Source organism: Duganella hordei (assembly GCF_040369125.1).
In the GTDB taxonomy this organism is placed as follows: Bacteria; Pseudomonadota; Gammaproteobacteria; order Burkholderiales; family Burkholderiaceae_D; genus Rugamonas; species Rugamonas hordei.
This window is the reverse complement of record NZ_BPWI01000013.1, coordinates 115343-173013: the sequence shown is the minus strand read 5'-3', so window position 1 is coordinate 173013 and position 57671 is coordinate 115343. Positions and strand designations below refer to the sequence as shown.

The window sequence follows — 57671 nt, the reverse complement described above, 5'->3', positions numbered from 1 at the left end:
TTACCTGAAGGACAAGCTGAGCGGCGACGACCTGCTGCGCAACAGCGGCTTCATGCGCTACTGGTTCAGCGCCACCCTCAACGGCTTCGGCAGCTACATCAGCGCGCTGGCTCTACCGCTGTGCTCGGTTTTGCTGCTGCACGCCACGCCGGCGCAGATGGGCGTGCTCGGCGCGTGCCAGGCGATTCCGTTCGCGCTGCTGGCCTTGCCGGCCGGCGTCCTTCTCGACCGCAACCGCAAACTGCCGGTGCTGTTGGCCAGCAAGGCCGTCCTGGCTGTCACCTTGGCCAGCATACCGGCCGCCTGGTGGCTGGGCGTGCTGTCGATCCACTGGATGTATGCGGTGTCGTTCGTCATCGGCGCTTGTTCGGTGCTGGGCGGCGGCGCCGAACAGATCTTCCTGACCAACCTGATCGGGCGTGACCGCCTGACCGATGCCCAGTCCAAGTTCGCCGCCACCGATTCGGCCTCGCGCCTGCTGGCGCCTGGCGTCGCCGGCGTGCTGATCCAGTGGCTGACCGCGCCGTTCGCGGTGCTGCTGAACGCCTTCGGCTTCGTGATCTCCATCCTGTTGCTGCGCAATCTGAAGGCCAACGATCCGAAGCCGCCGCCGTCGAACAAGCATCCGCTGCGCGACATCCACGACGGCCTGCTGTTCATCTGGGGGCAGCCGCTGCTGCGCACGCTGGCCTGGGGCGCCGGCGTCTGGCACATGCTGTTCTACGGATTCACGGCGCTCAACGTGCTGTTCTGCACGCGCGAACTGGGCATGACGGCAGGCATGCTGGGCGCGGCGCAGATGGTGGGCGGTATAGGCGTGCTGCTGAGTTCCCTGATGCTGAAGCCATTGAATGCCCGCTTCGGTCCCGGCGTGACCATGCTGATCGGCATAGGCTTGACCGCGTTTGCGTTTGCCGCGATGCCGGTGGTGCCGGCAAATCTGTTCGGCAGTCCGAACGCCAGCGCGGTCGCCGCCGGCGGTTTGTCGCTGTTCATGGATTGCGGCGTGATGCTGTTCTTCATGCCCTACATGACACTGCGCCAGAAGGTCACGCCGGATGAGTATCTGGGCCGCATGGTGTCGACGATGCGCTTCCTGACGGTGGCGACGGCGCCGCTCGGCGCGCTGGCCGCCGGCTACATCGGCGAACATTTCAGCATCCGCACCGGCATGGCCTGCGTGGCGGCCGGCGGCATCCTGCTGACGATCAGCATGGCGATGTCGTCGTCCATGCGCGGCAGCCAGCCGGCGGTGGCGCCGGCAGCCACCTAACGTGCGCCGGGCATCCGCCTAAAACATTAGGCTGGTTGCCATATCCATTCTTGGGAGCGCGCCATGTTCAAGTCCATTTTGCTGCCGACGGACGGTTCGGACCTCTCGGACAAGGCCACCGCCACGGCGGTGCGGTTCGCCAGGCTCAATCAGGCGAAGATCGTCGCTATCACGGTGATACAGCCGTTGCCGTTTTCGTCCATGGGCGACAGCGGCGCGGTGATCGATTCCGGCCAGTTCGCCACCCAGATGCAGGACGCCGCGCGCCGGCATATCGAAAAGGTGGCCGCAGCCGCGCTGGCCGCCGATATTCCGTTCGAAGGAGTGATAACGATGTCGCCCAGCCCCTACGAGGAAATCGTCGAGGCGGCGAAGAAGCATGGCTGCGACATCATCATGATGGCGTCGCACGGACGCACGGGCCTGAACCGGCTGTTCCTGGGCAGCGAGACGCAGAAGGTACTCGCGCATACCACGCTGCCCGTGATGGTGCTTCGCTAGTTGACCTGCTTGGGCAGCAGCACCCAGACGCTGCCCCGCTGCTTCATGCGGCCGGCGTTTTCCGATGCTTCCGTGCCGAAGCCGAAGAAGTAATCGACCCGGATCGCGCCGCGGATCGCGCCGCCGGTATCCTGCGCCATGACCAGCCGCTGCAGCGGAATGTCGCTGTTCGGCATGGTGGTCGCCAGGAACACCGGGGCGCCCAGCGGCAACTGCGACGCATCGATGGCCACCGAGCGCGCAGGCGTCAGCGGCACGCCCAGCGAACCTTTCGGGCCGACCTTCGGATCCGGCAGGCGCTCTTCGCGGAAGAACACATAGCTCGGATTTGCATTGAACAGCTCCTGCATGCGCGTCGGGTGGCCGGCGATCCAGGCCTTGATGCCCTGCGCCGACGCCTGCTCCACGGTCAACTCGCCCTTCTCCACCAGGTACTTGCCGATTGATTTATACGGATGGCCGTTCTGGTCCGCGTACGCCACGCGCACTGTTTCCTGGGTATCGGTCAGCTGCACCCGTCCCGAGCCCTGCACCTGCAGGAAGAACGACTCGACCGGATCGTCGACCCACAGCAGCTCCTTGCCGGGGAAGTCGGCCTTCTCGATGTCGGCGCGGGTCGCATAAGGCACCACCTTCTTGCCCACCAGCTTGCCCCGCAGGCGCATGCCCTTCAGTTCCGGATACACGCTGGCCAGATCGATGGTGACCATATCGTCCGGCACCTTGAACAGCGGCGTCTGATACGGACCGCCCTTCTTGCGGGCGCCGCGCAGCAGCGGCTCGTAATAGCCGGTGATCAGGCCGTCGGTCGCGCCGTCCGGCGCCACCACCTGGTTGGGCACCATGAAGGCTTCGAAGAAGGTGCGGATCGCCTGCTCGTCGCCCGCGTTGACGGAGCGGGCGATGGTGCAGGGTTCCTTCCAGTTCGGCTGCTTGACCAGCACCGAGCACGAGGACATGAAGGCCGGCCATGCGGCGCGCACGTCATCCTTGTCCCAGCCGGGCAGCGCGGCGAAGGTGGTCGGCACCAGTTGCAGCGCGGTCGGCTTGGCCGGTTCGGGCGTCGGCTGGGCTGGCGGCGCGACGGGCGGCACCGGCACGGCTGGTCCAGCGGGCGGCACCGGCTTCTCCGGCGGCAGCGGAGTGGTGGTACAGGCGGCCAGCGAAAGCGCCACGACGGTCAGCGGAACGAGTAGACTACGGCGTGTTAATGACATAAGGATAGCTATGTGGGTATTAATGATAGAAGCATGCGTGGCGTTTTTCCTGCTGGTGTTTATCGTCTGGTGGACTATGTACCAGGGCAAGGGCAAGACTAAAAAGCTGCCCCCGCCGGAGAACGAACAGGAATAATCAGTGCAGCGTGCGCGGCAGCGACAGCACAAACTCCGGGATCTTGACTTCGAACTGATGGCCGTCCTCGGCCACGCAGAAGTATTCACCGACCATCGAGCCCTGCTGGGTTTGCAGCGCCGTGCCGCTGGTGTATTCGAAATGTTCGCCGGGTTGCAGCAGCGGCTGGTGGCCGACCACGCCCAGGCCGCGCACTTCTTCCACATGGTTGTTGGCGTCGGTGATGACCCAGTGGCGTGAGATCAGCTGTGCAGCCACCGTGCCGGTGTTCTTGATCGTGATCGAGTAGGTGAAAACGAAGTTGGTGCGCTCCGGGTCCGACTGATCTGGCAGGTACTGGGTTCTGACCGACACAGTAAATTCGTAAGTGGCCATCAAAATTCCTTAGTAAAATCGCAATCGCATCTTGCAAGCTTGGCGATTGTATATCGTCAGACGCTCATTGCACCGCAAATCCGCACTCTATGCAAGGACGGCGCGGCTGAAAACGGGGGTAAAACGGTCGCGGTCGCGCCGGGCAGCGTAAAATAGCGCATCTTTTTTATTGCAGTCCACCGCCATGACCACATTCCGCATCGCTCCCAGCATCCTGTCCGCCGATTTCGCCCGCCTGGGTGAAGAGGTCCGCAACGTCGTCGCCTCCGGCGCGGACATCATTCACTTTGACGTGATGGACAACCATTATGTTCCGAACCTAACCATCGGGCCGCTGGTCTGCGAAGCGATCCGCCCGCACGTGCAAGTGCCGATCGACGTCCACCTGATGGTCAAGCCGGTCGACCGCATCATTCCGGACTTCGCCAAGGCCGGCGCCAACATCATCACCTTCCACCCGGAAGCGTCGGACCATATCGACCGCTCGCTGCAGCTGATCCGCGACCACGGCTGCAAGGCCGGCCTGGTGTTCAATCCGGCCACGCCGCTGAGCTACCTGGAGCACGTGATGGACAAGATCGACATGATCCTGATCATGTCCGTCAACCCGGGCTTCGGCGGCCAGTCCTTCATTCCGCAGGCGCTGAAGAAAATCGCCGAGGCGCGCCGCCTGATCGACGAATCCGGCCGCGACATCCTGCTGGAAGTGGACGGCGGCATCAAGATCGACAACATCGCCGCCGCCGCGGCCGCGGGCGCGGACACCTTCGTGGCCGGCTCCGCCATCTTCGGCAAGCCGGACTACAAGGCTGTCATCGACGCCATGCGCGCCCAGCTGGCGACGGTAGCGTAATGAGCGTGCTGGCAGGCGTGCGCGCCGCAATCATCGACCTCGACGGCACCATGCTGGACACGATGCCCGACTTTTACGTCGCGATCAACGGCATGCTGGCGGAACTCGGCCTGAAGCCGGTCGCGCAAGAGCAGATCGCGCTGATGGTCGGCAAGGGCTCCGAAAACCTGATCCGCTCGGTGCTGGCGCTGGATCTGGACGGCGCCGGCGTCGCAGCCAGCTTCGAGGCGGCGATGGACGCCTACCAGCGCCACTACCTGAGCATCAACGGCAACCACAGCGCCCTGTATCCCGGCGTGATCGAAGGCCTGACCGCGATGAAGGCACAGGGCCTGCGCCTGGCCTGTGTAACCAACAAGCCGATATCCTTCACCACGCCGCTGCTCAAGCTGAAGGGGGTGGACGGCTTTTTCGAGGTGGTTTACGGTGGCGATTCGCTGCCGCGCAAGAAGCCCGATCCCCTGCCGCTGCAGACGGTGTGTGCCGATTTCGGCCTCAAGCCGGGGCAAGTGGTGGCCATCGGCGACTCTTCGAACGACGCGCAGGCCGCGCGGGCGGCGGGTTGCCCGGTGCTGACGGTGCCTTACGGTTACAATCACGGAGAGGCTATACACAAAACCGATTCCGATGGTATAGTAGCCACGCTGCTCGATGCCGCTATTTTGATCCGTTCACATAATTAACCGTTAGCTGAACTACTCTGACCGAAATGTCTTTCACCAAAAAACACAATGTCAACCAAACCGGCTCGATTGAGGCCTGGCTTTGGCGACGCTGGCAATCCTGGCAAAACTGAGCCGAACTGATTGCTGTCGTCCGTGCGCACGCACCCGACAGGTTTTTTGACAAACCACCGCCAAATCCACAACCACATCCCTGGCGGCATGGAGAGAAGACATGACCGAATTCGAATTCAAATCGTTGGCCAACGATGGCTACAACCGCATCCCACTGATCGCGGAAGCCTTTGCCGACCTCGAAACCCCGCTCACGCTGTACCTGAAACTGGCCCAGAGCCAGAACGCCGGCAAGAACACCTTCCTGCTTGAGTCGGTGGTCGGCGGCGAGCGTTTCGGCCGCTTCTCCTTCATCGGCCTACCGGCGACGACCGTGCTGCGCAACTTCGGCACGCGCACCGAGATCGTCAAGAACGGCGCCGTGATCGAGACGCACGAAGGCAATCCGCTGGAATTCATCGAGGCTTACCAGAAGCGCTTCAAGGTCGCGCTGCGTCCGGGCATGCCGCGCTTCTGCGGCGGCCTGGCCGGCTACTTCGGCTACGACTCGGTGCGCCACATCGAAAAAACGCTGGCCAACACCCAGCCCAAGGACGACCTGGGCCTGCCCGACATCCAGCTGATGGTGACCGAGGAACTGGCCGTCATCGACAACCTCTCCGGCAAGCTGTACCTGATCGTCTACGCCGACACCACGCAGCCGGAATCGTATTCCAAAGCGCGCCAGCGCCTGAAAGACCTGCGTGTGATGCTGCGCCGCGGCGTCGACGCGCCAGTGACGAGCAGCTCGGTGCGCACCGAAACCATCCGCGACTTCCCCAAGGACGAATACCTGAAGGCCGTCGCCAAGGCCCACGAATACGTGATGGCCGGCGACTTGATGCAGGTGCAGATCGGCCAGCGCATCCGCAAGCCGTACGTCGATTCGCCGCTGACCTTGTACCGCGCGCTGCGTTCGTTGAACCCGTCGCCATATATGTACTTCTACAATTTCGGCGACATGCAGATCGTCGGCGCGTCGCCGGAGATTTTGGTGCGCAACGAGACGCTGCCGGACGGCGAGAAGAAAGTCACGCTGCGCCCTATCGCCGGCACCCGTCCGCGCGGCGCCACGCCGGAACGCGACGCCGAACTGGCCAAGGAACTGCTGGCCGATCCGAAAGAGATCGCCGAACACGTGATGCTGATCGACCTGGCGCGCAATGACCTGGGCCGCATCTCCGAGATCGGCAGCGTCAGCGTCACCGACCGCCTGGTCATCGAAAAATACTCGCATGTGCAGCACATCGTCTCCAACGTCGAGGGCAAGCTGAAAGACGGCCTGTCCAACCTGGACGTGCTGCGCGCGACCTTCCCCGCCGGCACGCTGACCGGCGCGCCGAAAGTGCGGGCGATGGAAGTGATCGACGAACTGGAAATCAGCAAGCGCGGCATCTACGGCGGCGCCTGCGGCTACCTGTCCTTCGGCGGCGAAATGGACGTGGCGATCGCCATCCGCACCGGCGTCATCAAGGACGGCATGCTGTACGTGCAGGCCGCCGCCGGCATCGTCGCCGATTCGATACCGGAGATGGAATGGCAGGAAACTGAAAACAAGGCGCGCGCTGTGCTGCGCGCCGCCGAACAAGTGCAAGATGGCCTGGATGGGGAGTTCTGAGATGCTGCTGATGATCGACAATTACGACTCCTTCACCTACAACATCGTGCAGTACTTCGGCGAGCTGGGTGAGGATGTACGCGTGTACCGCAACGATGAAATCACGATTGCGGAAATCGAAGCGCTGAACCCGGACCACATCTGCATTTCGCCGGGTCCGAAAGATCCGTCGCAGGCGGGCATTTCCGTCGAGGTGCTCAAGCACTTCGCCGGCAAGAAGCCGATCCTGGGCGTGTGCCTCGGCCACCAGGCCATCGGCGAAGCGTTCGGCGGCAAAGTGATCCGCGCCAAGCAGGTCATGCACGGCAAAACTTCTTTAATCGCGCATACGGGCGTGGGCGTCTTCAAGGACCTGCCCTCCCCCTTCACGGTGATCCGTTATCACTCTCTGGCCATCGAGCGCAGCTCGCTGCCATCCTGCCTCGAAGTGACGGCATGGACCGACGACGGTGAAATCATGGGCGTGCGCCATAAGGATTACGACATCGAGGGCGTGCAGTTCCACCCCGAGTCCATCCTGTCGGAACACGGTCACGCACTGTTGAAGAACTTCCTGGTCCGCTAAAGACGCCGGCGTGCTTGCCGCGCGCCTCCTTTAGCCGCGATCCGCGTCCAAATTGAAGAAGGAATTGCCATGCCTATCACCCATCAAGAAGCACTGCTGCGCTGCATCGAGCACCGCGAGATTTTCCACGACGAGATGCTGCACCTGTTCCGCCAGATTATGTCCGGCGAAATGTCGCCGACCATGATCGCGGCCCTGACCATGGGCCTGCGCGTGAAAAAAGAAACCATCGGCGAGATCGCCGCCGCCGCGCAGGTGATGCGCGAGTTCTCCACCAAGGTGCCGATGGCCGACACCACCGGCCTGCTCGACATCGTCGGCACCGGCGGCGACGGCGCGCATACGTTCAACATCTCCACCGCGTCGATGTTTGTCGCCGCCGCCGCCGGCGCGCGCGTGGCCAAGCACGGCGGGCGCAGCGTGTCGTCCTCGTCCGGCTCGGCCGACGTGATCGAATCGCTGGGCGCCAACATCAACCTGAAACCCGAGCAGATCGCGCAATCGATCGCGCAGACCGGCATCGGCTTCATGTTCGCGCCCAACCACCACGCTGCGATGAAGCATGCGGCGCCGGTGCGCCGCGAACTGGGCGTGCGCACCATCTTCAACATCCTGGGACCGCTGACCAATCCGGCCGGCGCGCCGAATATCCTGATGGGCGTATTCCACGCCGACCTGGTGGGCATCCAGGTGCGCGTGCTGCAGCGCCTCGGCGCGCAGCATGCCATCGTGGTCTATGGCCGCGACAATATGGACGAAGTGTCGCTGGGCGCGGGCACCATGGTCGGCGAACTGATTAACGGTGAAATCCGCGAATACGAAATCCATCCGGAAGACTTCGGCCTGCAGATGATCGCCAGCCGCAACCTGAAGGTGGCCGATTCGACCGAATCGAAAGCCAAGATGATGGAAGCGCTGCGCGGCGAACCCGGCGCGGCTTTCGATATCGTCGCGCTCAACGCCGGCACCGCGCTGTATGCGGCAGGCGTGGCCAGTTCGATCGAGGACGGCCTGGCGCGTGCGCGCAAGGCCATCGCATCCGGCGACGCGCTGCGCAAGGTCGAGCAGTTCGTGCAGGTCACGCAAAGCCTCGGCGGGACTAACTAATCCACGTCATTCCCGCGAAGGCGGGAATCCATAGACCGCACGCTGTGTATGGATCCCCGCTTTCGCGAGGATGACGCCGCAAAGGAAACGACATGTTGGGTATCCACGACCTCTCACTATTCATTATCTCCGGGCTGCTGCTGAATATCATGCCGGGTCCGGATTCGCTGCTGATCATGACGCGCAGCGCCACGCAGGGCTGGCGCGCCGGCTCGGCGGCGGCGCTGGGCATAGGCGCCGGCACCATGATCCATATCTTCGCCGCGGCGCTGGGTTTGTCGGCGCTGCTGGCGACGTCGGCTGCCGCATTCACCGCCGTCAAATGGATAGGCGCGGCGTATATCGTGTACGTCGGCATCGGCATGCTGCGCGCCAGACTACGCAGCGATGCGGACGATATGGATGATGCGGCGGCTCAGGCCGTGGCGGCGCGCGCCGCGCAGCCGCTGGCGTATCGTAAAATCTTCTTCCAGGGCTTCCTCACCAACGTGCTGAACCCGAAAGTGGCTTTGTTCTTCCTGGCGTTCGTGCCGCAGTTTATTTCGGCTGAATCCACCAGCAAGCCGCTGGCGTTCATCGTCCTGGGCTGCATTTTCAATTTCAACGGTATGTTGTGGTGTAATGGCCTGGCCGTTTTCACCGCCTTTGCCAGCGCGCGCCTGAAGGTCAAACCGCTGGTGGCGCTATGGCTGAACCGCGTGACGGGCGGCCTGTTCCTGGCACTCGGCCTGCGTTTGGCGCTGGCGGAACAACATTAATCTTAGGTTTATCATGTCCGACATCCTGAACAAAATCCTCGCAGTCAAAGCCGACGAAGTCGCCGCCGCTAAAAAATACCGCAGCTTCGCCAGCCTGCGCGCCGACGTCGAAGGCAACGCCGAGCTGCGCGCCGGCCTGCGCGGCTTCGAAGCCAGCCTGCGGGCCAAGATCACCGCCGGCCATGCCGGCGTGATCACCGAAGTGAAAAAGGCCTCACCGTCGAAAGGCGTGCTGCGCGCCGACTTCCGCCCGGCCGACATAGCCGCCAGCTATCAGGCCAACGGCGCCGCGTGCCTGTCGGTGCTGACGGACGAGCAGTTCTTCCAAGGCTCGACCGCTTACCTGCAGCAGGCGCGCGCCGCCTGCGCGATTCCGGTGCTGCGCAAGGACTTCATGATCGACGTCTACCAGATCTACGAAGCCCGCGCCATGGGCGCGGACGCGATCCTGCTGATCGTCTCGGCGCTGGACCACGGATTGATGGCGGAAATGGAAGCCTGCGCCCACGAACTGGGCATGGGCGTGCTGGTGGAAACCCACGACGGCGACGAACTGACCGCCGCGCTGCGCCTGAAAACCGACTTGCTCGGCATCAATAACCGCAATTTGCGCACGTTCGAGGTGTCGCTGGAGAATACCCTGGGCCTGTTGGACCGGATTCCGGCCGGCAAACTGGTCATTACCGAGTCCGGCATCATGGTGCCGGAAGACGTCAAACGCATGCGCGAGGCAAATGTGCATGCCTTCCTGGTCGGCGAAGCGTTCATGCGGGCGCCGGATCCGGGCGCCGAGCTGGCTCGTTTGTTTAACTAGTGGACTGTAACGTTTAAATTGGGAGCGAAGGACGCGCAGGCGGCGTGCAGGGCAAGGCACAAAGCGCAGCGATAGCGAGCTATCGCGAGCATTTGCAACGCAGCCATGCGCGTTGCCTGCGCGGCAGGCGCTACCGATTTAAGCGTTACAGTCCACTAGGCCCTTACTGCCTGCTTGGGCGACGGGGCCTCGGCCGCGATCTCGATACGGTCGCGGCCCAACTCCTTGGCGCTATACAGCGCCTTGTCCGCCCGCATCAAAATCCCATCCAGGTTCTCGTCGGCACTTGCCTGGCAAGCAATACCTATGCTGACTGTGTAGGCAGGCAGCCCCTGCCCGTGCGGCTCGCGCAAGGCCGTCTGGATCCGTTCCGCGATATGGCGCGCCCGGTCCAAACCTGTATTCGGCAACAATACGATAAACTCTTCGCCGCCAAAACGGGCCACATGGTCCGACACGCGCAAGGCTTTGCCGATAACCTCGGCGACATCGATCAGTACGCGGTCGCCGGTCGCGTGGCCATAACGGTCGTTAATCTTCTTAAAATAATCCAGATCGATGCTCAGCATCGTCATCGCAGTGGATTCGCGCAGCATCAGCGCATGTTCCTTGGCGTAAATATCGGCGAAACCGCGACGATTTAATACCTGCGTCAATGGATCCAAAGTCGAGCGGCGTTCCAGGATGGTTTGCAAACGGCGGGTAGCGACCGCCATAAAGCCTACGGCCAGCAGCAATATCATGAAATGCGCGGTGGCGAGATAAATACTCTGGAATGGACCGACTGTCAGTAGAGTGGCATGCTCACTACCCATATAGAGCGCCAATATACCGCGCGTCAGCACGACCACCGATTGCAGAAACATCAGCGCGCCAAAGAATTTACTGGAAAAATGTGGCTCGCCAAAGCGGTATATCAATACAACCTGACAGGCATAGAATATAAAGCAGAGGAAAGAAAAGACCGCAACCCGGGCTGCAAAGTTCGGTTCAACAATCAACCAATAGCCGACACCCAGCATCGCCAGCGCCCAGATCAGATGAAACAACCACCACGACGGACGCTGCCCATATAGTTTCTGCGTACCGATCAGCGTTAAACCCAGTGCCCACATCAACACTGAATTCGCACAAATCAAAGGCAATGTATTTCCTAATATACCGCCACGCAGGCTAAAGCATACCGAGCCGACCGCCAATAACAGCAATCCACCAGCCCACTGTTTCAGGCCTTTAATCTCTTTAGGAAAACTTAAATGGGCGGAATAAAGCACAACGCTCATTGCACCGGCCATCAGCGTCGCCATCAGGATAATAGTAGTGGGATCAAGCAGTATCACGTGCGGAACTATCCTCTTAGGCTAAAGCGTCAGGCCAAATTCTAAACCAGAACTACGCCCAGGCGGAAAATTATCCCCACGACAACGCAAAAACCAGCTAGACATGCCAGAACCCGGCATTTACATGCCAAAATTTGGCATGCTTGAGGCAAAAAAATCCGGGGTCAGATCTGACATTCGGACAGGAGCTCAACCGTACAGCTATCTACGGTTCAGCTTGTGTCCGAATGTCAGATCTGACCCCGGATTGGAATTGCTTATCAGGCGGCGCTGGGACGTATTGGGCCGGTGGATTTCTTGCCGGCGGGGTCTAATGACAGCGTAATCCCAGGCACGCGCTCGCCTTGCAAGGTCATATTGAAGGTCATTAATTCGTCACGGCGGAATGCGTGTACTTCAACGGTCGATCCAATGCCGTAACGGGAAAGCAGCGTTTCCAGATTGGTGGCATTGACGCGCAAGCCGTCTATGGCGACTAATATATCGCCAGCTGATAAGCCGGCTTGATGGGCGGCGCCATTTTCGTGCACGGCCGATAATTTGCAATCATTGCCATCTTTACCGAGATTTGCATCCAGGCTGGGTTTTGAAGATTTTCGCTCATCGCTGTATTTAATGCCGAATGGAGCCAGCATTTTAGCCAGGGGCAGATCCTCGGTTCCACGAATATATTTATCGAAGAATGGCTTGAAACGGCCGCCGCTTATTTCATCAAATATAGCTTCAACTTCCGCTGGAGTAACTCCCCGGCCTGCGCCATTATAAAAATCGCGGCCGTAACGCTGCCACAAAGTACGCATCACATCATCCAGCGATTTCTTGCCACCGGTTTTGGCGCGTATGCTCAAATCCAGCGCCAAACCGATCAGCGAACCCTTGGTGTAATAACTGATGATGGCATTCGGCGCATTTTCATCCTGGCGATAATATTTTCCCCAGGCGTCGAAACTCGAATCCGCCACGCTTTGCTTGGTCCTCCCGCTGCCGCGCAACACGCTGCCTATGGTTTTACCCAGAAGTTTGAAATACGCCGGCTCCGCGATCACCCCGGCACGGACCAGCATCAAATCGTCGTAATAACTGGTGAAGCCTTCAAACAGCCACAGCAGCGGCGAGTAATTCTCGACTTGCAGATTGTAAGGCGCGAACGCCGCCGGCTTGATGCGCTTAACATTCCACGTGTGGAAGTATTCGTGGCTGCATAAGCCCAAGTATTGCAGGTAGCCGTCTGTTATCTCTTTGCTATTGGATGCCGTGCTCGGCAAGTCGGCGCGGGCGCAGATCAGCGCGGTCGAGGCGCGATGCTCGAGGCCGCCATATCCATCGCCGACGGCCAGCGTCATGAACACATAGCGGTCCATCGGCGCTTTCCTGGCCTTCGGTTCGAAGAAGGCGATCTGGGTTTCGCAGATCTTTTTCAGGTCGGCGCTCAGGCGCGCCAGATCCAGATTCGGCACCCGGCCGCTGATAACGATGTCGTGCGGCACGCCATGCGCCTTGAACGTGGCCAGCGCGAAATCGCCCTGCTCCACCGGGTGGTCGATCAATTCGTCGTAGTTGGCGGCGACATAGGTGCCAAAACCATAACGTTTCGCCTTCAGTTCCGGCAGCGACGTCGCCACGCGCCAGGTCTTGGCCGCCTCGTCGTCCGGACGCTGGATGTCCACCACGTGCGGCTGGTCTTCCTGCCCCAGCACGCGCAGGAACACGCTGGTGCCATTGTAAAACGCATGGTTCTGGTCCAGGTGTGCGGCGCGCACCGACAAATCCCAGGCGTAGACTTCATAGTGCAACGTCAGCGATGCCGCGTGATCCTTCAGCGGCGCTGCCTGCCAGGAATGCTTGTCCAGCTTGGCCAGCGCCACCGGCTCGCCGTTGGATTCGGCGCGGATGCGCACGATGTTGCGCGAAAATTCGCGAATCATGTAGCTGCCCGGGATCCAGGCCGGCAGCGCGAAAACCTGGCCGCCTGCGGCCGGCGCGTCCACCGTCAGCGTGACGTGGAACAGGTGGGCAGCCAGATCGTGGCCGACGATGCTGTACGCGATCGCCGGAGTGCTCTTGTTCGATTTCTTCATCAAATGTCCTGTTTACAGATCGCCCGGCGTATCGATATCGCGCACCACGCCGATATCGTCGACGTCCAGTTCGCTCACCGCGTGGGTCTTAAGTATAGCGCGTGCGCCCTGGTCGCCTCCCAGCGCCAGCAGCAGCGGCAGGTGATAACTACTGAAGGCGACCGGATTGCCGCGTCGTCCTTCATATACGGGCGCCGCGATGTGCGCGCCCTGCTCGATCGTCGCGGCCAGCGCGCGGATGGTCTCCGGCTGCACATGGGGCATGTCGCCCAGGGCGATCACCCAGCCTTCCGCCCCCTTGGTGCAGTCGACCGCCGTCACCAGCGATTCGGCCATGCCCAGGTCGGCGTCGGCGCAGACGCGCACTTCGCATCCCAACGCGCCCAATAGCGCGGCCACCTTGTCGTCGCCGGGGCGGACCACGGCCAGCACGCGCGGCAGCGCGGCCAGCATATTCCTCGCGCTGGCGGCGACGACGGCGTCACCGCTCTCCAGCGCCTGCAGCAATTTGTTTTGTACGCCGGACGGGTCGAACCGCTTGCCCCGCCCGGCTGCCAGCAATATACCTACTAATGCCATCCGGCTCAGGCGCTGGCCAGATCGAACGGCAGCTTGCGCAAACGCTTGCCGGTCAATTTGAACAACGCGTTGGCGAAGGCCGGCGCCAGCGGCGGCAAGCCGGGTTCGCCCATGCCGGTCGGCGCGTCGTTCGACGGCACGATGTGCACATCGATGACCGGCATGTCGGTCATGCGCGTCACCGTGTAGTCGCTGAAGTTCTGCTGCTCGACCACGCCGTCCTTCAGCGTGATGGCGGCGCCCGGCAGGGTCATGCCCAGGCCCATCAGCGCCGCGCCCTGGATCTGCGCCTCGATCGTCAGCGGATTGACCGGCTGGTTGCAATGCACGCCCGCCGTCACCTTGTGCAGCTTTGGAACGCCCTTGTCCACCGACGCCACCACCACATAGGCGATCACCGTGTTGAACGCTTCGTGCACCGCCACGCCGTAAGCCTGGCCTTTAGGCAAAGCCTTCTTGCCGTAACCGGACTTGGCGACCGCCAGATCCAGCGCGGCGGCGTGACGTTTGCCCTTCTCGCCCATCAGCTTCTTGCGGTAGGCCACCGGATCCATCTTGGCCACATGGGCGGCTTCGTCGATCAGCGTCTCCATCACGAACGCGGTATGGGTGGAGCCCACGGAACGCCACCACAGCACCGGCACGTTGGCCTTGACGCTATGCGCCGTCAGGTTCATCGGCACTGCGTAAGGCTCGCCCATGCCTTCTACCATCGTCGAGTCAATGCCATCCTTGATCATCATCGGCTCGAACGGCGTGCCGGTGATGATGGACTGGCCGACGATGACGTGATCCCACGCCACCATCTCGCCCTTGGCGTCAAAGCCGATCTCGGCGCGGTGCACGTGCGACGGACGGTAGTAGCCGCCCTTGATGTCGTCCTCGCGGCTCCAGATCACCTTGATCGGATCCTTCTTGCCGGTGGCCTGCCACACCTTGGCGATGTTGACCGCTTCGACCAGATAGTCGGAAGTCGGCACGGCGCGGCGGCCGAAGCCACCGCCGGCCATCATCGTATTCAGCACCACCTGTTCCGGCTTCAGGCCGGCGGTGGCGGCGATGGCGCCCTGGTCCATCGTCTGGAACTGCGAACCGGCCCATACGGTGCAACTGTCCGCGCGCAGATCGACCACGCAGTTCAGCGGCTCCATCGGCGCGTGCGCCAGGTACGGGAATTCATACACGGCGGAGATTTTCTTCGCTGCGCCGGCCAGCTTCGAGGTATCGGCTTTGCGCACCGGCAGCCCCGGTTTGGCAGCCAGCGCCTTGTACTCGGCCAGCTGCTTGTCGCTGCTGACCTTTTCAACGCCGCTGGTATCCCAGTCGATGAGCAGCGCTTCGCGGCCCATCTTGGCCGGCCAGTAGCCGTCGGCCACCACCACCACGCCGCTGCCGCCGCGGTCGGTCTTCACCTCCAGCACGTCGATCACGCCCTTGATGGCCTTGGCCTTCGACGCATCGAACTTGGCGACCTTGGCGCCGAACACCGGCGGCCGCGCCACCACGGCGACCTTGCTGTTTGGCGCCTTGAAGTCCATGCCGAACTGCTGCTTGCCGGTCGATTTCAATTTCGCGTCGAGGCGCTTCATCGGCTTGCCGATGAAGTTGAAATCCTTCGGATCCTTCAGCTTCACGGTGGCCGGAACCTGCTGCTTCATGGCCGCATCGGCCATCGCGCCATACGTGGCCTTCTGGCCGGCGGGGCCGATCAGCGTGCCCTTGGACGTCTTGACCTGGTCCGGCGCCACCTTCCACTGCTCGGCCGCCGCCGCGATCAGCATCGCGCGCGCCTTGGCGCCAATCTCGCGGTACTGGATATACGAGTGGGCGATGCTGCCCGAACCGCCGGTGATCTGAATGCCGAACGCCGGGTCTTTATATTGATCGCCAGCCGGCGCCAAAGCACCGTTCACCTTCGACCAGTCGGCGTCCAGCTCCTCGGCGATCAGCATCGGCAGCGAGGTTTGCACGCCCTGGCCGAATTCCAGCCGGTTGACCTGCACGGTGACGGTGTTGTCCGGCGCGATATGCAGGAAGGCGTTCGGCTCGTAGACCTTGGCCGGAGGCTGCTGCGCATTGGCGAAGCGGCCAGCGCCCGGCATGAAGAAGCCCAGCACCAGACCGCCGCCGGCAACCGCGCCGGCCTTCATGAAGCCGCGGCGCGACATGCCGCCTGCAGCTGCGGCGCCCAGCGTCGCCATCGATTCCTGGTTGATCCATTCGATACGCATGGCGGTCTCCCTTAAGCGATGGTTTTGGCGGCGTCTTTGATGGCGGCGCGTATGCGCTGGTACGTGCCACATCGACAGATGTTCCCGCTCATGGCGTTGTCGATGTCGGCATCGGACGGCGCCTTGTTCGTGCGCAGCAGCGCGGTCGCGCTCATGATCTGGCCGCTCTGGCAGTAGCCGCACTGCGGCACGTCCATCTTGACCCATGCGGCCTGCACCGCCTGGCCGACCTTGTCGGTTTCCATTGCTTCGATGGTGGTGATCTTCTGCCCAACGGCCGCCGAAATCGGCGTGATGCACGAACGGATAGGCTGGCCGCCAAGGTGCACGGTGCAGGCGCCACACAGCGCCGCGCCGCAACCGAACTTGGTGCCGGTCATGTTCAGGTTATCGCGCAAGGCCCACAGGATGGGCGTCGATGGATCGGCGTCAACCTGCGTGTCTTTACCGTTGATGTTCAAAGTGATCATTCAATCCTCCTGTAGTCCCTGCGTTTTTGACGTTGCTGCTTGATTTACTGCTTGATCTTGGTCAGCTTCTCTTCCAGCGACTTGGTGTCGATCGCGCCGGGAACGCGGCTGCCATCGGCGAAGAAGATAGCCGGCGTGCCGGACACGCCCAGCTTGTGGCCCAGTTCCAGCACCACGTCGTTCGGCGCGTCGCAGGAGGCCTTGGCCACCGGCGCGGCCTTGCCGCTGACCATCCAGTCTTCCCACGCCTTGCTGCGGTCCGGTGCGCACCAGATGTTTTTCGATTTGGTGAACGAGTCTTCGGCCAGGATGTTGTACATGAAGGTGTAGACCGTGATGTTGTCGGTTTCCTTCAGCGTGGTCTGGCGGAAGCGCTTGCAGTAGCCGCAGTTCGGATCCTCGAACACCGCGATCACGCGCTTGCCGTCGCCCTTGACGGTCTTGATGGCCTTGTCCAGCGGCAGGTCGGAGAACTTGATCTTGCTGATCTCGTCGACGCGTTCCTTGGTCAGGTCGGTGCTGGTGGTCAGGTTGAAGATGTGGCCGGAGAACAAATAGGTCGCGGTCTTGTCGGTGTACAGGATCTCATTGCCGATACGGACTTCATACAAGCCGCTGTATGGCGTCTCCCGCACCGATTCGACCTTGACGTTCGATCCCAGTCGCGGCTCGACCAGCTTCTTGATCGACTCCGTGGTCGGCGGCGTTTCGGCGCCCACGCAGGACGCCATCAGCGCCGACAACAACAGCAAAACGATCTTACTCTTTCTCATGACATCTCCGGTGACGACTGACAGTGCTCTCATTTGCCCATGGCGTGGGAAATCAAACGGCGCTTCAGCACAGGTAATTTATCCAGCAAGTTTAATCCGAAATTACGAACCACGCGCAGCGGCTCCATGTCCGCCCCGAACAGGCGCGCCAGGCCGTCGGTGGTCAGCTGCATCAGCAGCACGTCTTCCTTGCGCGCGCGCTCGTAGCGGGCCAGCACGCGGCTGTCGCCGATGCCGCGCTGGGGTTCGCGTTCGCTCAATGTCTTGACCAGTTGCGCCACGTCGGCGAAGCCCAGGTTCATGCCGTGGCCGGCCAGCGGATGGACCACATGGGCGGCGTCGCCGATCAGCGCCACGCGCGGCGCGCTCATCGCGTGCGGGCGTATCAGCCGCAGGGGGAAGTCGCGTACCAGCTCCGGCTGCAGCGGCGTCAGCGCGCCCAGTTTGGCCGATGCGTAGACGGCCAGCCGGTGGGCGATCTGCTGCGCCGACTCGGCGCGCAGCGTGTCGGCCAGCGCTTCCGGCGCCGACCACACCAGCGATACCTGGTTGCCCGGCAGCGGCAGCAGCGCGACGATGCCCTGGGCGCCGGTGAACCATTGATAGGCGGCGCCATGGTGCGGCAGTTCGCAGGCGAAGTTGGAGACCACGGCGCGCTGGTTGTAGCTGCGGTAATCGAGGCCGATGTCGCACTGGCCGCGCACCCAGGACTGGGCGCCGTCGGCGCCGACCACCAGCGCGGCCTTGATGCTGGAGCCGTCGTCCAGGTGCACGGCGGCGCTGTCGTCGCTCCGCAGCAGGCCGGTGGCGCGGCCCTCGACCACGCGCACGTTCTGCGCGAACTTGAGGGCGGCGTCGAGCGCCTGCCCCAGGTTGCGGTCTTCCATGATCCAGGCCAGCGTGCCGGTGTGGGCGCCGTAGGCGTCGAAGGCCAGGCCGCCGGCATGCTCGCCGTCGCCGTGGACGATCATCGCGTCGACCGGCGCCACGCGCGCTTGATCCAGCGCATTCCACACCTTCAGCGACGACAGCAGGTGATGGGCGGTATGGTTCAGCGCGTAGACCCGCGCATCCCAGCCGGGATCGGCCGCCGGCGCCGCCGGACGGGACGGCGGCCCCAGCAAAGTCACGCTCAGGCCGGCCTGGGCCAGGCCCAGCGCGGCGGTCTTGGCAATAGCGCCATTGCCAACAATACAAATATCACTCTCTATGACGCGCAGCGCAGCGGGGGAGGATGGCTTATTCATCCGGCCATTATAACGGTTGTGAGAAATAGAAATCGGCCCTTGCAATTTCGCTCGGGCCTGCTATAATTCTGCTCCTTGGCCTGGTAGCTCAGTTGGTAGAGCAGAGGATTGAAAATCCTTGTGTCGGTGGTTCGATTCCGCCCCGGGCCACCAAGAACATACCTCACCAAACGCCAACCCATGCAGGTTGGCGTTTTTGTTTCCGGAACAGGAGTCCTCGTGTCCGGTCTATTTCCGGCCCCTCACGGCCTACGTCGGCCTACGTCGTGTGGCTCGCCAAATTGGATACCGTCGCAGTGTTACATTTCGATTTAATGAACTCGAACATTGGGCGAAACACTTCAAAACAAGCGGCATCTAAGTTAGGGACAATATCTTTAGCGAACTTTACCTTGTGTTTGTCCCCCTTAAAGCTGATTTTCCCAGTTCTCTCATCCGTACGAAACCAGTCAGCAAGTCCATCTACACCCCAAAAGAGATGCTCAATTCCCAAATAGGGATTGGGTCGAATTTTCTCATTGGGGTTCGTATCATCCCAAACCTGAGCTTTAAGTTCGTTGTTTGGTACGGGTAATAGAAATGCGTGAGCATTCTTATCCTGCAGCTTCCTACAAAGCCCTTGACCGATATCTGTGACTTGATGATCACCGCCCAAACCTCGCCAATCGTCGTAAGCATCATCAAAGTCAAACAACGCAAAGAACTGCTTGTCAGGGTAAGCTTTAAATATTTCGTTTCTGGACAGAAGTATTCTAATGAAACCTCGATCAAATGCGTCTTGAATCAGAATTGGATTGTCCTCTCCGGCATAAAGCTTACCAAAAGCCACATTCAAAATGCTAACGTCAGACGGACCCTCAACAAACAAGATTGGCCGTGATGATGAACGTATGACATTATCGATAAGTAGCTTGCTTTCATCTTCAGAATATTGAATAAAACTATCTGAAAGCTCATGTATCATTTCTTTTTTTGTTCGTTTGGAACATGAGACGACCGAATTTTCAATTTTAAAAAAACTGATTCTCTGTTCCGCTAGTGGAAGCAAAGTCGCAGCACTGTGGCTACTCATCAGAACATGATTGTTCTTAGCTGTAGTGTCAGTGATCTCAAAAACTTGCCGTAAGAAATCAAACTGCCATTCTGGGTGAAGAAAGGCGTCCGGCTCATCCAACAGCATTAAACAATTACGATCTTTGAAAAGTTCGACTATGGAGTAAATGTAAACCGACTGAAACTGACCATCGCTGAAGTGACCGACGTTTCCTTCCAAACCAGATGTAAGTCGGAGCGGTACAGAAATGGAGTCCAACATTCCCAGTGTTTTCAAATTGTCGAACTGGCGAAATAGTTCCTGCCATTTTCCGGCGAATTCCTCTTGCAGTCTGCCAATTGATAAATACAGAACGTAACGATCCTCATTCGGAAAATACCCCTCGGTAACCGTCAGTTTCTTTGTGTTGCCCCAAGTGCAAACACTCAAGTTATCGAGAAAGTCTTTTGTTATACCAACTGGACGCCAATACCGAGTCGCTGTTTCCACGGGGTCGATATCATATTTTTCCTTTTCGCTACCTCGTGCATAATCTGGGCGCTTGAAATCGATTCTAAGTACCGACTCTGATACTTCGTCAGTGCCGGGCTTGGTAATGCCAAGTCTGTCGATACCGAGCTTTTGGCGAATGAACGTATGTGCCCTTCCATCTTCTGGCTGCACCAGCAATATCGCCAATAGCAGTGCCTTGTAGTCCTGTCCGATGCCGATGAAGCGGCGGGAGTCTTCCAAGTCGGCCCCCTTAATGCGGCTGCGAAATTTTGCCTCATACTCAGCAACCAGCTCAGACACTGTGCGGTTGTGGCCGGAATAGTAGATCAGCACGTTGTCGGGGAACGGCGTCTGCCCCAGTGTCTTACGGTCTTCGTCCTTGTTTATGCGTAACTTGCCAGCCTTCCATTCGATCTCGGTATCTTGTCCGTTAATTTCATAACTCAGGCTGTACTCAAATGCGATGTCGTTATCGGGATGCCCAAGCTGATCAAGATGGCGAAAAATCTCGATCAGTGCTTCGAATAGATTCGACTTCCCGCTGCCATTCTTTCCAACGAAAACATCGATGAAGCTCGCGCCATCGAAACTGAGCGTGAAGCTCTTAAGATTTTTGTATTGGCTGATGAATACAGATTTCAGATGCATGGCAATCCAGTCACACTTGTGCAATTACGGAAGCTAATAATTCGGAAGCCTTTAGGTTTTCCGAGTCAATTTTTCGTTCGAGTTGATCACACAAGGCCATCAACTTATATATCTTCGTAACTATTCTTTGCTGTTCAGCAAATGGGGGTATTGGAATCGGAAGACTGGTTAATGTCTTTTGATTTATTTTTGGCATCGTCCCTGACGTTCCAGAAGCGCGTTCACGCAAAAAATCACGGCTCGGCGGCGCACTCATCGCAAAGCAGACATAATCGTTGTCAAGCTCTACCGAAACACGCAGTTTCATCATTAAATCCGGATAGATATAACTGTGACGTTCACCCTTATAAATTGCGGGAACTCCAACGTACTCAATCGTATTTCCGCGCTGCACCAAAATATCGCCATCTCGCAACCAAAGGTCGGAGCTCATTGGTATATCATCCGCAATGAACTTAGAGTGCTCCCCCTTAAATACACCAGATGTTGTCGCACTCAATGTCAAGGACTTAACCTTGGTTTCGTAACCCACAGCTTTAGGAGAATAACCATTGGTGGGGCCAGAAATCAAAATGGCATCAAGTGGTAAAATCGCCCAACTTTCTGGAATTCGGTAACTTATTTTCTTCGAATCGATTTGCTCGCTTGAGGCGCCACGAATGAGCAATCGGGACCTGTCGGTTTTAATACTTTCCAGGAGTTCTTTTACCGGTCGGTCTTCCTTACGTTGCTCGGTGAGTTTTCCCGTAACCGCAAGGCACAGAATTGCCTTCCTCAGCTCAGTGACGTTTTCCTTCACTGTGTAAAGATCACTAAAGTGCCTGGTAATAAATGTCCACGCCTCATCAGGGCTACCACTATTATTGTTATCAAGAAGCTGTGAAAGCGCAGCTGCATGCATGACCAAGCGCTTTTCTTCGCGACTATGTCGAAGATTTTCTAATGTATCGCACCGCGCCATCAGCTGGTCAATTCTAGCGACGATGCGACGTTGCTCATCAAGCGGCGGAAGCGGCAGAGGTATTTCAACAAATTTAGCAATTGAGACACCTCCAATAATCCCAGTCATTTTGGCTGCAAAAGCAGCGCGAAAGACCGGCGATAGATACGCATAGAGAATGAAACGGGACGAGATTTGGCCATAAAGTTCATTGGCAAATAATTTGTTGCCAAAACAAATATCACGGTCGGTCAGCCCACATTTTTTCCCGGCACTGCCCCCTTCAGCACAGATCAGCACCGCACCTTCGTGCGCCACCCTGAATTTCGCTTCATCGGGAGGAATGCAAATACCATTCTCATAGTCAATCGGGTCAAAGCCGTAGCCGACATCCTTAGTTGCGATGTATGGTAGCCCCTTCACTCCGGCGTATTTTGATTCCTTCTCAGCTGCGTTGATACTATTTCCGTTGAATATATTGCCGACCGTGCCCAAACGAACCCACCTCCAGCCCTTCGGCAACGTAAATGGCACATCGTCCAAGGCGATCTCCGGCAGCGGCTTGGGGGTCTTAATCTTTCCTTCCTTCACTAACCGCTTCTTTTCGACGTTTATATCTTTAAGCAGTTCGCCGGCCGACAAGTCGCTCGGATCTTGCGGTACCAACTTACCATGCATCGCAAGAGTCAAAATAAGATCCCTCAGCTTTTGAATGCCCTCGGGTGTAGAAAAAATAGTATCGAAATGTTGTTCCAGCAACTCCATTACCGCCCCCCGAGCGACAGCATCAATTCAGCTTTCAATGTGTTCAAGGCCTCGGCAAGTTGCCGAGAAATTTCCTCGTACTCCTCCATTAATTCGGCTGGATTGCGATGGTTCACCTCCACAGCGTGTGGATTTTTACAATCTAAGTTGTAGTTGCGCGCACTGATGTCTGTAGCAGAAATCCTCCAGGCATTTTCAGTGGTCTTGCGACCTTTGCGCTTGGGACCACCCCACCAGGCTTTTGCGAGATCGAATTCTTTAATATCCAATGGCTTCGACCGAGAGTAACTCTTGTAGCCGTCCGGATAGGGATGCTCGAAAAACCACACGTCTTTAGTAGGTTCACCCTTTTCGAAGAACAACACATTGGTTGCAATGCTGGTATAGGGGGCAAAGACACCCTTAGGCAAGCGGACGATCGTGTGCAGGTTGAACTCTTCCAGCAACTCACGTTTCAACGTAGTTTTGGAGCCTTCACCGAAAAGGAAACCATCGGGCAACACTACAGCGGCGCGCCCGGTGTCGTGTTTGAGCAAGTGCATAATCAGTGCCATGAACAGATCGGCAGTTTCGCGAGTCTGGTACTTGCGCGGGAAGTTGTTCTCGATGCCATCCTCTTCCATACCTCCAAATGGCGGGTTAGTGAGAATGATGTCAACGCGGTCTTTAGGCCCATAATCCTTGAGGGGGCGACTCAAAGTGTTGTCGTGACGGATGTTGCTGGGTACGTCAATGCCGTGCAGCATGAGGTTGGTCATCGCAAGCATATGCGGTAACGGTTTCTTCTCCACACCGTGTATGCAGTCTTGCAACGTGGTGCGGTCAGTGGCTGTTTTGACCTGTGCTTTCATATGCTCAATAGAACATGTGAGAAAACCACCCGTTCCACAGGCGGGATCAAGTACGCTCTCTCCAAGTTGCGGGTTAAGAATGTCCACCATGAACTGGGTGACAGCACGCGGAGTGTAATATTCGCCAGCGTTACCTGCCGATTGCAGATCCGCCAGTATTTTTTCGTAAATGTCGTTGAACAAATGTCGATCTGAGGATGAGTTGAAATCAACATCGCTTTCAATGGCGTTGATCACCTGCCGCAGCAGGGTCCCGGATTTCATGTAGTTGTAAGCATCCTCAAATACAGAGCCAACTACTTTTCCTCTTGCAGACACACCGGCGACGGTCGCCAGTTTCTTGAGTGAGGGGAAAAGCTCGTTGTTTACGAAGTCGATTAGTTCTTCGCCGGTGATTCCTTCCGCATCCTTAGCCCAATTGCACCAGCGAAAACGGCTCTGCAATGGAGACTTGTAGCCCGACATGGTGAGTTGCCATTCTTGCTCTTTGTCGTCAAAGATTTTCAGAAATAGCAGCCAGACGATCTGGCTGATGCGCTGGGCGTCGCCATCAACGCCAACGTCTTTGCGCATGATGTCTTGAATTGTTTTTATCAGGGTGCCGATAGACATGAACGAGATTCCAATAGGTGATTGTTACGCGCGATAGAGCGCTAGTTCGAGTTCGTGCACGGCATGCTGGTACTGATCCAGCCCGCCAAAGGCTCGAATAATTTCCATGGGAGTGCCAAAGCTGGTGAAGGGTGCGATGGTAAGGATTTGTGTTTCCTCAATCGGGCCAACGCCTTCGTCGGCATATTTTTCGAGCAAAGCCTGCAACACGCGCTGTACCTGTTCGCCATAGCGTGTGAAGTAATCGCGCTTCTTTACCTGCTCGGCGCGCTCCTTACGAGTAAGCGGCGGTTGATCCCAAGCTACGTGGCAAACCAGATCGAAGGGGTCGAATTCTTTGCCAGACTGGCGACCTATCTCTTCTGCCAGAGCCTCAAAGAAAATCCCTTCATGTGCCAATTCGTCGATGATGACCTGCTTTTTGTCAGCATTGTTCCAGCGTCGCAAAAAATCATCCATGGAACTAAATTCTTTGGCAAGAGCTTTTCGTGTGTAATCCTTGAGTGATTCGGTGATCAGTTTTCCGTTGGCATCGAAGTACTGCACCCGCTCGGATGCTACTTTGACTTCAACGTTGGAGACTACATAGCGACGAATGCTACTACGCTCCTCACCTGCGCGTGGCTCGGCTACGCCCATCCACGGCGATTCTTCTGCTGGGGAGTACGTGAAACCTTCATCGGTTTGTGAGTTCTCACTATCATCCGGCGGCACCGGTGATTCATCACCAGTCGGTTCATATATCTGCACCGGATCGCCATCAAACTCAGGATCGGCAAACAATTCGGTTGCCTTCTTGAAGTCTATGATGGTGAAATAGTATTTGTCGTAATCCTCGTTAATGCGCGTGCCACGACCGATAATTTGTTTGAACTCGGTCATGGACTGTATGCGCTGATCAAGAACGATTAGCTTGCAAGTCTGCGCATCCACACCCGTAGTCATCAACTTCGAGGTAGTGGCAATGACTGGGTACCTGGATTCGGGAAAAATGAAGTTGTCGAGTTCTGCTTTACCTTCTTCGTTGTCGCCCGTGATACGCATCACGTACTTGCTGTTCTGTGCGGCCAGATCAGAGTTTTCGTTAACCAAGGCCTGACGCATACGCTCGGCATGGTCAATGTTGTCGCAAAAAACAATGGTCTTATCGAAGCGACCGGTTTGCTTGAGGAAGTCGCTGATTTTCTTGGCAACTAACTCTGTACGTTTTTCCAACACGAGGTTCTTGTCAAAATCACGCTGGTTGTAGATGCGATCTTCAATTTCGTTACCGTGTTTATCGACCATACCTTTGTCGGGACGCCAGCCGGTAAGGTCTTTATCCAGATCGACGCGCACGACCTTATACGGCGCCAGGAAGCCGTCGTCGATGCCTTGCCTCAGTGAATAAGTATAAATCGGCTCGCCAAAGTAATCTATATTGGAAACGTCTTTGGTCTCTTTGGGGGTGGCGGTAAGGCCGATCTGTGTGGCCGCCGAAAAATATTCGAGAATCTCGCGCCAAGCAGAGTCCGCCGCCGCGCTGCCACGATGGCATTCGTCGATCACAATCAGGTCAAAGAATTCGCGGCTGAATTGCTTGTAGATATTGCGTTCTTCTTCTGTGCCTGTAACTGCTTGATACAAGGACAGGTAAATTTCATACGACTTGTTAGCCTGCCGTTTCTGTATCTTGGTCATCGCCGAACCGAAGGGCTTAAAATCATTGGTCATGGTCTGGTCAACCAAGATGTTGCGGTCGGCTAAAAACAATATCCGCTTCTTGGTTTTTGACTTCCAAAGACGCCAGATGATCTGGAAGGCGGTATAGGTCTTTCCAGTACCAGTTGCCATAACCAGGAGTAGACGGTTCTGACCTTTGGCTATGGCTCCGATGGTTTTGTTAATGGCCAGCAGCTGATAGTACCGTGGCGTTTTATTGCTGCCATCACTGTAATAATCCTGTGAGACAAGTTCACTTTGCGCGTTGTCCAAGCCAAGATGTTCAGCCCACCACTGCCACAGCACATCCGGACTCGGCAATTCGTGAAGCGCCAATTCGCGCTCGATAACGCCATCTTTAGCGATCTTGTTGTGAAACAGGAATCCATCGCCATTGCTGCTGAATACAAAGGGCACCTGCAACATTTCGGCATAGCCCAGCCCTTGTTGCATGCCGTCACCGAGGGAGTGACTATTGTCTTTTGCCTCGATTACCGCGATAGGCATGTTAGGCCTATGAAACAGGACGTAGTCAGCACGTTTATTTTGGGCGCGAGTATGCAACTTTCCGCGAACAATGATTCGCCCCTTAGTTAACGGAAACTCCTCCCGGACCTGAGTGGAGATATCCCACCCCGCCTGCTCAAGGGCTGGCGTGATGAATTTTGTACAGATATCGCGTTCACTTAGCTGGCGCTTGTCCATTGACGCTTCCTTCAAGTTTAAGTTCGGCTGCCGCTCTCCGCCGCGCCGCCTGACCGCACCCATTCATCAACCTCATCAGGCTTGAACTTCCAAAGCCGACCGATTCGATGCGCAGGCATGTTCCGCTTACTAATCCACGCGTAAATCGTGTCCTTGCTGACACCTAAGTACTCACCGATCTCTTCTACCGAGAACCACCGATCGTCCATGACGTCGCCTCATAAAATTGTCAAATAGTCCGCATCCCCTCGATGATCACATAGCTTACATTACGTGTAAATGCGGTTTTTACATGATTAGAGAGGGATAGAGCTGATTTATCCATATTTGGCATGAAACATCATCATCACGAACAAGGATGCACTTACATAATTGATATTTACACAATATTTATTCATATATTATTTCGTAGGCTGTCTCAGCCAAGAGCCCGATGCCCCCCCCTGGAGCATCGGGCTTTTTCATTTCGACACAAAGAAAAAGGAAATCCCACCAATGATAGACATCACGGCCAAACCGCCTTGGCAATGGTCAAGCAAGAACGCCAACACTCGTTCGGCCAGCACGAACCAACAACGCAGGCGCAATAGTTGTCAAACAAACCTTGTTGCCGTGCGGCCTTGACCTGGCCTTCTCGCTCAAGTAACCGACGTCACTGAGTTCAACGTGGCAGGTGAAAAACTCTACCTGTCTCCATTGATGGATCTGTACAACGGCGAAATCATTGCATTTGAGACCGCCAGACGGCCTGCGTTTGAGCTGGTGAGCACAATGCTTGTGAAGGCGCTGCCTAGGCTGGGGGCGCATGATCGACCAATGCTGCATTCAGACCAGGGATGGCAATACCGAATGCCAGCCTATCAACGCACATTGCGGGAGAACCAAATCGTACAAAGCATGTCGCGCAAGGTAACTGTCTCGACAACGCGGCCATGGAGAGTTTCTTTGCTGTATTGAAGTCAGAATTCTTCTACATGAACAAGTTCAGCAGTGTGGACGCCTTACAAACTGGCCTGAAGGAATACATCAGGTACTACAATCACGATCGCATCAAGATGAAACTAAAAGGGCTGAGTCCTGTGCAATACAGAACTCAGCCCTTGGCTGCCTAGCAAACTAAACCGTCCAACTATTTGGGGTCAGTTCACTCGGTGGCTTTTTTGTTTTCCTTGTCCGACGCGTTCCCCCTCCTACCGCAGCACTACCAGCTTGATTTTTTTGCCGGCCCGATAGGTCGAAACGGTCAGGGCACCGTCACGGATATCGCCGTTGGCGTCGAAGCGGATGGTCCCGGTCAGGCCGTGATACTGGATTTGGCGCAGCACCGGCAGGTATTTGGCCGGATCCGTGGAGCCGGCTTGTTGCATGGCTGCCGCCACCGTCATCGTGGCGTCGTAGGCGTACGGGGCGTAGGTCTGGATGTCGCTGTGGAAGCGCGCGTGGAAGCGGGCCACGAAATCGCCGACGTCTTTTTTGTGAGCAGCGTCGATGCCGCCGGCTTCGGCGCAATAGACCGCGTCGTCACGCATGCCGCCGCCCGCCAGCGCGGGCAGCGCTTCGGTGCAGATGCCGTCGCCGCCCATGAAACGCGCCTCCATGCCTAATGCCTTCATCTGACGCAGGATGCCGCCGGCGGTGGCATCCATACCGCCAAAGAACACTAGATCCGGCTTCTTCGCGCGGATGCCGGTCAGGATGGCGGTGAAGTCGCTGGCCTTGGCCGTGGTGAATTCGCGGCCGACGATTTTCAGGCCGGGTACGCGCGCCTGGGCGCTCTTGATGAATTCATCGGCCACGCCCTGCCCATAGGCCGAGCGGTCGTCGATTACGGCGATCCTGCGCGCGCCCAGTTGCTCCACCGCGTAGCGGCCCAGCGAGCTGCCCAGCATATTGTCGTTGGCCACCACGCGCAACGCGCCGGCGAATTTCTGCCGGGTGTACGCAGGGGCGGTGGCGGAAGGCGTAATCTGCGGAATGCCTGCGGCGTCGTAGATACGCGAAGCGGGCACCGTGGTGCCGGAATTGGCGTGACCGATGACCGCCTTCACGCCCGAATCGACCAGTTTCTGCGCCACGGCGGTGCCCTGTTTCGGATCAGCCGCATCATCCTCGCTCTGCATTCTGAAGACCACTTTTGCGCCGCCGATGGTGGCGCCGCGCGCATTCAAGTCCTCCAGCGCCAGCGTCACGCCATTCTCCATCGCCTTGCCCAGATGCGCAATCTCGCCTGACAGCGGCCCCGCCACGCCGATCTTCACCACTTCCTGCGCCATCACGGCGCAGTTCCATAGTCCACAAACCAGAAGAGGAAGAATGCGCGTCATTGCTGCTCCAGATGATGGGTAATCCACGCATTCTAGCAACGAATGCGCTATGTCAGTAAGCCGGCAACGGCGCCGCTATCCGCAGTCGAACGGTGAAGGTTGGCGGTTTGTTTTGACGGATAATATGCCCTTATTTTCAGCGTGAGGATAGGATGACCCAGAGTCCCCTGCTACTGCGGCGATTGTTGCGCGCGAAAGATAGAATGGACGGTGCGCCCCACGAGGAGTGGCCCGTCCACCGGCTGGCGCAGGTGAGCGCGGTCTCGCCGGCGTACTTCGCGCGCGAGTTCAAGAAGGCGTTCGGCCTGCCCCCACATCGCTACCTGCTTACCCGCCGCATCGAGCGCGCCGCGGCGCTGCTGCGCGACACCGACCTGCCTGTTACACAAATCGCGCTCCAAACCGGCTGGACCAGTCTCGGCACCTTCGGCCGCATTTTCCGCGACATCACCGGCTGCAGTCCGGGTGAGCTCCGCGAGCGCGATCGGTCGGCTCCGCATCCGGGACAGCAGATTCCCGAGTGCGTCATGCGCGACGCCCAACGGCCCGATCTCAAGATCGCAGTTTTGGAGAAGCGGCGCATCCAGGCTGCTGGCACACTGGAACTCCAATCTAAGGAGGATATATGACTCAAGGTATCAATATGGTCGGTCTGTATGTGCGTGATCAGGACGAGGCGCTTGCGTTTTACGTCGACAAGCTGGGGTTCGTCGTCCACACCGACGTTCGCAACGGCGACTATCGCTGGCTGACGGTGCAGCACGCTGACCAGCCCTCGTTCCAGCTCGGCCTGTTCCGGCCCGGCCCGCCGGTACATGACGCGGCAACCGCCCAGACCCTGAACGAGCTCGTAGCGAAAGGCGCCATGCCGCCACTGGTGCTGGTCGTGGACAACTGCCGTGCCGCCCACGAGCGCCTGAGCAAGCGCGGGGTTGAGTTCACGCAGGAACCCACGGATCGCTACGGCACTGTGGATGCCGGTTTTCGGGATCCTTCCGGCAACGGATGGAAGATGATCGAGGCCGCGGCCAAGCCGCAATAGGCATCGGCGCCCATCCGCCATTTTTCGAAGTGCCTGTGCTTGCGTGAGTGCGCGTCGCCTCCCTATCATGGAGGGGTATGCACCCACGTGGAGATGCGCGATGAATACTTTGACGGATGGGAAATTCAACGAACTGCAAGCCTCGCTCAGAGGCAAACTATTCCAGCCCAACGATGCGGGCTATGACCAAGCCCGCGCGGTCTGGAACGCGATGATCGACCGGCGCCCGGCCATCATCGTGCGCTGCGCCGGCACGGCGGACGTACGCGCTTCAGTGGCCTTCGCGCGCGACCATGGACTAACCCTTGCCGTGCGCGGCGGTGGACACAATATCGCCGGCAGCGCCCTGTGCGACGACGGCCTGGTGATCGACCTGTCGGACATGAAATCGGTCCAGGTCGATCCGGACCAGCGCCGCGCCTATGTCGAAGGCGGGGCCACGCTGCACGACTTCGACCACGAGGCGCAGGCATACGGCCTGGCCACGCCGCTGGGCATCAACTCCACCACCGGCGTGGCGGGGCTGACGCTCGGCGGCGGCTTCGGCTGGCTCAGCCGGACACTGGGCCTGGCGGCCGACAACCTGTTGTCGGCCGACCTGATCGCAGCCGACGGCCGCCGCCTGCATGCCAGCGCAACGGAAAACCCCGACCTGTTCTGGGCCATACGGGGCGGCGGCGGCAACTTCGGCGTGGTCACGCGCTTCGAATTCCAGCTGCACCCGGTAGGGCCGGAAATCACCGCCGGGCTGATCGTTTTCCCGTTCGCCGAAGCCAAACAGGTGCTGACGCAGTACCGCGATTTCGTCAACGTCATGCCCGACGACCTGACGGTGTGGGCGGTGTTGCGCAAGGCGCCGCCGCTGCCCTTCCTGCCGCCGGCAGTGCACGGACAGGACGTGCTGGCACTGCCCGTCTTCTCGCCGCTGAAGCTCGACGCCGTGCAGCAAGCGGTCGACCGCATCCGCAGCTTCGGCCAGCCGCTGGGCATGCATGTCGGCGCCGCGCCCTACGCCGCCTGGCAGCAGACCTTCGATCCGATGCTGACGCCGGGAGCGCGCAACTACTGGAAATCGCATAATTTCACCCAGCTCAGCGACGAGGCCATCGACACCGTCATCCGCTACGCCGGCAACTTGCCGACGCCGCAGTGCGAGATCTTCCTCGGACTGCTGGGCGCGCGGGCGGCGGCGCCGTCGCCGCAGGACACGGCATATCCGCACCGGGACGCGCTCTACGTGATGAACGTGCACACGCGCTGGGACAGCCCGGCGGAAGATGCCCGCTGCATTGCCTGGGCACGCGACTTCTTCAGCGCCTCGGCGCCGCACGCGACCGGCAGCGTGTACGTCAATTTCCTGACCCAGGACGAGAGCGATCGCACCGCCGACGCCTATGGCGCGAACTATCAGCGGCTGGCGCAGATCAAGATGAAATACGACCCGGACAATGTGTTCCGCAATAACCAGAACATCCATCCTGCCGCATAGGCCAGCAATGGTGGTGCCGGGCAGGCAAGCAGTCCGGCTCCGCCTCAATGCCCCCCCCGCCCTCGCGCGGTTTTTACGCCGCCACCTCAGAAACTGAAACTCCGTTTCACATCGCGCAATCGGGCCTGAAAAACTCCCGGCCCGGCCATCTCATTTTTTGAAAATTCGTTTCATATTGCAAGATTTAATAACTAAGCCTTTGAAAATTAAAGAATAAATTTAAGTTATATGTCTTATATAAGACCTTGATGCAGTGCACCAGAATGGCCTACTATTTAGTCATGCGGTTGCGGCCGGACGGGGCCGCGCACTCGACGATTTTTCCAAACTTGTTTTATTCTTTAGGAGATACACATGTCCCAATATCAAGACGACATCAAGGCAGTTGCCGGTTTGAAAGAGCAACAAGGCGCCGCCTGGAACGCCATCAATCCCGAGTCTGCCGCCCGCATGCGCGCCCAGAACAAGTTCAAGACCGGCCTGGACATCGCCAAGTACACCGCCAAGATCATGCGCGCCGACATGGCCGCCTACGACGCCGACCCGTCCAAGTACACCCAGTCGCTGGGTTGCTGGCACGGTTTCATCGGCCAGCAGAAGATGATCTCGATTAAGAAGCACTTCAACAGCACCGACCGCCGCTACCTCTACCTGTCGGGCTGGATGGTCGCCGCGCTGCGTTCCGAGTTCGGCCCGCTGCCCGACCAGTCGATGCATGAAAAAACCGCCGTCTCGGCGCTGATCAAGGAGCTCTACACCTTCCTGCGCCAGGCCGACGCGCGCGAACTGGGCGGCCTGTTCCGCCAGCTGGATGCCGCCGAAGGCCCGGCCAAGGCAGCCATCCAGGCGCAGATCGACAACCACGTGACCCACGTCGTGCCCATCATCGCCGACATCGACGCCGGCTTCGGCAACGCCGAAGCGACCTACCTGCTGGCCAAGCAGTTCATCGAAGCGGGCGCCTGCTGCATCCAGGTCGAGAACCAGGTGTCCGACGAGAAGCAATGCGGTCACCAGGACGGCAAGGTCACCGTGCCGCATGAAGACTTCCTGGCCAAGATCCGCGCCATCCGCTACGCCTTCCTGGAACTGGGCGTGGACGACGGCATCATCGTCGCCCGCACCGACTCGCTGGGCGCCGGCCTGACCAAGCAGATCGCCGTGACCAACGAGCCGGGCGACCTGGGCGACCAGTACAACTCCTTCCTCGATTGCGAAGAAGTGTCGGCCGACGCGCTGGGCAACGGCGACGTCGTCATCAAGCGCGAAGGCAAGCTGCTGCGTCCCAAGCGCCTGCCGAGCAACCTGTTCCAGTTCCGCGCCGGCACCGGCGAAGCGCGCTGCGTGCTCGACTCCATCACCTCGCTGCAGAACGGCGCCGACCTGCTGTGGATCGAAACCGAAAAACCGCATATCGCCCAGATCGGCGGCATGGTCAGCGAAATCCGCAAGGTGATCCCGAACGCCAAGCTGGTGTACAACAACAGCCCGTCGTTCAACTGGACGCTGAACTTCCGCCAGCAGGTGTACGACGCGATGAAGGCCGAGGGCAAGGATGTGTCGTCCTACGAGCGCAGCCAGCTGATGAGCGTGGAATACGACCAGAGCGAACTGGCGATCACCGCCGACGAGAAGATCCGCACCTTCCAGGCCGACGCGGCCCGCGAAGCCGGCATCTTCCATCACCTGATCACGCTGCCGACCTACCACACCGCCGCGCTGTCGACCGACAACCTGGCCAAGGAATACTTCGGCGACCAGGGCATGCTGGGCTACGTGGCCGGCGTGCAGCGCAAGGAAATCCGCCAGGGCATCGCCTGCGTCAAGCACCAGAACATGTCCGGCTCGGACATCGGCGACGACCACAAGGACTACTTCAGCGGCGAAGCGGCGCTGAAGGCGGCCGGTAAAGACAACACCATGAACCAGTTCTGATCGCTGGTGCCTCGGTAAAAAGCTCGCTGCGGCGAGCTTTTTTTATGAGGGCGATTTTCTCCAATACAGCGCCCGCCGCGCCGCGTATCGTCAGCTCCGGTCCATACTTATCGGAGACGCGCACTTATGAGCATCCTGTTTTCCATGGCGGCCTTCGCCCTGGCTTCATCGATTTCCCCCGGTCCTGTCAACATCGTCGCCCTCGGCAGCGGCGCGCAGCACGGCTTTCGCGCCAGCATGCGCCATGTCACCGGCGCCACCGTCGGCTTCACGCTGCTGTTGCTGTTGACCGGCCTCGGCCTGCATGAATTGCTGGCGCGGCTGCCGGTCCTGACGCGGACCATACAGCTGGCCGGCGTGGCCTTCCTGCTGTTCATGGCGTGGAAGCTGGCGCGCGACGACGGCAGGCTCGACCTTGCCGCCGGCGGCAGGGGGCCGTCCCTGATGGCCGGGGCCGCCATGCAATGGCTCAATCCCAAGGCCTGGGTGGCGTCGGTGGCCGGCATGGGCGCGTTTGCCGCGGACGGCGACGCCGTGCTGGTCTGGCAGTTCGCCGCGCTGTATTTCGTGGTCTGCTATGTGTCGATCGCCAGCTGGGCCTATGCCGGCACGTTCCTGCGCAGCCGCTTGAGCGATGCTTCGGGGATGCGGCTGTTTAACCGCTCGATGGCGTTCCTGCTGGCCGTCAGCGCCGTCTACCTTTTGCTCAGCGGCGATACTGGCCAGGCGTCGCCGCCAGCAACTGCTTGAAGATGCGCTGGAAATGCGCCTGGTCGGAAAACCCGGTTTCCAGCGCCACATCGGCGATGGCGGCGCCGTTCCTGAGCAAGCCGCGCGCCAGCTGGATGCGGCGGTTCAACAGATAGGCGTGCGGCGTCATGCCGTAGCGCTGCTTGAAGGCGCGGATCAGGTAGGACGGCGACAAATCGGCGGCGGCGCAGATGTCCTCCAGCCTCAGCGCGCCGCCGCAGTTGTCGCTGATGTAGTCGGCCGCGCGCTCGAGCTTGCGGTTCGCTTCGCGCTCGACGATGGCGGCCGGATCAAGGCAGGACTGCACCTGCCCGAAGAACTCCACCGCCGCGCACTGCCGCGGCAGCGGCTCCGGCCCGCCGCTGGTCAGCACGTCATAGAGCCGGTTGAGTCCCATATACAGCGCCGGCGACGTGCTCAGGGTGGCGGCAAAGGGATGGAAATCGCGGCTGGCGCTGAATCCCCACCCGTGCTGCAGACGGCCGAACCAGGCGCGATCGACGTGCAGCATGCGGTACGACCATGGCTCGTCGGCAAGCGGATTGCAGGCGTGGACGTCGCCCGGATTCATCAGGACCACGGTGCGGGCGCCGACCCGCTGGCGCGAAGCCCGGTTGATGTAGTCGGTGCGTCCGCCGCTGATCGCGCCGATCGAAAACGTCTCGTGCGCATGCCGGGCGTAGCAAACCTTGCGCCCATCGGCTATGGCCCGCGCCTCGATGAAGGGCAGGCTGGCGTCCCGCCAGAAGCGGGGGCCGGAAGGGTGGTTGGGATCGCGCATCGCCCAAGGATACCCCATCTCCGAAAAAACATAGGCAAGCGCATCGATCTGCGCTATCGTGGATCTTTTCAAAAAGACAACCATGGTGCACATGAAAGCCCTCCTGCGAACCCTGGCGCTGATCGCGTGCGCCACCCTGCCGCTGGCCGCCGCGGCGGCCGAGGCTCCGACGCCGGTCCCGATCGCCACCTTCTTCAAGAAGTCCGCCACCACCGGTGCGGCACTCTCGCCCAACGGCCGCTTTGTCGCCGTGCGCAAGCTGTCGCCGCAAGGCCGCACGATGCTGACGGTGGTCGACGTGGCGGCCAGCAAATCCAAGGCGATCGCCAACTTCACCAACGCCGACATCGACATGTTTTACTGGCTCAGCGACCAGCGCCTGGCGTTCTCGCTGGTCAACGTCGACCACGGCGGCGACGACGGCAAGCCCGGCCTGTATTCGGTCGACCGCGACGGTAAGAACCGCAGCTTCCTGTCGCAGACCATCGTGCGCAAGCGCTCGTTCTCCGAAAGCGACCTGGTCGACCACCGCTACCAATCGGAAATCACCGTCCACGGCTTCCCGCCAACGAAAGGCGATGAAATGGTGGTGGTCGAAGTCCGGGACGGCGAGCATACGCTGAAGCGCCTCAGCACCGTCAACGGCCGCACCTTCCCGATGCGGGCCCCGCGCGGCACCTACGGCTGGCTGCTCGATGTCGACGGCAACACCCGCATCGCCACCGCCCTGCGCGGCGACCGCGTCAACACCTACTACCTGGACCGGGACGACTGGCGCCAGATCGACAGCCGGGAACAGAAGGCCGAGTCCAGCTTCAATCCGCTGCTGTACCTCGATGGCGCCGTCTACGTCCGCTCCCGCAACGGCCTGGACGAGGCCGCCGTCTACCGTTACGATCTGGCCACGAACGCCATCGTGCCCCAGCCGCTGATCAGCGCGCCCGGCTTCGACACCGACGGCTACTTCATCGTCAGCGACAAGAAAATGCTGGGCTTTCGCTTCACCACCGATGCCGATGCCACCGTCTGGTTCGACCCGTGGATGAAGGCGGTCCAGCAGGAGGTCGACCAGCTGCTGCCCGGCATGGTCAACAACATCTCGCGCGGCCGCAGCAGCGAAACGCCGTATGTGGTGATCGACACCTATTCGGACATCCAGAACCACGCCTACATCCTCTACAACACCGAAACCAAACACCAGACCTTGCTCGGCGAAACCACGCCCGACATCGACACCGACAAGATGGCCCACATGTCGATGGTGCGTTACAAGGCGCGCGACGGCCTGCGGATTCCGGTTTTCCTGACCTTGCCGAACGCCGGTGCGCAGAAAAACCTGCCGACCGTGGTGCTGGTCGGCGCCCGGCCGGGCCACCGCAGCGGCATCTGGCAGTGGAACGCCGAGGTGCAGTTCCTGGCCTCGCGCGGCTACGCGGTGCTGCAGCCGGAACCGCGCGGCGTCGACGGCTTCGGCCGCGCGCACATCCTGGCGGGCGTCAAGCAGGCCGGCCGCGCGGTGCAGGACGACATCGCCGACGCCGTCAAATGGGCGGTGGCCGAGGGCCACACGGATCCGGCGCGGGTGTGCATCGCCGGCACCGGCTACGGCGGCTATGCCGCCATGATGGGCTTGTTGAGGGATCCGGACATCTTCCGGTGCGGCATCAGCTGGTCCGGCCTGACCACTTACCAGGACAATCCGGACGACGCCAGGCTGAAGGACATCAAGCGGCCGTTGCTGCTGGCCTACGGCACCGACGACGAGGCGGTCAAGTACGATACCGGTCTGGCCTTCTACAAGGCGCTCAAGGCCGGCAACCCGCAGGCCGAATGGCTGGAATACACGTCCACCGTCGACGACTGGAAGACGCAGAAAAACCGCATCGACCTGTGGCGGCGGATTGAAGACTTCCTGGGCAGGCAGATCGGCGCCAAATAATCGGGCGACCTGCGCCGACCTGCCGGAGCGCCTTATTCGCTGACTTCCACGGTTCTGCCGTTCAACGGCTGCACTGGACGCGCGTTCATCTTGTAGAGCTGGTGGAAAGCGGCGATCTGCTGCGGCGACAGCTCGACCGGCTGCTTCAGTACTTGCCAGCGCACGCCGTCGCTGCACGGCGGCGTCGTCAGCGAACCCATGAACTTGAAGTAGGCATGGTTGGCGGGCAACACGTCGGCCGGGTTGAAGCTGGCCAGCCGGGTCGGATGTCCCTCTGCCGGCAAGGCGGCAAACACCGGCGCCAGGGTCTTGTTCTCGTGGCCCTCCTTGAACAGTACGGCAACCACCGACAGCTTGCCATCGGCGCTCTTGTGGACGAAATGGGCCACCATCGGATAATTGACGCCGTTGATCTTCTCTTCGCTCGGCGTGTGGAAGTGGAACTGCAGCAGCTGCGCGACGTCGTCGCCGGCCTTCAGCGCATTGCCGGCTGGCAGATTCACCTGCACCGTGTGGCCGTTGTTGATCACCTCGGCGCCGGCGGCGGCGTAGTTGAACTCCAGCGCGCTCAACGACGCCTTCCTGGCGTTGCGCTCCTCGATATCGATCGGCGACTGCTCCTTGCTCAGCTTGCACGCGGAGTTGGCTTGATCGAGATCGGCCCAGTGCGCCGGATCGCCGTGGCCTTCGTAGGCCCAATGCGGCGCCGCGGCGTGGTCCTGCGCGCGGGCGATGCCCATGGCCGATATCAGCATGGCCAGCATAATCGTTGCTTTCATTATCTCTCCTGATTTTTTTGAAGTTCAATATCGATGGTCGCTGGTTGTGGGCGACGAGTGCCGGCAGCATTGCCGGGCGGAGCCATGCGGGACTCTCGGGGGATGGGAGAGGGTTTGGCCAAGCCTGAGTATTGCCCAGGTATTGCCCAAGTATTGTAGATTATGTGGCCTGTCAGCAACAGTAGGGAAATTCTTATTTTGGGGTGATCAAGGCGGCGCCGAACCGGCATCCGATGTAAAAACCACATTTGCGTTCAATCCCACCGTCCCGCCCCCGGCCATGCGGTTGCTCAAGGTCAGGGCGGCGCCGAACACCTCGGCGATCTCGGCGCAGATCGCCAGGCCCAGGCCGAAACCGCTGCTGGCCTGCGACGAGCCGAACGGCTCGAAGCGGTGGACGTCGGCGCCTTCCGCCAGGCCGGGACCGCTGTCCCACACGCAGACCATGGTGCGGCCGGCGTCGGTGCCGATGCGGATGCCCAGCGCGCCGCCGCTCGGGGTGTGGCGGATGGCGTTGTCGAGCAGGTTGGACAGCAGCTCGCCCAGCATCCAGCGGTTGGCGTCGACGCGCAGCTCCTCGGCGGCGTCCAGTTCGAAGTTCAGTCCCTTGTCCGAGATCAGCGGCGACAGCGCCACCGTCACCTCGCGCGCAACGGCCGCCAGGTTGCAGGACTCGTGTCCGCCCCGGCCGCGCATCTGCCCCACCTTGGCCAGCGACAGCAACTGGTTGGCCAGGTTGGTGGCGCGCTCGACGGTGCCCGCCATTTCACGGATGATGACTTCGGCCGGCGCATCGCCGCGCAGTCCGGACTGCAGCTGCACCTTGAGCACCGCCAGCGGCGTGCGCAGCTGATGCGAGGCGTTGGCGACGAACTTCTGCTGCACCTCGAGCAGGTTGCGCAGCCGGCCCATCAGCTGATTCAGCGCGGCCACCACCGACTGCAGCTCGAACGGCGCGCGCGGGGCGCTCAGCGGCGACAAGTCCTCTTCCCGGCGCTGCTCGAGCTGCAGCCGCAGCGACTCGAGCGGACGCAGCGCGCGCATCACCACCAGCATCGTCAAGCCCGCCACGAACGCCAGCAGCAGCAGCTGGCGCCAGACGGTGCCCCACAGGATGGCCTGCACCGCCGATTCGCGGAACGACAGCGGCTCGGCGATCTGGATCACGGCGCCGTCGTTGGGCAGGCCGGAATTGACGGGCTGGAAAATCGCCGCGATGCGCACCGGCGCCGTGCCGTACATGCCCTCGTACACCTTCAGCAGCGTCGGCGCCGGATGCGGCCCCGGCCGTCCCTGCGCGCCCGGCGCGTACGACGGCAGGTCGAGATCGCCGGCGATGACGCGGCCGCGCAGGTCGCTGACCTTGTACATCATGCGGGTCGAAAAGCCGGCCTCGTACACTTCCAGCGTGGCGAAGGACACGCTCACATGCATCTGCTGCTGCTCCACCCGGATCTGGTCGCCGACCGAGTACGCGGTGGTCACCAGCATGCGGTCATAGGCGGAATTGACGGCGTTGAGCGCGTTGTAGTACAGGCTGATCGAGCCGAACACGATGTACAGCGCCAGCGGGCCGAGGATGCCCAGCAGCAGATAGCGGCGCAGCGAATGGGCCGGCAGCAGGCGCCGCAGCGCCTGCCTCATGGCTTGGCCGCGCCGCCCTGCGGGCGCAGCAGATAACCGAGGCCGCGCAAGGTCATGATCTCGGTATTGGTGGCGGTGAGCTTCTTGCGCAGCCGGTGGATGATCACCTCGATCACCTCCAGCTTGGCGTCCTCCTGGCCGGGGAACACCAGCTGCCCCAGCCGTTCCTTGGTCACCGCGTGGCCCGGCCGCGCCATCAGCGCGCGCAGCAGCAGCTGCTCGCGCGGCGACAGTTCCAGCGCCTCGTCGTGGACATAGAACGCGCCGGTGCTGCGCTCGTAGCGCAGGTGGCCGCATTTCTGCAGGCTTTCGTCGGCGCCGCTTTTGCGCCGCAGCAGCGCGCGGATGCGGGCGTCCAGCTCCTCCAGGTCGAACGGCTTGGCCAGGTAATCGTCGGCGCCGGCGTTCAGCCCGGCGACCCGGTCGCCCACCGCGCCGCGCGCCGTCAGCACGATGACCGGCGTGGCGATGCCCTGGTCGCGGATGCGCTGCAGGATGTGCAGGCCGTCGAGGCCGGGCAGGCTCAGGTCGAGGATCACCAGGTCGTTGTTGCCGTCGCGGATCAGGCGCAGCGCGGTGGTGCCGTCATAGCAGGGCGTGACGGCGAAGCCGCGCCGCTCCAGCGCGCGCAGCAGCGCGGCGGACATGTCGGCGTCGTCTTCTACGAGAAGTAAATGCATGGTCGGTAGCGCTGAGTTTCGGGGATATCCCTTTATACAGGCGAATGCCCGGGTGCGCCACAAAATGGCGCGGCGGCCGCCCGCTTGAAAGCAAACTGAAAGGGACGTGAAAGGCGGGTGCAAGAAAGCGGGGATTTTCGGGGTCCGGCGATTAGGATTTCCGAAAAAAGCGAACTAGACTGCGCCACATCGGGATCCCAAACCGGTCCCCCGATGTTCATCCGGCAGCCGCATTCCAGCCCTGGCGAGCGACCGGCACATAAAAAAACGCGGCGCTGCAAGCGTCGCACGAAGGAGACACCATGCACCAGAACACCAAGGCCGCCGTGTGCGCGGCCATCGCCGCACTGGCCGTCAGCGCCGACGCCCAGGCCCAGTCCACCACCACCGTGTACGGCATCGCCGACGCCCAGTTCGAGCGGGTCGAAACCAGCGGCAGCACCACTCCGACCCAGGACAAGCCGGCCAGGTACCGCCTCAGCAACGTCAGCTCGGAACTGGGCGTCAAGGCCTCGATGGCGCTGGGCGACGGCATGACCGGCCTGGCCCAGTACACCACCGGCATCAACGTCGACAACGCCAGCGGCAACACCAGCGCCGGCATGTTCGGCAACGCCAAGGACAGCTTTGTCGGCCTGGCGATCGACAACGTCGGCACCTTCAAGCTGGGCCGCATGACGGCGGCCGCGCGCTGGAACAGCGGCACCGCCGACTTCTCGCCGATGGGCGCCGGCCTGCAGGACGACCAGGGCATGCTGTCGGGCGCCAGCGGCCAGACCGGCCTGGCCACGCCGTTCAACATCCGCCTGGACAATGTGCTGGCGTTTGAATCGGCGCGATTTGCCGGCCTGTCGGCGCGCGCCTACTTCAGCGCCAACGAGAACAAGAGCGCGGCCAGCACCGCCAACGGCGTCGCCCTCGACGACAAGAGCTACAGCCTGGGCCTGCAGTACGTCAACGGCCCGTTCGACCTGCGCCTGTCGCAGGAGCAGCGCAACGACAAGGGCACGCTGAACGCCTCGACCGACCACAGCACCCGCGACCGCGACTTCCGCTTCGGCCTGCGCTACGCGCTGAGCGCCGACACCACCCTCGCGCTCGGCTACGACCGCATGGAATTCACCGACGCCAACGCCACCGGCGCCGCCAAGACCAGCCTGAAGAAAACCGGCTGGGTGCTGGGCGCCAAGCACAACTTCGGCAAGCACGCCGTGTACGGCGGCTACGGCCAGGGCAGCGACATCCGCTGCAGCCTGGCCAGCGGCGCGGCCTGCAACGGCGCCGACACCGGCGCCAGCAACTGGGTGCTGACCTACAACTACAACTTCAACAAGCAGATGATGCTCGAGGCCTTCGTCACCCAGGTGCGCAACAAGGCGCGCGGCAAGTACGACTTCGACTCGGGCGGCGTCGGCCCGGCCGCCGGCGCCAAGGCCACCGGCTCGGGCATCGGCCTGCGCTACGCCTTCTAACCCCGCCACAGGAGACAACATGACTATCCATCGATGGCCGGCCGCCTGCGCGCTGGCCTTCCTGGCCGCGCCCGCCATGGCGGCCGACCAGGGCACGATCAACGTGATTTGCGGCGTCCAGGCCGAATGGTGCAACCTGGTGCAGACCACCTTTTCCCGTACCACCGGCATCAAGGTCAACATGGTGCAAAAAGGCGCCGGCGAGGCGCTGGCCCAGCTGACCGCCGAGGCGGCCAACCCGAAGACCGACCTCTGGTTCGGCGGCACCGGCGACCCGCACCTGCAGGCGGCCGAGAAGGACCTGACGCTGGGCTACCAGTCGCCCAACATCAACCTGCTGCGCGAGTGGGCGGCGGCGCAGGCCAAGCAGGCCGGCTACAAGACGGTCGGCATCTATTCCGGTCCGCTCGGCTTCGCCTACAACACCGAGCTGCTGGCCAAGAAGAAACTCAAGGCGCCGCTGTGCTGGGCCGACCTGGTCGATCCGCGCTACAAGGGCGAGATCCAGATGGCCAACCCGAACTCGTCCGGGACCGCCTACCTGGTCATCGCCACGCTGGTGCAGCTGACCGGCGAGGAAAAGGCGTTTGAATACCTGAAGGGCCTGCACAAGAACATCAGCCAGTATCCGCGCTCGGGCACCGGGCCGCTGAAGAATGTGTCGCACGGCGAAAACACCATCTCGATCAGCTTTGTGCACGACGTGCCGGGCGAGGTGTTGCAGAGCTTCCCGGTCAAGTCGGTCACGCCGTGCGAGGGCACCGGCTACGAGATCGGTTCGATGTCGATCGTCAAGGGCGCGCGCAACCTGGCCAACGCCAAGAAGTTCTACGACTGGGCGCTGACCGCCCCGGCGCAGGAGCTGGGCGCGGCGGCCAAGCAGTTCCAGCTGCCGTCCAACAAGGACGCCAAGGTCGATCCACGCGTGCCGGACATCAAGCGCATCAAGCTGATCAACTACGACTTCGAGAAATACGGCAAGGCTTCCGAGCGCAAGCGTCTGCTTGAACGCTGGGAAAAGGAAGTCAACGCCAACTAGCGAGCGGCCGCCGCCGGCGGCCCGCCTGGTTCCACCCTTTGCGTGTCCCGCGCCGGCCTCGACAGCCGGCGCGCGCTGCGACACGCCCGGAAGATAGACATGAACAAGAAAACACTCTTACGCGCCGGCGCCGGCGCCGGCGCCTGGATCTGGCTGGCGCTGTGCGCGGCGCTGCTGCTGCCGTGGTACGCGCTGCCCGACGGCTTCGACTGGCTGCGCGACGCCGGCCACATGGCCGGGCAGGCCGACACCGCCAGCGCCTGGTACCAGGCCGCGCGCTACCAGCGCGCCTGGCTGTGGGCGCCGCTGGCGGCGCTGGCGTTGTGCGCGCTGGCCCTGCGCGGCAACAACCGCCGGCGCCAGGGCATGGGCCTGGCCGCCGCCGCCACGCTCGGCCTGCTGGTGCTGCTGGCCGGCGGCTTCCTGGTCGGCGCCGGCGGCTGGACCCTGCCGGCCGCCGTCAGCGCCGCGCTGCCGCCGGCGGCCGGACAGGCCGGTTTCGGCTGGGGCGCGCTGGTGCTGCTGGTGGCGCTGGTCATGCTGCTGGCCAACGGCGTGGCGCGGCTGGGCTACTTCCGCGGCGACGTCTTCGTCGCCTGCGCCGTGCTGTTCTGCGCCGCGCTGCTGATGCTGTTCATCGCGCTGCCGGTGCTGACCATGCTGGCGGGCGCGCTGTTCGGCGAGGACGGCGCGCTGAACCTGCCGATGGCGGCCGAGCGCATCTTCAACACCCGCATCTGGGGCCTGGGCTGCCTGGGCGCCGGCCGCGCCTGCGGCGTGGCGTGGAACACGCTGTTCCTGGCGCTGGCCACCGCGGCCGGCACCACCGTGCTGGGCGCGCTGCTGGCCTTGCTGACCGAGCGCGCGCTGGTGCGCGCCCGGCCGCTGGCGCAGATGCTGGCCACGCTGCCCATCGTCACGCCGCCGTTCGTGGTCGGCCTGGGCCTGATCCTGCTGTTCGGCCGCGCCGGCCTGGTCAACGAGGCCTTGCAGCAGCTGTTCGGCATCGAGCCGTCGCGCTGGTTCTACAGCGCCAAGGGGGTGTGGCTGGCGCAGATGGTGGCCTTCACGCCGATCGCCTATCTGATGATGCGCAGCGTGGTGCAGGCGGTCGCGCCGACGCTGGAAGAGGCGGCGCAGACCCTGCGCGCGGCGCCGATGAAGGCCTTCCTCAGCATCACGCTGCCGCTGCTGCTGCCGGGCCTGACCAACGCCTTCCTGGTCGGCTTCATCGAATCGATGGCCGACTTCGGCAACCCTATCGTCGTCGGCGGCAACTTCGCCGTGCTGTCGACCGAGATCTTCTTCGCCATCGTCGGCGCCCAGCTGGACCAGGGCAAGGCGGCCGCGCTGGCGCTGATCCTGACCGGCTTCGCGCTGGGCGTGTTCGCGCTGCAGCGCCGCGTGCTGGGCAAGGGCAGCTACACCAGCATGTCGGGCAAGGGCGACAACGGCATCCCGCCGCGGCTGCCCGCCCCCGTGCGCAGGCTGGCCATGGGCCTGGCGCTGCCGTGGCTGGCGCTGACCATCGTGATCTACCTGTTTGCCTTCGCCGGCGGCTTCATCCGCACCTGGGGCCGCGACTACAGCCTGACGCTGCAGCATTTCGGCACCGCCTTCGGCCTGGCCTGGGAACACGGCCCGGTGCTGACCGGCGCCGCCTGGGACTCGCTGTGGACCACGCTGCGGCTGGCCGGCGGCGCCGCGCCGCTGACCGCGATGGTCGGCCTGCTGATCGCCTACCTGATCGCCCGCGTCAAGTTCCGCGGCCGCGACACGTTCGAATTCTCGGCCATGCTGGCCTTCGCCATCCCCGGCACGGTGCTGGGCGTGGCCTACGTGATGCGCTTCAACGTGCCGCCGTTCGAGCTGACCGGCAGCGGCCTGATCATCATGCTGTGCTTCATCTTCCGCAACCTGCCGGTCAGCATACGCGCCGGCGCGGCCGCCTTCAAGCAGATCGACGCCAGCCTCGACGAAGCCTCCTCGATGCTGGGCGCCTCGACGCTGACGTCGCTGCGGCGGGTGATCCTGCCGCTGCTGCGGCCGGCGCTGGTGGCCTCGCTGGTGTATTCCTTCGTGCGCGCCATGACCACCGTGTCGTCGGTGATCTTCCTGGTCAGCGCGGAACACGAGCTGGCCACCACCTTCATCATCGGCCGCGTCGGCAACGGCGACTACGGCGTCGCGCTGGCCTACTGCACCGTGCTGACGCTGCTGATGCTGGCCGCCATCGGCCTGATCCAGCTGCTGGTGGGCGAGCGCAAGCTGGGCCGCCGCGCCATCGCCCCGCAGGCGGCGCGCGCCTGAGCGCCGCCCCCGCCCCACCCTTACGGAGTACACCATGAAAAACGGCATCGAATTCAAAGGCATCACCAAGCGCTACACCGACCAGGGCCAGTTGGCCGTCAAGGGCATCGACTTCTGCGTGCCGCAGGGCACGCTGACCACGCTGCTGGGCCCTTCCGGCTGCGGCAAGACCACCACGCTGCGCATGATCGCCGGGCTGGAAAGCCCCAGCAGCGGCGCCATCCTCATCGACGGCGTCGACGTCACCACGCTGTCGGCGGCGCAGCGCAACGTCAGCCTGGTGTTCCAGAGCTATGCGCTGTTTCCGCACATGACCATCCTCGACAACGTGCGCTACGGACTGACGGTGGCCGGCGTCGGCCGCGACGAGGCGGCGCGGCGCGCCGAGGCCGCGCTGGCCACGGTGGGCCTGGGCGGCTTCGGCGCCCGCTGGCCGGGCGAGCTGTCCGGCGGCCAGCAGCAGCGCGTGGCGCTGGCGCGGGCGCTGGTGCTCGAGCCGGCCGTGCTGCTGTTCGACGAACCGCTGTCCAACCTCGACGCCCGCCTGCGGCGCCAGATGCGCGACGAGATCCGCGCGCTGCAGCAACGCCTCAAGCTGACGGTGGCGTACGTGACCCACGACCAGAGCGAGGCGCTGGCGGTGTCGGACCAGATCATCGTCATGCGCGACGGCATGATCGCCCAGGCCGGCACGCCGGCCGACCTGTATGAGCGGCCCAACAGCGAATTCGTGGCCGGCTTCATGGGCGAGGCGCTGCTGCTGCCGGCGCAGGCGCGCGCCGACGGCAGCGTCTGGCTCGGTCCGCTGGCGCTGCCGGCGCGGCGGCAGCCTGCGCCCGGCGCGCCGGGCCCGGTGAAGGTGGCGGTGCGGCCGGAGGCCTGGCAGGTCGGCGACCGCGGCGAGCACCCGCTGGCCGGCACCGTCGTCAAGTCGACCTACCTGGGCGGCATCTACGAATACACCATCGACACCGAGATCGGCGAACTGTTCGTGGTCTGTCCGCGCATGGCGCGGCCGCGCGCCCCGGCCGAGACCATCAGCCTGTCGTTGCACGAGACCGGTGTGTCGGTTCTGATCGCATAACGCCGCGCGGCGGCTGAGGAGCATTCCATGGTCTCTCTTTCCCTGTCCAAAGGCAGCATCGGCGCCCGGCTGGCGCTCGGCTTCGGCCTGGTGCTGCTGCTGGCCAGCGCGCTGCTGGCGCTCGGCCTGTGGCGCATCAGCGCGCTCAACGCCGACGCCGAGCACATCGTCACCGAGCGCGTCGGCGGCCTGCGTCAGGCGCTGGAGATGCGCGAGGCCGGCGCCGCCATCGCGCTGGCGCTGCGCCAGGTGGCCGCCCCCACCGACGCCTCCGAGGGCGAGCGCGCCACCGTCCAGCTCGACGCCGCCCTGGCCCGCTACGCCAGCTCCGAAACCGCGCTGCGCCACGGCGGCGGCGACGCCGCCGTCATCCGCGCCGTCACCGCCAGCCGCGCCGCCGTGACGCCGGCCATCGCCGAGATCCGCCGGCTGGTCGCCGACGGCAACTACTTCGACGCCGCGGCCCGCCTCAAGGGCGGCTACGCGCCGCTGCATCTGCGCTGGATGGCCGCGCTGGAAAGCCTGACCACCGCCGAGCAGGACGCCATGCACGACACCCATACCGCGTTCCGCGACAGCTACCGGCTCACGCGCGCCGCCATGCTGGTGACCGGCCTGCTGACCATCGCCGCCGGCGCCTGCCTGGCGCTCCACATCACGCGCACCATCACCGTGCCGCTGCGCCACGCCAACCGCATCGCCGACACCATCGCCAGCGGCGACCTGACCGCCGTCATCGCCGCCGGCGGCAACGACGAGGCCGGCAAACTGATCGCCGCGCTCAAGATCATGCAGGCCAACCTGGCCGACGCGCTCGGACAGATCAAGCGCGGCAGCGCGGCCATCTCGCTGGCCGTCGACGACATCGCCGACGGCAACGCCGAGCTGTCGACGCGCACCGAATCGCAGGCCGGTTCGCTGAGGCAGACGGCGGCGTCGATGCAGGTGCTGACCGAGACCGTGCGCCAGAACGCCCACAACGCCGCGCTGGCCAACACCCTGGGCGCGGCCGCCGCCGACGCCGCGCAGCGCGGCGGCCAGGTGGTCGGCCAGGTGGTGGCGACGATGGGGGCGATCCGCAGCGGCTCGAACAAGATCGTCGACATCATCGGCGTGATCAACAGCATCGCGTTCCAGACCAACATCCTGGCGCTGAACGCGGCGGTCGAGGCGGCCCGCGCCGGCGAGGGTGGGCGCGGTTTCGCGGTGGTCGCGGCCGAGATGCGCAACCTGGCCCAGCGCTCGGCCGGCGCCGCCACGGAAATCCGCGCGCTGATCACCGCGTCGGTGGCGCAGATCGACGCCGGCGGCACCCTGGTCGACGCCGCCGGCGCCACCATCGCCGACATGGTGGCGTCGGTGCGCAAGGTGGCGCTGCTGGTGGGCGAGATCACGGCGGCCGGCCGCGAACAGAGCGCCGGCATCGAGGAGCTCAACCACGCGATCGCGGCGATGGACGCGATGACGCGCAAAAACGCCGCGATGGTCGAACAGGCCAGCGACGCCGCCGCCACCCTGCGCCTGCAGTCGGCCGGGCTGGCGCGGGTGGTGGCGCGCTTCGAGGCCGGCGACGCCGGACAGCGGCAGCTGGTCGCCGCCCCGGGCCGTACCGCGAAGTCCCTGTAGGCGGTTGGAGAAAAGTCATGCGTAGCAACCTGCCCGTCACCGGCGCCCAATACCTGCTGCGGGAGACGGAAAACCTGGTGTCGAGAACCGACCTGCGGGGATATATCACCTTTGTCAACAGCGACTTCGTCCGCGTCAGCGGTTTTTCCGAGGAAGAACTGCTGGGCGCGCCGCACAACATCGTGCGCCATCCGGACATGCCGGCCGTCGCGTTTGCGGATCTGTGGCGCGCCATCAGGCACGACCGCACCTGGACCGGCATGCTCAAGAACCGCCGCAAGAACGGCGACTACTACTGGGTCGAAGCGAGCGCCGCGCCGTTGTTAAAGGACGGCAAAGTCGTCGGTTACACCGCGATGCTGGCCATGCCCGCGCCGGAACGGGTGGCCCGGGCCGAACAAGCCTACCGGGCCATCCTGGACGGCAATTCCCGGCTCAGCATCCGCGACGGCGTGGTGGTCAAACAAGGCGTCTTCAGCCGTTTCATCACCGCCCTGTAGGCCAGGGCGGCGACAGGCGCCGCGATCCGCGCTTACGGCACCGGATTGCCGTCGGCGTCGATCTTGCGCACTTCGCCGAGGTTGAGTTCGCGCACGCCGGCTTCCACCTTGCTCAGGTCGCCCACCACCATCCAGGTCAGCTTGCCCGGCACGATGGTGCGCGCGGCCAGCGCGTTGGCCTGCTCGGGCGTCATCGACAACACCGTCTGGGTGAAGGTGTTGTAGTAGTTCTCCGGCAGCTTGTACTGCACGATCGCGCTGTAGGCGCCGGCCAGCTGGCCCGCCGTTTCAAACGAGCCCGGCAGGTTCAGCGTTTCGTTGGTCTGCGCGTTGACCAGCTCGTCGGCCGTGATCGGCCGGGCGCCGGCGATGCCGCCATATTCCTTCACCAGCTCCTGCAGCGCTTCGCGCGTCTTGTCGGTCTGCACCGGCGAGCTGCTGATGTACAGGCGCTGGCCCACCGCCGCCGGCAGGCTGCTGCGCACGCCGTACGACCAGTGCTTGTCTTCGCGCAGGTTCATATTGATGCGCGAGCTGAACACGCCGCCGAAGATGTTATTGACCACCTGCAGCTGCACCGCGTCCGGCGCGTTGCGCGGCGGCGCCAGCTGGACGCCGTAGATCACGCTTTGCAGCGCGCCCGGCTTGTCCATCAGGTAGACCACCGGCTTGTCCGGCGGCGCCACCTGCGCCACGTTTTTCTTCGGCACGTCGCCGGCCTTCCAGCCGCCGAAAGCCTTCTCCAGCAAAGGCGTGATCTCCGCCAGCGTGGTGTCGCCCACCACCAGCAGCGTGGCGTTGTTCGGCTTGAACCAGGTCTGGTGATACTTGACCAGGTCGCCGCGGCCGATGCGGGCCACGGCCGCCTCGGTGCCGGAGCCGGTCAGCGGCAGCGCGTAGGCGTGGCCCTTGCCGTAGATCAGCGCCGGCATCACGCGCAGCGCCATCGATTGCGGGTTGGATTTCTCGCGCTGGATCGCCGCCAGCTGGTCCTTCTTCAGGCGGTCCAGCTCGGTCTGCGCGTAGGCCGGATGCAGCAGCACGTCGGCATACACGTCCAGCGCCTTCGGCAGCGTGGCCTTGAGCGCGTTGAGCTGGACAAAGGCGCCGTCCAGGTTGCTGTAGCTGCTGAAGTTGGCGCCCAGCGATTCGAACTCCTCGCTGATCTTCAGCGCGCCGCGGGTCGGCGTGCCCTCCTCCAGCATGCGCAGCGACAGGCCGGCCAGACCGGGCAGGTCCTGCGAATCGGAGGCATAGCCGGCATCGACCATCATCGACAGGTTGACGATGGGCGCGGCATGGCGCTCGGCCAGCACCACCTTCAGGCCGTTCGACAGCGTGGCCTTTTGCATCGGTGGCAGGTTCAGCGATTCCGGCTTGCCCAGCGCCGGTTCCTTGCTGCGGTCCAGCTTGCCGTTGGCGGCCAGGCTGGCCGGGAACGGCTGCACTTCCAGCACGTAGTCGCCGTCGGCCAGCCACTCGTTCATGGCCTGCTTGATCTGCGCCGGCGTGGCCGCCTTGATCGCCTTCAGGTAATCCTTGTAGCAATCGGGATTGCCGGTGTAGGTGGTGCAGGACGCCAGCAGGTCGCTCTTGCCGCCGAAGCCGCCCACGCGCTCGACGATGCGGGTGAAGCGCGCCAGGATCGCGGTCTTGGCGATCTCCAGCTCGGCCGCGCTGGGGCCGGACTTCATCAGAGCGCGCAATTCCTCGTCGGCGCCGCGCTCCATCTTCGCCACGTCGGCGCCTGGGCGCGCGGTCAAGGTCAGGTCGAACTGGCCGGCGATCTCCGACGAGTCGTTGCTGGCGGTCGCGGTGGTGGCCAGCTGGTCCTTGTAGACCAGGCGCTTGTACAGGCGCGAAGTCTTGCCGCCGCCCAGCACGTAGGCGCCCAGGTCCAGCAGCGGTTCGGTGGCGGTGCTCGAACCGGGCACGTTCCACACGCGGTAGACGCGCGCCTGCGGTACGCGGTCCTGCACGGTGCCGCGATGGGTGCCGGTGCGCTTGGCGATCCACGCCTCATGCTTAGCCAGCGGCGGGCCGGGCGGAATCTCGCCGTAGTATTTCTCGACCTTCTCGCGCGCCTGCTCGGGCGTGATGTCGCCGGCGATCACCAGCGTCGTGTTGTTCGGGCCGTAGTTGGTCTTGAACCATTCCTGCACGTCGCTCATCGAGGCCGCGTCCAGGTCCTTCATCGAACCGATCACGGTCCACGAATACGGGTGGCCGGCCGGCCAGGTGTTTTCCGTCAGCAGCTGATACGCCACGCCGTACGGCTGGTTTTCGCCCTGGCGTTTCTCGTTCTGCACCACGCCGCGCTGCAGGTCCAGCTTCTTCTGGTCCAGCACGCCGAGCAGGTGGCCCATGCGGTCGCTCTCGGCAAACAGCGCGTAGTCCAGCATCGAGGTCGGCACGTTCTCGAAATAGTTGGTGCGGTCCTGGTTGGTGGTGCCGTTCAGGTTGTTGGCGCCGATGCGCTCCATCGCCGGCAGGTAGACCTTGTCGAAGTTTTCGCTGCCGCTGAACATCAGGTGTTCGAACAGGTGGGCGAAGCCGGTCTTGCCGGCCTTCTCGTTCTTGGAACCGACGTGGTACCAGGTGTTGATCGCGACCACCGGCGTCTTGTGGTCCTCGTGCACCAGCACCGTCAGGCCGTTCTTCAGCACGAACTTGGTGTACGGGATGTCGGGGATGGCGATGTCGGCGGCATGCAGGGCGCCGGCTGATAACAGTGCAATGGATGCCGCCAGGATGGTGCGGCGAAGAGACATAGTCATGCGCGTAGCTCCTTGATAGTGAACCTGCAAAAAAAAGACGCGCCGGCTTTACAGCGGGCGCGTCTCATTCTATTGCTTTTTAAGCAAATAGCAAAAGCTTTTACCTGGTGCGGCGCGACGAGCTTGCGTCACGCACGGCGCGGAACTCGGCGTCCGCCGCCCAGTTCGGCCAGTCCTTCGATTCAGCCAGGTCGCGGCCCAGCGAGTACAGCATGCCGAGGTCGTGCGCCATGCCGGTGAACGGCCATTGCGCGCTCCACTCGTCGGACGGCTGGTGGTAGTTGTTGCTGTTGTAGTCCTCTTCCGCCTTGCGGCCGGCCGCCAGGCCGCCGTCGACCCAGTCGTCGCCGGAGCCGAAGGAGATCGCCGGCACGCCGCGCTTGGCCAGCGGGAAGTGGTCGGAACGGAAGAAGTGGCCCGCTTCCGGTTTCGGATCGGGCGCGTAGGCCAGGTCGAACTGTTTGGCCTTGGCCACCAGCTGGTCCAGCAGATCGAGCTTGGCGCTGCCGGAGATGGTGAAGTTGCGCGCCGGGCCGTACGGGCTCAGCGCATCCATATTGATCATGCCGGCCGTTTCGGCCAGCGGATACAGTGGATTGGCGGCGTAGTACTCGGAGCCGAGCAAGCCCTTCTCTTCTGCGGTGACCGCCAGGAACAGCACGCTGCGTGCCGGTGCCGGCGCCTTGCCGTAGGCGCGCGCCAGTTCCAGCAGCGCGGCGATGCCGGTGGCGTTGTCGACCGCGCCGTTGTAGATCTTGTCGCCCTTGGCGTCCGGCTGGCCGATGCCCAGGTGGTCCCAGTGCGCGCTGTACATCACGGTCTGGCCGGGCTGGCTGGCGCCGACGATGCGGCCGGCGACGTTCTTCGACACGATGGTCTGCGCGTCGACCGCATAGCTGGCCGACAGGGTCACGGCCTTCAGCTGCACCGGCTTGAAGTTGCGGGTTTGCGCCAGCTTCTTCAGCGCCTCGAAATCCTGGCCGCCGCGCTTGAACAGGTCGACCGCGAGGTCGCGCTGTATCCACGCTTCCATCGGCGCGTGCGCCATGCCCGGCTGCTTGCGGACGATGTCGTACATGACGTTGGTGTTGGAATTCTTGACCGTCGGCCAGCCGTAGGAAGCCGGCGCGGTCTCGTGGACGATGATGGTGCCCAGCGCGCCGCGGCGCGCCATCTCCTCGTACTTGTAGGTCCAGCGGCCGTAGTAGGTCATGGCCTTGCCGCCGAAGTCGCCGACGCCGGTCTCGAAGTCGGGATCGTTGATCAGCACCACCGCCAGCTTGCCCTTCAGGTCGAAGCCCTTGAAGTCGTCCCACTTGCGCTCGGGCGCGTTGACGCCGTAGCCGACGAACACCAGCGGCGCGTTGCGGAAGTCGACGTGCCTGCTGCCGTTCATCGCGGCGCGCACGGCCATGTCGTCGCCCTGCTTCAATTCCTGGCTGGTGTTGCCGTCGCTGACGGTCAGCTTGACCGGGCCCTTGATCTCGAAGCGGCCCAGCGGTACATCCTGGGTCCAGCTGCGCTGGGTCTTCTGGCCTTTGAGCAAATCGCCGCCCGGTTGCAGGCCGGCGGCCTTGAACTGCTCGATGAGGTAGTTGACGGTTTTGGTTTCGCCGGCCGTATTCGGGCCGCGGCCCTCGTATTCATCCGACGACAGCACTTTGACATCTTGCGACAAACGCTTGGCATCGAACTCCGGCCCGCTGGCTGCCTGCGCGGTGGCGGCTGCTATCAGCGAACAAATGAGCATGGTGTTTTTCAAATCAAGTCTCCATAATTATTTTTAAACTGCCCGGCAATACTGACATGAAATCAACTAACCGGCAATCAACATAAAGCGACAACCGTACTCGCCCCATGGTGGTGCAGCGCACGGTAGACACCGCTGCCGCAGCGCACAATGAAATCCACACAATACGCCGGAGGCCGTCATGCCAGAAGGTCCATCAATAGTGATACTGCGCGAACAGGCCGCCGGCTTCGAGGGCCGCACCATCGTGCGCGCCAGCGGCAACAGCAAGGCGGTCGATTACGCCGCGCTGGAAGGCCAGCCGGTGCTCGCGCTGCGTACCTGGGGCAAGCATTTCCTGATCCAGTTGCCTGATCTGGCACTGCGCATCCATCTGATGATGTTCGGCAGCTACCGCATCAACGAGCGCAAGGAGACGGCGCCGCGCCTGAGCCTGGGCTTCGACGACGGCGGGGAGTTGAATTTCTACGCCTGCTCGGTCAAGCCGGTGGCGCAGGACCTGGACAGCGAGTACGACTGGCGCGGCGACGTGATGAACGATGCCTGGGATCCGAAGCTGGCGCTGGCCAAGCTGCGCGCGGCGCCGGACACGCTGGCGTGCGACGCGCTGCTGGACCAGGCCATCTTCGCCGGCGTCGGCAACATCATCAAGAACGAGGTGCTGTTCCGCATCCGCGTACATCCGCTGTCGACGGTGGGCGCGCTGCCCGCAGCCAAGCTGCGCGAACTGGTGGCGCAGGCGCGCGCATACAGTTTCGATTTCCTCACATGGAAGAAAGCCTATGTGCTGAAGCAGCACTGGCTGGCGCACACCAGGAAAATCTGTCCACGCTGCGACATCCCCTTTCACAAGGGACACTTGGGCAAGACCCACCGCCGCAGCTTTTTCTGCGCCAGCTGCCAGCGGCAATATCCGCAGCCGCTTACACCAGCCCGGTCAGATAGTAGACCGCGATCACAAAGAACACCGCCGTTGTCTTGATCAGCGTGATGGCGAAAATCTCCTTGTAGGATTCGCGGTGCGTCAGGCCGGTGACGGCCAGCAGCGTGATCACGGCGCCGTTGTGCGGCAAGGTGTCCATGCCGCCGCTGGCCATCGCCACCACGCGGTGCAGCACGTCCAGCGGGATGTTGGCCGCCTGCGCGCCCTTGATGAAGGCGTCCGACATCGCCGCCAGCGCGATGCTCATGCCGCCCGAGGCCGAGCCGGTGATGCCGGCCAGCGAGCTGACCGACACCGCCGCGTTGACCAGCGGATTGGGCACGCTGCGCAGCGCGTCGCTGACCATCAGGAAGCCCGGCAGCGAGGCGATGACGCCGCCGAAGCCGTATTCCGAAGCGGTGTTCATCGCCGCCAGCAGGGCGCCGCCGACGGCGGCCTTGGTGCCCTCGGCGAACCTGCTGCGGACGCGGCCAAACGCGGTCGCCACCACCAGCAGGATGCCCAGCAGCAGCGCGCCCTCCACCGCCCAGATGCCGACCACCGCCTTGATCGGCAAGGTGACCGGCGCGTGCAGGCCGGGCAAGGCGTCCGCCGTCAGCGCGTACGATTCGCCGTACCAGCCGGGGATCAGCTTGGTCAGCGTGAAGTTGGCCACTCCGACCAGCACCAGCGGCGCCAGCGACAGCAGCGGATGCGGCAGGCCGGCGGTGTCGGCGCGCGGCTGGTCCTTGTCCACGCTGGCGCCGTAGCCTTCGCCGGTGGCCATCGCCGCGCGGCGGCGCCACTCCAGGAACGACAGGCCGACCACGATAATGAACAGCGAGCCGATGGTGCCCAGCCACGGCGCAGCCCAGCCGGTGGTCTTGAAGAAGGTGGTCGGGATGATGTTCTGGATCTGCGGCGTGCCCGGCAGCGAATCCATGGTGAACGAAAACGCCCCCAGCGCGATCGCGCCCGGCATCAGGCGCTTGGGGATATTGCTCTGGCGGTAAAGCTCGGCCGCGAACGGATACACGGCAAACACCACCACGAACAGCGACACGCCGCCGTAGGTCAGCAAGGCGCAGACAGTGACGATCACCGCGTTGGCGCGCGAGCGGCCGATGTACTTGATCGCCGCGACCACGATGGATTCCGAGAAGCCGGACAATTCGATCAGCTTGCCGAACACCGCGCCCAGCAGGAACACCGGGAAATACAGCTTGATGAAGCCGACCATCTTGTCCATGAAGATGCCGCTGAACACCGGCGCCACGGCGCCCGGATCGGTCAGCAGCACGGCGCCCAGCGCGGCCACGGGAGCGAACAGGATCACGCTGTAGCCGCGATACGCGGCCAGCATCAGGAATATCAGTGCGGCAAGCACGATCAGGAAGGACATGCGGGCTCCGGGCGGCGTTGTTTTGGTTGGCGCATATTGTAGAGTCAAACGCCGGCGCTCGCTGCACGGCTGCGATATGCCATTAGAATGGTTGCAACCTATCACTTTTGAGAAGGACCACGCATGCGCCTGACCACTCCGCTGTTGATCCTGCTGCCCGTCAGTCTGGCCTGCCTCGGCGCCCAAGCGCAGGAGGTCGTCCGCATCGGCAGCGCCTCGCCGGTCTCCGGTCCCAGCGCTCACCTCGGCAAGGATACCGAGAACGGCGCCCGCATGGCGGTGGAAGACCTGAACGCCGCCGGCTTCACCATCGCCGGCAAGAAGGTGCAGCTGGTGCTGGTGGCGGAGGACGACGGCGGCGATCCCAAGCAGGGCACGGCGGTGGCGCAAAAGCTGGTCGACGCCGGCGTGGCCGGCGTGGTCGGCCACCTCAATTCCGGCACCACGGTGCCCGCCTCGCGCATCTACAACGCCGCCGGCATTCCACAGATTACGCCGTCGGCCACCACACCGCAGTACACGCACCAGGGTTTCAAGGGCGCGTTCCGGCTGGTGGCCAGCGACAGCAAGGTCGGCGCCGCGCTGGGCCGCTACGCGGTCACCACGCTCAAGGCCCAGCGCATCGCCGTCATCGACGACCGCACCGCCTTCGGCCAGGGCCTGGCGGACGAGTTCATCCGCGGCGTCAAGGCGGCGGGCGGCGCCGACGTGGTCAGCCGCCAGTACACCAACGACCGCGCCACCGACTTCAACGCCATCCTTACCCAGATCAAGGGCCGCCAGCCGGACGTGGTGTTCTACGGCGGCATGGACGCGGTGGCCGGGCCGCTGCTCAAGCAGATGAAGTCGCTCGGCATCAACGCCCGCTTCATGGGCGGCGACGGCATTTGCTCGGAGCGGCTGGGCGAGCTGTCGGCCGGCGCCTCGGGCGACAACCTCGTCACCTGCGCCGTGGCCGGCGGCGTCACGGGGGCGCAGGAAAAAGGCTATGCCGACTTCGTCGCCCGCTACCAGCAGCGCTACAAGCTGACCTTGCAAACCTACGCGCCCTACGCCTACGACGCCGTGATGGTGCTGGCGACGGCGATGCGCAACGCCGGTTCGGCCGACCCGCGGCGCTACCTGCCGGAACTGGCCAAGGTACGCTACCGGGGCGTGACCGGCGATATCGCCTTCGACGCCAACGGCGACCTGGCCGACGCGGCCATGACCATCTACACCTATCGCGGCGGCCGCAAGACCAAGCTCGACGTGGTGCGCTGACGCCGCCGGCCGGTGTTGCGCCTGCGGCGGTGCAGCATTGACCTGGCCTGACGAGGCTGCGATACTGAATTATCGCAGCCTCCGCCTGATGCCATGTCCGAACTCAAAGCCTCGCTCAAATGCGGCGGCAAGTTCTCGCTGAACTGGAACTATCTCAACGCAATCGCCAACGGCGTGTCGGCGATCGACCTGGGGGCGCTGGCCTTGCGCAATCTGCACGACGCCCGCCAGTTCGTGCGCGAATACGGCTTCGACCTCGACCAGCCGGCCGCGCCGGTGCTGATACGACGCGCCCATCGCGAGGCGGTCGATTTCATCTTGTGCACCTTCCTCACGCCCGAGCAGGCGGAGCTGATCCCGGCCGAGGTCAGCCATCCCGACGACCCGCTGCACTTGCTGGTGTACGCCTCGCTGCGCGTGCAGCACGTCGACGCGCGGCGCATGTGGTCGTGCGCGGTGCTGAAGGTCATGCACGGCATCTTCTACATCGACAACAACCTCAAGCTGCGCCACTTCCACGCCATCCGCGCCCAGGTGTTCGGCACGCTCGACGAAGTGATACGGCACGACGGCGAGCGCCACTACCTGACCGACGGCGAAATGTGCCTGCCGATGCTGCACTACGACCGCAAGGACAACAAGGGCCGCAACAGCATCCTGCTCAAGCTGCTGCAAAAAGCCGCCTACCTGGCCGCCGACATCTTCGACCATCTCGGCGTGCGGCTGGTGTTCGCCACCCGCTTCGAATGCCTGCTGGCCTTGCGCACGCTGCAGCGCGCCCACCTGCTGTCGGTCACCAACGTCGATGCCGAGCGCACCCGCAACACGCTGCTGGACCTGGAAGCGGCCAAGCAGGTGTTCAACAAATACCGCGCCCAGCTCGAGCACAGCGGCGAAGACTATCCGGTGGAGCTGCTGCGCACCATGGACGCCGAACTGGCCGAGCTGGCGCAGCCGCAAACCCGGTGCGACAACCCGCACAGCGGCAGCGGCTTCAACAGCATCCAGGTCACGGTGCGCAAGATGATCCACGTGCAGCAGCTCGATGCCGGCCCGGAGCAGGACTACGACGTCGGCTTTTTCTTCGAGTATGAGATCCAGCTGATGGACGAGGCCAGCTACCAGCGCAGCCTGACCGGCCCGGCCAGCCACGACGCCTACAAGAAACGCCAGGTCGACACCGCGCGCACCCGCGTGCTCGGCCGCGACCTGATACGCTGGATCGACGGCCAGGTTGCAAACTAGACAACTGGCTGCAATCCCTATACTATGGCGCCCTCTTGAAAAAGGACGCCATGCTACCTATCCGCACTCCCCTACTGATCGCCGGCCTTGCCGTGTTGCTGTCCGCTTGCGGCGGCGGCTCCGCCGGAACCGCCGCCCCGTCCATGCCAGCGCCGGACGCCACGCCCAAGGTCGATCTTCAGCCCGCCATGGGCGACTTCTATTCCTACAAGGAAGTCTATGTGAACACCTCGCCGGGCAACACCGCGCCGCCGGCGCCGCTGCTGTGGTATGTCGACATCCCGACGTCCGTCAACGGCGACGGCACATGGTCGGAGACCAGCACCAACGACGATGCCTATATACGGCGCGCCACGAGCATACTCAGGGCCGACGGCAGCACAAGCAGCTTCATCAACGGCGCCTGCACCACGACGTACGCATCCCCCACCGGCACCAG

Annotated in this window: 47 protein-coding genes, 1 tRNA gene and 1 pseudogene (2 of these 49 running past the window's edge); 27 read left to right on the top strand and 22 right to left on the bottom strand. The window is 62.4% G+C overall.

The features are described from left to right. Positions 1 to 1273: the 3' portion of an MFS transporter gene (locus ABWW33_RS25045; RefSeq protein WP_353404207.1), read on the top strand. The gene continues 20 nt to the left of window position 1, outside the view; only the last 1273 of its 1293 coding nucleotides appear in the window; its start codon lies beyond the left edge, outside the window; the stop codon is at positions 1271 to 1273. Positions 1274 to 1336: 63 nt separating this feature from the next. Beyond that, entirely contained in the window at positions 1337 to 1774 is a 438-nt protein-coding gene (locus ABWW33_RS25040) for a universal stress protein (RefSeq protein ID WP_176655506.1), read from the top strand. On the opposite strand, the gene mltA is transcribed toward ABWW33_RS25040, so the two are convergent. Next, complete coding sequence (gene mltA / locus ABWW33_RS25035) at positions 1771 to 2991, bottom strand: murein transglycosylase A (protein ID WP_353404205.1); 1221 nt, start codon at positions 2989 to 2991, stop codon at positions 1771 to 1773. The two genes, ABWW33_RS25040 and mltA, sit on opposite strands and share 4 nt — an antisense overlap. 136 nt (positions 2992 to 3127) lie before the next feature. Then, a complete protein-coding gene (gene apaG / locus ABWW33_RS25030; protein WP_161098014.1) occupies positions 3128 to 3502 on the bottom strand; it encodes a Co2+/Mg2+ efflux facilitator ApaG/CorD in 375 nt (124 codons plus the stop codon). A gap of 184 nt (positions 3503 to 3686) precedes the next feature. On the opposite strand from apaG, the gene rpe reads away from it, so the two are divergent. The 7 genes from rpe to trpC all read left to right on the top strand — a co-directional run bounded on the left by rpe (position 3687) and on the right by trpC (position 9993). After that, positions 3687 to 4355, top strand: coding sequence for a ribulose-phosphate 3-epimerase (rpe, locus tag ABWW33_RS25025; protein WP_353404204.1), 669 nt, complete (start codon positions 3687 to 3689; stop codon positions 4353 to 4355). Beyond that, positions 4355 to 5038 carry a phosphoglycolate phosphatase gene (locus ABWW33_RS25020; protein WP_353404203.1) on the top strand — a complete coding sequence of 228 codons (684 nt, stop codon included), beginning with the start codon at positions 4355 to 4357 and terminating at the stop codon, positions 5036 to 5038. Before rpe ends, ABWW33_RS25020 begins: the two co-directional genes overlap by 1 nt. A 214-nt stretch (positions 5039 to 5252) precedes the next feature. Then, positions 5253 to 6749: an anthranilate synthase component I gene (gene trpE, locus ABWW33_RS25015; protein ID WP_353404202.1), complete on the top strand. Its 1497-nt coding sequence runs from the start codon at positions 5253 to 5255 to the stop codon at positions 6747 to 6749. 1 nt (position 6750) lies between these two features. After that, complete coding sequence (locus ABWW33_RS25010) at positions 6751 to 7314, top strand: anthranilate synthase component II (protein WP_353404201.1); 564 nt, start codon at positions 6751 to 6753, stop codon at positions 7312 to 7314. A gap of 69 nt (positions 7315 to 7383) precedes the next feature. Beyond that, positions 7384 to 8421: an anthranilate phosphoribosyltransferase gene (trpD, locus tag ABWW33_RS25005; RefSeq protein WP_176655501.1), complete on the top strand. Its 1038-nt coding sequence runs from the start codon at positions 7384 to 7386 to the stop codon at positions 8419 to 8421. Between the two features lie 92 nt (positions 8422 to 8513). Then, complete coding sequence (locus ABWW33_RS25000; RefSeq protein WP_176655500.1) at positions 8514 to 9179, top strand: LysE family translocator; 666 nt, start codon at positions 8514 to 8516, stop codon at positions 9177 to 9179. Between the two features lie 13 nt (positions 9180 to 9192). Further along, the gene (trpC, locus tag ABWW33_RS24995; protein WP_353404200.1) at positions 9193 to 9993 is read left to right on the top strand and encodes an indole-3-glycerol phosphate synthase TrpC; all 801 of its coding nucleotides are present in this window, start codon (positions 9193 to 9195) and stop codon (positions 9991 to 9993) included. A 155-nt stretch (positions 9994 to 10148) separates the two neighbouring features. Here trpC and ABWW33_RS24990 read toward each other — a convergent pair whose 3' ends face one another. The 7 genes from ABWW33_RS24990 to ABWW33_RS24960 form a co-directional block, all read right to left on the bottom strand. Continuing rightward, positions 10149 to 11333, bottom strand: coding sequence for a GGDEF domain-containing protein (locus ABWW33_RS24990; RefSeq protein WP_353404199.1), 1185 nt, complete (start codon positions 11331 to 11333; stop codon positions 10149 to 10151). A gap of 260 nt (positions 11334 to 11593) precedes the next feature. Then, positions 11594 to 13411, bottom strand: coding sequence for a M61 family metallopeptidase (locus ABWW33_RS24985; RefSeq protein ID WP_353404198.1), 1818 nt, complete (start codon positions 13409 to 13411; stop codon positions 11594 to 11596). Positions 13412 to 13423: 12 nt separating this feature from the next. Continuing rightward, positions 13424 to 13990, bottom strand: a complete 567-nt coding sequence (locus tag ABWW33_RS24980) for a nucleotidyltransferase family protein (RefSeq protein WP_353404197.1) — start codon at positions 13988 to 13990, stop codon at positions 13424 to 13426. A 5-nt stretch (positions 13991 to 13995) separates the two neighbouring features. After that, the gene (locus ABWW33_RS24975; RefSeq protein ID WP_353404196.1) at positions 13996 to 16221 is read right to left on the bottom strand and encodes a xanthine dehydrogenase family protein molybdopterin-binding subunit; all 2226 of its coding nucleotides are present in this window, start codon (positions 16219 to 16221) and stop codon (positions 13996 to 13998) included. An 11-nt stretch (positions 16222 to 16232) separates the two neighbouring features. Further along, complete coding sequence (locus ABWW33_RS24970) at positions 16233 to 16691, bottom strand: (2Fe-2S)-binding protein (protein ID WP_176655496.1); 459 nt, start codon at positions 16689 to 16691, stop codon at positions 16233 to 16235. Between the two features lie 44 nt (positions 16692 to 16735). Then, positions 16736 to 17464: a DsbC family protein gene (locus ABWW33_RS24965; RefSeq protein ID WP_353404195.1), complete on the bottom strand. Its 729-nt coding sequence runs from the start codon at positions 17462 to 17464 to the stop codon at positions 16736 to 16738. Between the two features lie 29 nt (positions 17465 to 17493). Further along, positions 17494 to 18711 carry an FAD-dependent monooxygenase gene (locus ABWW33_RS24960; protein WP_353404194.1) on the bottom strand — a complete coding sequence of 406 codons (1218 nt, stop codon included), beginning with the start codon at positions 18709 to 18711 and terminating at the stop codon, positions 17494 to 17496. A gap of 77 nt (positions 18712 to 18788) precedes the next feature. Here ABWW33_RS24960 and ABWW33_RS24955 point away from each other — a divergent pair. Beyond that, positions 18789 to 18864, top strand: a tRNA-Phe gene (locus ABWW33_RS24955). Between the two features lie 106 nt (positions 18865 to 18970). On the opposite strand, the gene ABWW33_RS24950 is transcribed toward ABWW33_RS24955, so the two are convergent. The 5 genes from ABWW33_RS24950 to ABWW33_RS24930 are packed head-to-tail and all read right to left on the bottom strand — an operon-like array spanning position 18971 to position 26688. Further along, positions 18971 to 20905, bottom strand: a complete 1935-nt coding sequence (locus ABWW33_RS24950; protein ID WP_353404193.1) for an AAA family ATPase — start codon at positions 20903 to 20905, stop codon at positions 18971 to 18973. A 10-nt stretch (positions 20906 to 20915) separates the two neighbouring features. Continuing rightward, positions 20916 to 22610, bottom strand: a complete 1695-nt coding sequence (locus tag ABWW33_RS24945) for a restriction endonuclease subunit S (protein WP_353404192.1) — start codon at positions 22608 to 22610, stop codon at positions 20916 to 20918. After that, positions 22610 to 24073 (bottom strand): type I restriction-modification system subunit M, encoded by a 1464-nt coding sequence (locus tag ABWW33_RS24940; protein ID WP_353404191.1) that lies wholly within the window; start codon positions 24071 to 24073, stop codon positions 22610 to 22612. Before ABWW33_RS24940 ends, ABWW33_RS24945 begins: the two co-directional genes overlap by 1 nt. A gap of 24 nt (positions 24074 to 24097) precedes the next feature. Beyond that, entirely contained in the window at positions 24098 to 26479 is a 2382-nt protein-coding gene (gene hsdR / locus ABWW33_RS24935; protein ID WP_353404190.1) for an EcoAI/FtnUII family type I restriction enzme subunit R, read from the bottom strand. A gap of 17 nt (positions 26480 to 26496) precedes the next feature. Continuing rightward, positions 26497 to 26688: a helix-turn-helix domain-containing protein gene (locus ABWW33_RS24930; RefSeq protein WP_353404189.1), complete on the bottom strand. Its 192-nt coding sequence runs from the start codon at positions 26686 to 26688 to the stop codon at positions 26497 to 26499. Positions 26689 to 27121: 433 nt separating this feature from the next. Between ABWW33_RS24930 and ABWW33_RS24925 the strand changes: the two are divergent. Beyond that, positions 27122 to 27591 (top strand): annotated as a pseudogene (locus tag ABWW33_RS24925) (IS3 family transposase); the annotation flags it as partial. Positions 27592 to 27669: 78 nt separating this feature from the next. Here ABWW33_RS24925 and ABWW33_RS24920 read toward each other — a convergent pair. Beyond that, complete coding sequence (locus ABWW33_RS24920; RefSeq protein WP_353404188.1) at positions 27670 to 28803, bottom strand: branched-chain amino acid ABC transporter substrate-binding protein; 1134 nt, start codon at positions 28801 to 28803, stop codon at positions 27670 to 27672. Between the two features lie 152 nt (positions 28804 to 28955). Here ABWW33_RS24920 and ABWW33_RS24915 point away from each other — a divergent pair, with 152 nt between their 5' ends. The 5 genes from ABWW33_RS24915 (at position 28956) to ABWW33_RS24895 (ending at position 34019) form a co-directional block, all read left to right on the top strand. Continuing rightward, on the top strand, positions 28956 to 29432 hold the full coding sequence (locus tag ABWW33_RS24915) for a helix-turn-helix transcriptional regulator (RefSeq protein ID WP_176655480.1): 477 nt from the start codon (positions 28956 to 28958) through the stop codon (positions 29430 to 29432). Further along, positions 29429 to 29845, top strand: a complete 417-nt coding sequence (locus ABWW33_RS24910) for a VOC family protein (protein ID WP_176655479.1) — start codon at positions 29429 to 29431, stop codon at positions 29843 to 29845. Before ABWW33_RS24915 ends, ABWW33_RS24910 begins: the two co-directional genes overlap by 4 nt. A gap of 100 nt (positions 29846 to 29945) precedes the next feature. Continuing rightward, on the top strand, positions 29946 to 31334 hold the full coding sequence (locus tag ABWW33_RS24905; protein WP_353404187.1) for an FAD-binding oxidoreductase: 1389 nt from the start codon (positions 29946 to 29948) through the stop codon (positions 31332 to 31334). Between the two features lie 354 nt (positions 31335 to 31688). Further along, a complete protein-coding gene (locus tag ABWW33_RS24900; protein ID WP_176655477.1) occupies positions 31689 to 33269 on the top strand; it encodes an isocitrate lyase in 1581 nt (526 codons plus the stop codon). A 126-nt stretch (positions 33270 to 33395) separates the two neighbouring features. Then, positions 33396 to 34019: a LysE family translocator gene (locus ABWW33_RS24895; protein ID WP_353404186.1), complete on the top strand. Its 624-nt coding sequence runs from the start codon at positions 33396 to 33398 to the stop codon at positions 34017 to 34019. Here ABWW33_RS24895 and ABWW33_RS24890 read toward each other — a convergent pair. Beyond that, a complete protein-coding gene (locus ABWW33_RS24890) occupies positions 33976 to 34818 on the bottom strand; it encodes an AraC family transcriptional regulator (protein WP_444551016.1) in 843 nt (280 codons plus the stop codon). The two genes, ABWW33_RS24895 and ABWW33_RS24890, sit on opposite strands and share 44 nt — an antisense overlap. Positions 34819 to 34891: 73 nt before the next feature. Between ABWW33_RS24890 and ABWW33_RS24885 the strand changes: the two genes are divergently transcribed. Continuing rightward, a complete protein-coding gene (locus ABWW33_RS24885; RefSeq protein ID WP_353404185.1) occupies positions 34892 to 36739 on the top strand; it encodes an alpha/beta hydrolase family protein in 1848 nt (615 codons plus the stop codon). 32 nt (positions 36740 to 36771) lie between these two features. On the opposite strand, the gene ABWW33_RS24880 is transcribed toward ABWW33_RS24885, so the two are convergent. From ABWW33_RS24880 to ABWW33_RS24870, 3 genes are all read right to left on the bottom strand, one after another. Next, positions 36772 to 37518 carry a carbonic anhydrase gene (locus tag ABWW33_RS24880; protein ID WP_176655473.1) on the bottom strand — a complete coding sequence of 249 codons (747 nt, stop codon included), beginning with the start codon at positions 37516 to 37518 and terminating at the stop codon, positions 36772 to 36774. 207 nt (positions 37519 to 37725) lie between these two features. Then, positions 37726 to 39162: a sensor histidine kinase gene (locus ABWW33_RS24875; RefSeq protein ID WP_353404184.1), complete on the bottom strand. Its 1437-nt coding sequence runs from the start codon at positions 39160 to 39162 to the stop codon at positions 37726 to 37728. Next, a complete protein-coding gene (locus ABWW33_RS24870) occupies positions 39159 to 39842 on the bottom strand; it encodes a response regulator (protein ID WP_353404183.1) in 684 nt (227 codons plus the stop codon). The genes ABWW33_RS24875 and ABWW33_RS24870 overlap by 4 nt, the downstream gene beginning before the upstream one ends. A gap of 302 nt (positions 39843 to 40144) precedes the next feature. Between ABWW33_RS24870 and ABWW33_RS24865 the strand changes: the two genes are divergently transcribed. The 6 genes from ABWW33_RS24865 (at position 40145) to ABWW33_RS24840 (ending at position 47873) form a co-directional block, all read left to right on the top strand. Then, positions 40145 to 41314, top strand: a complete 1170-nt coding sequence (locus ABWW33_RS24865) for a porin (protein ID WP_353404182.1) — start codon at positions 40145 to 40147, stop codon at positions 41312 to 41314. Between the two features lie 19 nt (positions 41315 to 41333). Continuing rightward, positions 41334 to 42353 (top strand): ABC transporter substrate-binding protein, encoded by a 1020-nt coding sequence (locus tag ABWW33_RS24860; RefSeq protein WP_353404181.1) that lies wholly within the window; start codon positions 41334 to 41336, stop codon positions 42351 to 42353. A gap of 99 nt (positions 42354 to 42452) precedes the next feature. Beyond that, positions 42453 to 44663 (top strand): ABC transporter permease, encoded by a 2211-nt coding sequence (locus ABWW33_RS24855; RefSeq protein WP_353404179.1) that lies wholly within the window; start codon positions 42453 to 42455, stop codon positions 44661 to 44663. Between the two features lie 34 nt (positions 44664 to 44697). Continuing rightward, positions 44698 to 45747, top strand: coding sequence for an ABC transporter ATP-binding protein (locus tag ABWW33_RS24850; protein ID WP_176655467.1), 1050 nt, complete (start codon positions 44698 to 44700; stop codon positions 45745 to 45747). A gap of 27 nt (positions 45748 to 45774) precedes the next feature. Next, positions 45775 to 47373: a methyl-accepting chemotaxis protein gene (locus tag ABWW33_RS24845; RefSeq protein ID WP_353404178.1), complete on the top strand. Its 1599-nt coding sequence runs from the start codon at positions 45775 to 45777 to the stop codon at positions 47371 to 47373. A 17-nt stretch (positions 47374 to 47390) separates the two neighbouring features. Beyond that, the gene (locus ABWW33_RS24840; protein WP_176655465.1) at positions 47391 to 47873 is read left to right on the top strand and encodes a PAS domain-containing protein; all 483 of its coding nucleotides are present in this window, start codon (positions 47391 to 47393) and stop codon (positions 47871 to 47873) included. 32 nt (positions 47874 to 47905) lie between these two features. Here ABWW33_RS24840 and ABWW33_RS24835 read toward each other — a convergent pair whose 3' ends face one another. Together ABWW33_RS24835 and ABWW33_RS24830 are read right to left on the bottom strand one after the other, a co-directional pair. Continuing rightward, the gene (locus tag ABWW33_RS24835) at positions 47906 to 50650 is read right to left on the bottom strand and encodes a M16 family metallopeptidase (protein WP_353404176.1); all 2745 of its coding nucleotides are present in this window, start codon (positions 50648 to 50650) and stop codon (positions 47906 to 47908) included. Between the two features lie 100 nt (positions 50651 to 50750). Beyond that, positions 50751 to 52412, bottom strand: a complete 1662-nt coding sequence (locus ABWW33_RS24830) for a M28 family metallopeptidase (protein ID WP_510182393.1) — start codon at positions 52410 to 52412, stop codon at positions 50751 to 50753. A gap of 169 nt (positions 52413 to 52581) precedes the next feature. Between ABWW33_RS24830 and ABWW33_RS24825 the strand changes: the two genes are divergently transcribed. Continuing rightward, entirely contained in the window at positions 52582 to 53382 is an 801-nt protein-coding gene (locus ABWW33_RS24825) for a DNA-formamidopyrimidine glycosylase family protein (protein ID WP_353404175.1), read from the top strand. On the opposite strand, the gene ABWW33_RS24820 is transcribed toward ABWW33_RS24825, so the two are convergent. Then, positions 53324 to 54724 carry a GntP family permease gene (locus ABWW33_RS24820; protein WP_353404174.1) on the bottom strand — a complete coding sequence of 467 codons (1401 nt, stop codon included), beginning with the start codon at positions 54722 to 54724 and terminating at the stop codon, positions 53324 to 53326. The two genes, ABWW33_RS24825 and ABWW33_RS24820, sit on opposite strands and share 59 nt — an antisense overlap. Positions 54725 to 54847: 123 nt before the next feature. Between ABWW33_RS24820 and ABWW33_RS24815 the strand changes: the two genes are divergently transcribed. From ABWW33_RS24815 to ABWW33_RS24805, 3 genes are all read left to right on the top strand, one after another. After that, positions 54848 to 55987 carry a branched-chain amino acid ABC transporter substrate-binding protein gene (locus tag ABWW33_RS24815; RefSeq protein WP_176655461.1) on the top strand — a complete coding sequence of 380 codons (1140 nt, stop codon included), beginning with the start codon at positions 54848 to 54850 and terminating at the stop codon, positions 55985 to 55987. Positions 55988 to 56080: 93 nt separating this feature from the next. Beyond that, on the top strand, positions 56081 to 57232 hold the full coding sequence (locus ABWW33_RS24810; protein ID WP_176655460.1) for a TIGR04552 family protein: 1152 nt from the start codon (positions 56081 to 56083) through the stop codon (positions 57230 to 57232). Positions 57233 to 57282: 50 nt separating this feature from the next. Further along, positions 57283 to 57671 carry the start of a hypothetical protein gene (locus ABWW33_RS24805; RefSeq protein WP_353404173.1) on the top strand. Its footprint extends 661 nt past the window's final position, so 389 of the gene's 1050 nt are visible here — the first part of the coding sequence; the start codon lies at positions 57283 to 57285; the stop codon falls past the right edge of the window.

Coding starts and splice junctions, on each gene's coding strand:
- ABWW33_RS25020 (WP_353404203.1), top strand. CDS start 4,355: ATGAGCGTGCTGGCAGGCGTGCGCGCCGCAATCATCGACCTCGACGGC.
- trpC (WP_353404200.1), top strand. CDS start 9,193: ATGTCCGACATCCTGAACAAAATCCTCGCAGTCAAAGCCGACGAAGTC.
- mltA (WP_353404205.1), bottom strand. CDS start 2,991: ATGTCATTAACACGCCGTAGTCTACTCGTTCCGCTGACCGTCGTGGCG.
- ABWW33_RS25010 (WP_353404201.1), top strand. CDS start 6,751: ATGCTGCTGATGATCGACAATTACGACTCCTTCACCTACAACATCGTG.
- ABWW33_RS24840 (WP_176655465.1), top strand. CDS start 47,391: ATGCGTAGCAACCTGCCCGTCACCGGCGCCCAATACCTGCTGCGGGAG.
- ABWW33_RS24875 (WP_353404184.1), bottom strand. CDS start 39,162: ATGAGGCAGGCGCTGCGGCGCCTGCTGCCGGCCCATTCGCTGCGCCGC.
- ABWW33_RS24960 (WP_353404194.1), bottom strand. CDS start 18,711: ATGAATAAGCCATCCTCCCCCGCTGCGCTGCGCGTCATAGAGAGTGAT.
- ABWW33_RS24940 (WP_353404191.1), bottom strand. CDS start 24,073: ATGTCTATCGGCACCCTGATAAAAACAATTCAAGACATCATGCGCAAA.
- ABWW33_RS25000 (WP_176655500.1), top strand. CDS start 8,514: ATGTTGGGTATCCACGACCTCTCACTATTCATTATCTCCGGGCTGCTG.
- ABWW33_RS24865 (WP_353404182.1), top strand. CDS start 40,145: ATGCACCAGAACACCAAGGCCGCCGTGTGCGCGGCCATCGCCGCACTG.
- ABWW33_RS24890 (WP_444551016.1), bottom strand. CDS start 34,818: ATGGGGTATCCTTGGGCGATGCGCGATCCCAACCACCCTTCCGGCCCC.
- ABWW33_RS24980 (WP_353404197.1), bottom strand. CDS start 13,990: ATGGCATTAGTAGGTATATTGCTGGCAGCCGGGCGGGGCAAGCGGTTC.
- ABWW33_RS24850 (WP_176655467.1), top strand. CDS start 44,698: ATGAAAAACGGCATCGAATTCAAAGGCATCACCAAGCGCTACACCGAC.
- ABWW33_RS24910 (WP_176655479.1), top strand. CDS start 29,429: ATGACTCAAGGTATCAATATGGTCGGTCTGTATGTGCGTGATCAGGAC.
- trpE (WP_353404202.1), top strand. CDS start 5,253: ATGACCGAATTCGAATTCAAATCGTTGGCCAACGATGGCTACAACCGC.
- ABWW33_RS24845 (WP_353404178.1), top strand. CDS start 45,775: ATGGTCTCTCTTTCCCTGTCCAAAGGCAGCATCGGCGCCCGGCTGGCG.
- ABWW33_RS24815 (WP_176655461.1), top strand. CDS start 54,848: ATGCGCCTGACCACTCCGCTGTTGATCCTGCTGCCCGTCAGTCTGGCC.
- ABWW33_RS24945 (WP_353404192.1), bottom strand. CDS start 22,610: ATGGAGTTGCTGGAACAACATTTCGATACTATTTTTTCTACACCCGAG.
- apaG (WP_161098014.1), bottom strand. CDS start 3,502: ATGGCCACTTACGAATTTACTGTGTCGGTCAGAACCCAGTACCTGCCA.
- ABWW33_RS24930 (WP_353404189.1), bottom strand. CDS start 26,688: ATGGACGATCGGTGGTTCTCGGTAGAAGAGATCGGTGAGTACTTAGGT.
- ABWW33_RS24895 (WP_353404186.1), top strand. CDS start 33,396: ATGAGCATCCTGTTTTCCATGGCGGCCTTCGCCCTGGCTTCATCGATT.
- hsdR (WP_353404190.1), bottom strand. CDS start 26,479: ATGGACAAGCGCCAGCTAAGTGAACGCGATATCTGTACAAAATTCATC.
- rpe (WP_353404204.1), top strand. CDS start 3,687: ATGACCACATTCCGCATCGCTCCCAGCATCCTGTCCGCCGATTTCGCC.
- ABWW33_RS24825 (WP_353404175.1), top strand. CDS start 52,582: ATGCCAGAAGGTCCATCAATAGTGATACTGCGCGAACAGGCCGCCGGC.
- ABWW33_RS24965 (WP_353404195.1), bottom strand. CDS start 17,464: ATGAGAAAGAGTAAGATCGTTTTGCTGTTGTTGTCGGCGCTGATGGCG.
- ABWW33_RS24985 (WP_353404198.1), bottom strand. CDS start 13,411: ATGAAGAAATCGAACAAGAGCACTCCGGCGATCGCGTACAGCATCGTC.
- ABWW33_RS24810 (WP_176655460.1), top strand. CDS start 56,081: ATGTCCGAACTCAAAGCCTCGCTCAAATGCGGCGGCAAGTTCTCGCTG.
- ABWW33_RS24970 (WP_176655496.1), bottom strand. CDS start 16,691: ATGATCACTTTGAACATCAACGGTAAAGACACGCAGGTTGACGCCGAT.
- ABWW33_RS24975 (WP_353404196.1), bottom strand. CDS start 16,221: ATGCGTATCGAATGGATCAACCAGGAATCGATGGCGACGCTGGGCGCC.
- ABWW33_RS24855 (WP_353404179.1), top strand. CDS start 42,453: ATGAACAAGAAAACACTCTTACGCGCCGGCGCCGGCGCCGGCGCCTGG.
- ABWW33_RS24900 (WP_176655477.1), top strand. CDS start 31,689: ATGTCCCAATATCAAGACGACATCAAGGCAGTTGCCGGTTTGAAAGAG.
- ABWW33_RS24885 (WP_353404185.1), top strand. CDS start 34,892: ATGAAAGCCCTCCTGCGAACCCTGGCGCTGATCGCGTGCGCCACCCTG.
- ABWW33_RS24880 (WP_176655473.1), bottom strand. CDS start 37,518: ATGAAAGCAACGATTATGCTGGCCATGCTGATATCGGCCATGGGCATC.
- trpD (WP_176655501.1), top strand. CDS start 7,384: ATGCCTATCACCCATCAAGAAGCACTGCTGCGCTGCATCGAGCACCGC.
- ABWW33_RS24905 (WP_353404187.1), top strand. CDS start 29,946: ATGAATACTTTGACGGATGGGAAATTCAACGAACTGCAAGCCTCGCTC.
- ABWW33_RS24835 (WP_353404176.1), bottom strand. CDS start 50,650: ATGACTATGTCTCTTCGCCGCACCATCCTGGCGGCATCCATTGCACTG.
- ABWW33_RS24950 (WP_353404193.1), bottom strand. CDS start 20,905: ATGCATCTGAAATCTGTATTCATCAGCCAATACAAAAATCTTAAGAGC.
- ABWW33_RS24915 (WP_176655480.1), top strand. CDS start 28,956: ATGACCCAGAGTCCCCTGCTACTGCGGCGATTGTTGCGCGCGAAAGAT.
- ABWW33_RS24920 (WP_353404188.1), bottom strand. CDS start 28,803: ATGACGCGCATTCTTCCTCTTCTGGTTTGTGGACTATGGAACTGCGCC.
- ABWW33_RS24860 (WP_353404181.1), top strand. CDS start 41,334: ATGACTATCCATCGATGGCCGGCCGCCTGCGCGCTGGCCTTCCTGGCC.
- ABWW33_RS24820 (WP_353404174.1), bottom strand. CDS start 54,724: ATGTCCTTCCTGATCGTGCTTGCCGCACTGATATTCCTGATGCTGGCC.
- ABWW33_RS24870 (WP_353404183.1), bottom strand. CDS start 39,842: ATGCATTTACTTCTCGTAGAAGACGACGCCGACATGTCCGCCGCGCTG.
- ABWW33_RS25040 (WP_176655506.1), top strand. CDS start 1,337: ATGTTCAAGTCCATTTTGCTGCCGACGGACGGTTCGGACCTCTCGGAC.